At 69.3% G+C, this 45120-nt stretch carries 33 protein-coding genes; 20 read left to right on the top strand and 13 right to left on the bottom strand.

Translation table 11 applies throughout. The features are described from left to right. Positions 1 to 359: 359 nt before the first annotated feature. From F1193_RS13365 to F1193_RS13380, 4 genes are all read right to left on the bottom strand, one after another. On the bottom strand, positions 360 to 833 hold the full coding sequence (locus tag F1193_RS13365; protein WP_150098306.1) for an RT0821/Lpp0805 family surface protein: 474 nt from the start codon (positions 831 to 833) through the stop codon (positions 360 to 362). Positions 834 to 968: 135 nt separating this feature from the next. Further along, positions 969 to 1571, bottom strand: a complete 603-nt coding sequence (locus tag F1193_RS13370; RefSeq protein WP_150098307.1) for a hypothetical protein — start codon at positions 1569 to 1571, stop codon at positions 969 to 971. Positions 1572 to 1590: 19 nt separating this feature from the next. Beyond that, on the bottom strand, positions 1591 to 1779 hold the full coding sequence (locus tag F1193_RS13375) for a hypothetical protein (RefSeq protein WP_150098308.1): 189 nt from the start codon (positions 1777 to 1779) through the stop codon (positions 1591 to 1593). Positions 1780 to 2037: 258 nt separating this feature from the next. Continuing rightward, positions 2038 to 3444, bottom strand: a complete 1407-nt coding sequence (locus F1193_RS13380) for an ATP-binding protein (protein WP_150098309.1) — start codon at positions 3442 to 3444, stop codon at positions 2038 to 2040. Positions 3445 to 4254: 810 nt separating this feature from the next. Here F1193_RS13380 and F1193_RS13385 point away from each other — a divergent pair. From F1193_RS13385 to F1193_RS13405, 5 genes are all read left to right on the top strand, one after another. Continuing rightward, the gene (locus F1193_RS13385) at positions 4255 to 5805 is read left to right on the top strand and encodes a hypothetical protein (protein WP_150098310.1); all 1551 of its coding nucleotides are present in this window, start codon (positions 4255 to 4257) and stop codon (positions 5803 to 5805) included. A 242-nt stretch (positions 5806 to 6047) separates the two neighbouring features. Then, positions 6048 to 7232: a c-type cytochrome biogenesis protein CcmI gene (gene ccmI, locus F1193_RS13390; RefSeq protein WP_246164397.1), complete on the top strand. Its 1185-nt coding sequence runs from the start codon at positions 6048 to 6050 to the stop codon at positions 7230 to 7232. A gap of 33 nt (positions 7233 to 7265) precedes the next feature. After that, positions 7266 to 7805, top strand: coding sequence for a cytochrome c maturation protein CcmE (gene ccmE / locus F1193_RS13395; protein WP_150098311.1), 540 nt, complete (start codon positions 7266 to 7268; stop codon positions 7803 to 7805). Positions 7806 to 7862: 57 nt separating this feature from the next. Beyond that, positions 7863 to 9848, top strand: a complete 1986-nt coding sequence (locus F1193_RS13400) for a heme lyase CcmF/NrfE family subunit (RefSeq protein WP_150098312.1) — start codon at positions 7863 to 7865, stop codon at positions 9846 to 9848. A gap of 249 nt (positions 9849 to 10097) precedes the next feature. Next, positions 10098 to 10601: a cytochrome c-type biogenesis protein gene (locus F1193_RS13405; protein ID WP_150098313.1), complete on the top strand. Its 504-nt coding sequence runs from the start codon at positions 10098 to 10100 to the stop codon at positions 10599 to 10601. Positions 10602 to 10657: 56 nt separating this feature from the next. Here the strand turns inward: F1193_RS13405 and F1193_RS13410 are convergent, their stop codons facing one another. Next, positions 10658 to 13921, bottom strand: coding sequence for an Eco57I restriction-modification methylase domain-containing protein (locus F1193_RS13410; protein WP_150098314.1), 3264 nt, complete (start codon positions 13919 to 13921; stop codon positions 10658 to 10660). 216 nt (positions 13922 to 14137) lie between these two features. On the opposite strand from F1193_RS13410, the gene F1193_RS13415 reads away from it, so the two are divergent. After that, positions 14138 to 17476 (top strand): caspase family protein, encoded by a 3339-nt coding sequence (locus F1193_RS13415; RefSeq protein WP_150098315.1) that lies wholly within the window; start codon positions 14138 to 14140, stop codon positions 17474 to 17476. A gap of 226 nt (positions 17477 to 17702) precedes the next feature. On the opposite strand, the gene F1193_RS13420 is transcribed toward F1193_RS13415, so the two are convergent. Next, complete coding sequence (locus F1193_RS13420; RefSeq protein WP_150098316.1) at positions 17703 to 18224, bottom strand: YcgN family cysteine cluster protein; 522 nt, start codon at positions 18222 to 18224, stop codon at positions 17703 to 17705. 237 nt (positions 18225 to 18461) lie between these two features. Between F1193_RS13420 and F1193_RS13425 the strand changes: the two genes are divergently transcribed. The 3 genes from F1193_RS13425 (at position 18462) to F1193_RS13435 (ending at position 22087) form a co-directional block, all read left to right on the top strand. Then, the gene (locus F1193_RS13425; RefSeq protein ID WP_150098317.1) at positions 18462 to 20648 is read left to right on the top strand and encodes a transglycosylase domain-containing protein; all 2187 of its coding nucleotides are present in this window, start codon (positions 18462 to 18464) and stop codon (positions 20646 to 20648) included. A 219-nt stretch (positions 20649 to 20867) separates the two neighbouring features. Further along, the gene (locus F1193_RS13430) at positions 20868 to 21443 is read left to right on the top strand and encodes a DUF1214 domain-containing protein (protein ID WP_150098318.1); all 576 of its coding nucleotides are present in this window, start codon (positions 20868 to 20870) and stop codon (positions 21441 to 21443) included. A 101-nt stretch (positions 21444 to 21544) separates the two neighbouring features. Then, positions 21545 to 22087 (top strand): DUF1254 domain-containing protein, encoded by a 543-nt coding sequence (locus F1193_RS13435; protein ID WP_150098337.1) that lies wholly within the window; start codon positions 21545 to 21547, stop codon positions 22085 to 22087. 86 nt (positions 22088 to 22173) lie between these two features. On the opposite strand, the gene F1193_RS13440 is transcribed toward F1193_RS13435, so the two are convergent. Next, positions 22174 to 23448, bottom strand: coding sequence for an MFS transporter (locus F1193_RS13440; RefSeq protein ID WP_150098319.1), 1275 nt, complete (start codon positions 23446 to 23448; stop codon positions 22174 to 22176). A gap of 252 nt (positions 23449 to 23700) precedes the next feature. On the opposite strand from F1193_RS13440, the gene F1193_RS13445 reads away from it, so the two are divergent. The 4 genes from F1193_RS13445 to hisN all read left to right on the top strand — a co-directional run bounded on the left by F1193_RS13445 (position 23701) and on the right by hisN (position 25956). After that, positions 23701 to 23952, top strand: a complete 252-nt coding sequence (locus F1193_RS13445; protein ID WP_150098320.1) for a hypothetical protein — start codon at positions 23701 to 23703, stop codon at positions 23950 to 23952. A 111-nt stretch (positions 23953 to 24063) separates the two neighbouring features. Then, positions 24064 to 24315 (top strand): hypothetical protein, encoded by a 252-nt coding sequence (locus tag F1193_RS13450; RefSeq protein ID WP_150098321.1) that lies wholly within the window; start codon positions 24064 to 24066, stop codon positions 24313 to 24315. An 81-nt stretch (positions 24316 to 24396) separates the two neighbouring features. Next, entirely contained in the window at positions 24397 to 24648 is a 252-nt protein-coding gene (locus F1193_RS13455) for a hypothetical protein (RefSeq protein ID WP_150098322.1), read from the top strand. A 525-nt stretch (positions 24649 to 25173) separates the two neighbouring features. After that, on the top strand, positions 25174 to 25956 hold the full coding sequence (gene hisN / locus F1193_RS13460; protein ID WP_150098323.1) for a histidinol-phosphatase: 783 nt from the start codon (positions 25174 to 25176) through the stop codon (positions 25954 to 25956). Positions 25957 to 25989: 33 nt separating this feature from the next. Here the strand turns inward: hisN and F1193_RS13465 are convergent, their stop codons facing one another. After that, the gene (locus tag F1193_RS13465; RefSeq protein ID WP_150098324.1) at positions 25990 to 26931 is read right to left on the bottom strand and encodes an alpha/beta fold hydrolase; all 942 of its coding nucleotides are present in this window, start codon (positions 26929 to 26931) and stop codon (positions 25990 to 25992) included. 354 nt (positions 26932 to 27285) lie between these two features. Between F1193_RS13465 and F1193_RS13470 the strand changes: the two genes are divergently transcribed. Then, positions 27286 to 27762 carry an Hsp20 family protein gene (locus tag F1193_RS13470; RefSeq protein ID WP_150098325.1) on the top strand — a complete coding sequence of 159 codons (477 nt, stop codon included), beginning with the start codon at positions 27286 to 27288 and terminating at the stop codon, positions 27760 to 27762. Positions 27763 to 27892: 130 nt separating this feature from the next. On the opposite strand, the gene F1193_RS13475 is transcribed toward F1193_RS13470, so the two are convergent. Next, positions 27893 to 28858 (bottom strand): PepSY domain-containing protein, encoded by a 966-nt coding sequence (locus F1193_RS13475; RefSeq protein ID WP_150098326.1) that lies wholly within the window; start codon positions 28856 to 28858, stop codon positions 27893 to 27895. 511 nt (positions 28859 to 29369) lie between these two features. Here F1193_RS13475 and gltB point away from each other — a divergent pair. After that, complete coding sequence (gene gltB, locus F1193_RS13480; RefSeq protein ID WP_150098327.1) at positions 29370 to 34088, top strand: glutamate synthase large subunit; 4719 nt, start codon at positions 29370 to 29372, stop codon at positions 34086 to 34088. Positions 34089 to 34092: 4 nt separating this feature from the next. Then, positions 34093 to 35520, top strand: a complete 1428-nt coding sequence (locus tag F1193_RS13485) for a glutamate synthase subunit beta (protein ID WP_150098328.1) — start codon at positions 34093 to 34095, stop codon at positions 35518 to 35520. A gap of 281 nt (positions 35521 to 35801) precedes the next feature. Here the strand turns inward: F1193_RS13485 and F1193_RS13490 are convergent, their stop codons facing one another. Both F1193_RS13490 and F1193_RS13495 read right to left on the bottom strand, forming a co-directional pair. Further along, entirely contained in the window at positions 35802 to 37088 is a 1287-nt protein-coding gene (locus F1193_RS13490; protein ID WP_150098329.1) for an SGNH/GDSL hydrolase family protein, read from the bottom strand. Positions 37089 to 37205: 117 nt separating this feature from the next. Beyond that, entirely contained in the window at positions 37206 to 38360 is a 1155-nt protein-coding gene (locus tag F1193_RS13495) for a lytic murein transglycosylase (RefSeq protein ID WP_246164399.1), read from the bottom strand. A 409-nt stretch (positions 38361 to 38769) separates the two neighbouring features. Between F1193_RS13495 and galU the strand changes: the two genes are divergently transcribed. From galU to F1193_RS13510, 3 genes are all read left to right on the top strand, one after another. Next, on the top strand, positions 38770 to 39645 hold the full coding sequence (gene galU / locus F1193_RS13500) for a UTP--glucose-1-phosphate uridylyltransferase GalU (protein ID WP_150098331.1): 876 nt from the start codon (positions 38770 to 38772) through the stop codon (positions 39643 to 39645). A gap of 135 nt (positions 39646 to 39780) precedes the next feature. Further along, complete coding sequence (locus F1193_RS13505; RefSeq protein ID WP_150098332.1) at positions 39781 to 40752, top strand: SPFH domain-containing protein; 972 nt, start codon at positions 39781 to 39783, stop codon at positions 40750 to 40752. Positions 40753 to 40759: 7 nt separating this feature from the next. Then, a complete protein-coding gene (locus F1193_RS13510) occupies positions 40760 to 41209 on the top strand; it encodes an NfeD family protein (protein ID WP_150098333.1) in 450 nt (149 codons plus the stop codon). Between the two features lie 151 nt (positions 41210 to 41360). Here the strand turns inward: F1193_RS13510 and F1193_RS13515 are convergent, their stop codons facing one another. Then, positions 41361 to 42374 carry a KpsF/GutQ family sugar-phosphate isomerase gene (locus F1193_RS13515; protein WP_150098334.1) on the bottom strand — a complete coding sequence of 338 codons (1014 nt, stop codon included), beginning with the start codon at positions 42372 to 42374 and terminating at the stop codon, positions 41361 to 41363. Between the two features lie 149 nt (positions 42375 to 42523). Here F1193_RS13515 and F1193_RS13520 point away from each other — a divergent pair, with 149 nt between their 5' ends. Then, positions 42524 to 44077: an outer membrane beta-barrel protein gene (locus F1193_RS13520; RefSeq protein ID WP_150098335.1), complete on the top strand. Its 1554-nt coding sequence runs from the start codon at positions 42524 to 42526 to the stop codon at positions 44075 to 44077. 544 nt (positions 44078 to 44621) lie between these two features. Here F1193_RS13520 and F1193_RS13525 read toward each other — a convergent pair. After that, on the bottom strand, positions 44622 to 44876 hold the full coding sequence (locus F1193_RS13525; protein WP_126400560.1) for a hypothetical protein: 255 nt from the start codon (positions 44874 to 44876) through the stop codon (positions 44622 to 44624). Between the last annotated feature and the right edge of the window lie 244 nt (positions 44877 to 45120).

Below are 45120 nucleotides of genomic sequence, written 5' to 3' on the forward strand. Positions count from 1 at the left end.
ACGGCGTGCCGCCCGCACCGGCTCGGGGTGGCCACCCCGAGCCGGTGCACCCATCAAAGCACATTTCGCCGTTCCAAGACCCGGGACCGTTTTCCGTGTCACGTCGTCCCGGACGGCGCGCAGCGCCGAGCCGGGACCGTTTTCAGGACGGGGTGCCTTTTCCGGATGACGATCCCGGCTCTCGCTTCGCTCGGCCGGGATGACGAAGGGGAGAGGGGCTGTCGTCCCGGGCAAGCACCGAAGGTGCGCGACCCGGGACCGTCAGCAGGAAAGGGTGTCTTGTTCTGCAGCCGATCCCGGGTCTCGGCTATCGCCTCGCCCGGGATGACGAAGGCCGCAAAACGGCGAATCCGCCCGCCTCAGCTGATCGGCTGCCAGGTGCCGTCGGGCTGGCGGCAGGCGGTGCCGCGCGCGGTCTGCGGCCGGCCGTCGATATAGATGGTGTGGGTGTATTCGCGGCAGTTGCGGCCGCCGCGGTCGAAGGCCGGGCCCGGCACGACGGTGCCGTAATGGCCGTTGTCGGGGTTGCGCCACGACACCGGGGCGCCCGAGCGGCCACGCTCCAGCGCGTCCATTTCGGCGGCATAGGCGCGCTGGCGGTCCTCTTCGTCGAGCGAGGCGCCGATGGCGCCGCCGAGCAGGCCGCCGATCAGCGCGCCCGCCACCACCGAGCCGGCGTCGCCGCGGCCGATGGCGCTGCCCGCGAGACCGCCGATGATGGCGCCGGTGCCGGCGCCGACCACGGTCTTGGGGCCGGGCCCCCCTTCGGTGGAGGCGCAGCCGGCAAGCGCGAGGACGGCTGCGGCCGCGGCGAGGGACTGGCGGACGGACATCGGGATACTCCGGAAGGAAGGCCGTTGCAAGAACCGTTAAACGCCCGGCCGCGTCGCGGCCGGGCCGCCCGGGTAGGGCGCGATTCCGGCGAAAGCTGGGCTGGACGGCGGGGAGGGCGCTCGGGACAGTCGCCGTCAGTCGGCGTCGGCGAGATCGCGGGCCGGCACGCGGAACACGCCCTTGATGCAGGCGGGGTCGCGCACGCAGATCTGGATGTGGGTCTTGGCGAAGAAGCCCGCGCCCTCATAGAGCCGCTCGCCCTCGATGAACACGCCGCGCACGGTCTGGAAGGGGGTCAGACTGGCGGCGTCGCGAATGGCGTGGAGGTGATTGATGACCGCGCAATCCAGGTTGCGCAGCAGCAAATCGGTGCCGAGCCTGTTCTTCGGGGCGGCGACGCCCGCCTCCCGGTAGTAGGACACGAAATCGTCATGGGCGTCCTTGAGGGCGCGCAGCCCGCTGCTCGACATCAGATCGAGGCAGAAGCCGAGATCGATGACCGCGCCGACCACCGCCGGTCTGCCCACCCGGCCGGCCCCCGGCCTGCGCCGCGCGCGAAGCTCCCGGGCGAACTCCAGCCCGCGAACCGGGTTGGCCTCCCAGAAATAAACGCCGGTGCCGAGCCAGTCATAATCGTTGCGGCTGGCGGTGAAGCTCGCCCCGCCCACCACCTTGTCGGCAATTCGCGTGTCGCAGCCGTGGTAGCCGAGGACGAACGTGGTGGCCAGCTTCGGCACGGCGCGTCTCGCTCAGGCCTCACACAGCGCTCTTGGCTCTTGTGAGACTTCTGGCCTTTGCGGGGGCGTACTTCTTCGTCAGCTGGCCGCGCTTGTCGAGCACGCCCTGCTTGGCGAGAAACTGCCGCGCCTTTTCCGGCGAGGCGGCATGCACCGCCCGCACCGCCTTGATGGCGCGCCGGAACTCGATCAGGTCCTTCTTGGTCATGGGCGCAGCCTATCATACGGTTTCCGGTTGATCCCTTCGGGATACCGGAAACGGTCTCGCCGAAAACCTCTTGTTTGATAGCGGGGTTTTCGGCGATCGGAATACGGTTCTCCGGCCTGCTCGGCCGGAAACCGTATCACACGGTTTCCGGCCGGTCTCTTCGCGGTATCGGGCGCATGCTCGCCGAAGATCCCGGTTTGGCAAAGGGGCTTTCGGCAGCGGGGCGGCGATTTCCGGCCTCCCAGGGCGGCGACCCCCTCACCCCGCCGGCAGGATCAGCTCGGCCCTGAGGCCCCCGGCCGGCGCGCTGCCCAGCACCAGCCGTCCGCCATGATCGGCGGCGGTCTCCACCACGATGGCGAGCCCGAAGCCCGAGCCGGGCCTCGTCTCGTCGAGCCGCTGGCCGCGCCTGGCCACGAGGGCGCGCTGGTCGGCGGTGAGGCCCGGCCCGTCATCGTCGACCACCACCCGCAGGAACCGCCGCACCGCGCCGGACGCGGGCTCGGCAAGAACCTCGATCTCCACCTCGATCTCCACCCGGCCCGCCGCCCATTTGGCGGCGTTGTCGATCAGATTGCCCAGCATCTCCTCCAGGTCGTGCCGCTCGCCGCGGAAGCGCACGCCGGGGTCGAGCCTGATGGCGAAGGCGAGGGTGCGCCCGGCGTGGATCTTCTCCAGCGTGCGCACCAGCCCGGCGATGACGGGAGCGACCTCGGTGAGGCTCGCCGCGGTGGCGGCGCGCGCGGCGCTGCGGGCGCGGTCGAGATGGCGGGAGACCTCGCCGCGCATCAGCGTGACCTGCTCGCGCACCTTGGCGGCCAGCGCGTCGTCGCGGCCATCGGCCTCGTTCAGCAGCACCGACAGCGGCGTCTTCAGCGCATGGGCGAGATTGCCGACATGGGTGCGGGCGCGCTCGACGATCTCGCGGTTGGCGGCGATGAGCGCGTTGAGCTCGTCGGCCAGCGGCGCGATCTCGCGCGGGAACGGCCCCGCCAGCCGGTCGGCTGCGCCGGCGCGGATCGCCACCAGCCGGCGCGACAGATCCTGCAGCGGCCTGAGCCCGTAGCCGACCTGGACGAGCGCCGAGACGATCAGCGCCAGAGCGAGCGCGCCGAAGGTGAGGGCGAGCGCCCGGTCGAAACGGCCGGTCTCCTCGGCGATCTCGCCGGCGTCGCCGCCGACCGCGACCAGCAGCCGGCCCCCCTCGCCCAGGTCGATCAGGCGCTCGGCCACCCGCAGCGCCTCGCCGCGCGGTCCGCCGGCATAGCCGTGGCGCACGCCTTCGGCGCCCGGCGCCATGTCGCGCTGGTCGAGCCGTTCCAGCGCGTGGTCGAACAGCGAGCGCGAGGCGCGGGCCTCGGGCGGGCTGCGATCAAGGCGCGCCACCTGCCAGTACCAGCCCGACAGCGGCAGGTCGAACAAGGGCTCGCCGAGGTCGCCGTCCTCGGCGTCGGCCTCCGACACGGTGACCTCGGCGACCAGCGCCTTGAGATAGATGTCGAGCCGCCGGTCGAACGCCCGCTCCACCGAGTCGGAATAGAGCTGCGACAGGCCGGCGCCGGTGGCCGCCAGCACCAGCGTGGTGATGATCGCCGCCGTTGCGAACAGCCGCAAGGCCAGCGAGGCGCTGGCGGGCGGGGCGGGCTTCGGGGCGGCGTCGGTCATGTGCGGGGGGACTGGCGGTGGTGCGGCGACGTTCGGTGGTGCGGCGACGTTGGTGGCCGGCGAATGCGCCGGGATTATGCGCGGGGCGGGGATCGTCCTCTCCGTGTTTTGTCGTCCCGGCCGAGCGTCAGCGAGAGCCGGGATCGTCCTCCCCCCGTTTTGTCATCCCGGACGGCGCGCAGCGCCGAGCCGGGATCGCCATCCGGATAACGCCCCTCTTTCTGAAAACGGTCCCGGATCGCGGGCCTGCAGCCCTTGTCCGGGACGACGACCTCTCCGCCGCGTCATCCCGGACGGCGCGCAGCGCCGAGCCGGGATCGCCATCCGGATAACGCCCCTCTTTCTGAAAACGGTCCCGGATCGCGGGCCTGCGGCCCTTGTCCGGGACGACGACCTCTCCGCCGCGTCATCCCGGACGGCGCGCAGCGCCGAGCCGGGATCGCCATCCGGATAACGCCCCTCTTTCTGAAAACGGTCCCGGATCGCGGGCCTGCGGCCCTTGTCCGGGACGACGACCTCTCCGCCGCGTCATCCCGGACGGCGCGCAGCGCCGAGCCGGGATCGCCATCCGGATAACGCCCCTCTTTCTGAAAACGGTCCCGGATCGCGGGCCTGCAGCCCTTGTCCGGGACGACGACCTCTCCGCCGCGTCATCCCGGCCGAGGCGAAGCCGAGAGCCGGGATCGTCATCCGGGAAAGGCTTCGGAACGATTTGCCGCCGGGAACAAACCGCTTCTTAAGCGAATCCAACATAGTCTGGCGCGTCCGGCTGCGTGTGCAGCCATCAACACCAAGAAACGAGCGACCGGCATGGCTGGACCATCCACGGGGACATCCCAGGAGATCGAGACGCTGCGCCGCTATCTGAACGGGCTGTCGCCGGAGGCGTGCGCCAAGGTTGCGGCGGAGCTGGAGCGCGAGGCGCGGGCCGGCGGCCGGGCCGGGCTCGACGTGGTGCTGCAGGAGCTGCATGCCGGCCTGCGCGGCCGCTTCCCGGCCGAGCAGGAGCGGCGCGAGCTTGCCAACGCGCCGCAGCGCCTGTTCTTCCAGCCGCTCGGGCCGTTCCTGATCGACGAGGCGCCCGCGAAGGCGCCCGGCGGCAAGTTCCACGCATCCAACGCATCCGCGGCCAAGAGCCGCGGCCGCATTCCCCGCTCCAGCCTGACGGCGGTGTGGACCTGGATCGCCCGCGACCTCGTGCCCGCCGATGCCAAGACCTATGTCGAGGCGGTCACCGCGCTGATGCCGGACGACGAGGCGGCCGCGGCCCGGCTCGCCAAGAGCTTCCAGGACCATGTGCTGGTGCGCATGCGCGCCGCGCTCGAACAGGCCGGCCGCGACGAGGTGGCGGCGCGCCGCCTTGCCGCCCAGTTCGGCGCGCAGCGCGAGGTCGAGGACCTGCGCGACATCGTGGCGGTGCTGCGGGCGCGCGACGCGCTGGCGGCCATCGCCAGCCGGCTGCCGCCGGTCATCCGCAATCTCGCCGACGAGACGATGGCCGGCGTGCGGGCGGTGTTCAACGCGCCGCTGACCCGCCACCCCGAGGTGTTCCCCTACGCGCTGGTGGTGCTGATGGGACGGCTCGGCCAGCCCTGGCAGATCATCCGCTTCGCCGCGCGCATGGCCGAGACCGACCAGGCGGCCAAGATCGCCGAGATGCCGGCCGCCGCCGCCGCGGTGGAGCTGGCCTTCGCCGAGCTGGAGCGCCGCGCGCCCGAGCTCGGGCCGGCGCTGCGGCGGCGCGACATGGGCACCTTCGCCCAGACGCTGAAGGACGTGCACGATTTTGTCCGCGGCTTCCGCACCGAGCTCGATCTCGCCGGCGGCTCCCCCTGGGCGAAGCGGCTCGCCGCCGTGCGCAAGGACGTGGCGTCCCTGCTGTCGGACGAGATCGCCGCCGGCTCCGCCGAGGTGCGCCGCCTGCTCAAGCCGCGAAACCGCCGGGAGGCCGCCGCCGAGCCGCTGATCCCGGCACCCGACGTGGCCGCCGCCGAGGACGCGGTCGAGCTCGTGCTGCTGTGCCGCAACTATGCCAGCGAGATCGCCCTCAACGAGGCCACCCAGCGGGCGATGTCCGAGCTGAACGCGCTGCTCGACGCCGGCACCGCGGCGCTGATCGAGAGCCTGCGCGCGGCCGGCGACGCCGAGCGGGCGTTCCGCCGCTCGCAGCTCGATTTGGCGGTGGCGCTGGCCCGGCGCGTGCTCGGCGATCCCTTCGCCCAGCTCCTCGCCAAATCGGTCGAGCTTGCGACGCAAGGTCGCCCCACCGAGGACGGCCGTCCCAACGAGACCGGCCGCCCGGGCGAACAGGCCCCCTCCCCCGGGCCGGCTGGCGAGCGACGACGAGTCGCGCGGTCTTGACGCCAACGCATTCCTCCCTTTGATGCTCCGCAATGGCTGACGACCTCCGGCCGCGTAAGACGTCCCCCGGCCGATAGAGGCCGGAGGCCGGACGACGGCCGCCGAAAGCCCCGCTCCCGCATAAGTAGTTTTGCGAGATCGGTTTTTCGGGATCACGCGGCGATCTCCGGGCCCCCATATAGGGTCGCGGGCGGCCGCAGTGCCGGGTCAGGGCCCGCGGTCTTGAGTTGCGGAGGGGGAGAATGCTGTCATTCTGGGTTGCGTTCGCCGTCATGACCGGCGTCGCCGCGCTGGCGGTGCTGGTGCCGCTCCTGCGCAGGCAGGAGGTGGCGACCGCCCCCGACCTCGCCGTCTATCGCGACCAGCTCACCGAGATCGAGCGCGACCTCAAGTCCGGCCTGATCAGCGCCGGCGAGGGCGAGGCCGCCCGCATCGAGGTCAAGCGCCGCCTGCTCGCCGCCGCCGACCGCAACAGCGCCGAGGACTCGGCCAGGCGCGGCCGCCGCAACCGCTGGGCGCTCATCGCCTGCGGGCTGGTCGGCGTGCCGCTTTTGTCGATCGGCACCTATTTCCTCATCGGCGTGCCCGACATGCCCGACCAGCCGCTGGCCGCCCGCCAGGGGGCCCCGGCCGACCACCAGAACTTCGCGGCGCTGGTGCAGCAGGTCGAGGCGCGGCTGGCGCAGAACCCGGACGACGGCCGCGGCTGGGAGCTCTTGGCGCCGGTCTATCTGCGCTCCGGCCGCTACCAGGACGCGGTCAAGGCGCGCCAGAACGCGCTGCGGCTGCTCGGCGCCACCGCCCAGCGCGAGGCCGACCTCGGCGAGGCGCTGTTCGCCGCCGGCGCCGACATCGTGACGCCCGAGTCGCGCGCCGCCTTCGAGCGGGCGCTGGCGCTCGATCCCAGCCAGCCCAAGGCCGCCTATTTCCTCGGCGTCGCCGAGCAGCAGGCCGGCAATGTCGAGGCCGCCGCCACCCGCTGGCGGGCGCTGCTCGCCGCCTCCCCGCCCGATGCGCCCTGGCGCGGCGTGGTGGAGCAGTCGCTCGTCGAGCTGGCCAGCGCCAGCCAGCCCGAGGCCAGCAAGCCCCACCCCGACACGCAACAGCCCGACAAGCCGCTGCCGGGGCCGCGCGTCGAGAACGCCGCGCGTCTGGCCGAGAAGCAGGCCGAGACGCAGGCGAGCGAGCTGCCGCCCGAGATGCACCTGTCGATGATCCGCGCCATGGTCGAGGTGCTGGAGCAGAAGCTCAAGGCCGATGGCGGCGACGTCGAGGGCTGGATGCGGCTCGTGCGCTCCCATATGGTGCTCGGCGATGCCGAGAAGGCCAAGACGTCGCTGGCCTCGGCCCGCACCGCGCTGGCCAGCGATCCCGACAAGCTCAAGCGCCTCGACGACTACGCCAAGGAACTCGGCCTCGGGGGCTGATCAACATTTTCGTTCCGCAAGGGTGAGCCGGCCATGACCCGCAAGCAACGTCGCCTCGTTCTCATCGGATCGGCCCTGGCCGTGCTGGCGGTGGCCACCGGCCTGGTGCTGAGCGCGCTGAACGACTCGATCGTGTTCTTCAACTCCCCCAGCGACGTGGTGGAGAAGGGCGTGCCGCCGGGCGAGCGCATCCGGCTCGGCGGGCTGGTCGCCACCGGCACGGTGGAACGCGGCGAAAAGCTCGCCGTCAGCTTCAAGATCACCGACGGCAAGCAGGCCATTCCGGTCAGCTATACCGGCATCCTGCCCGACCTGTTCCGCGAGGGCCAGGGCGTGGTGACCGAGGGCAGCATGGGACCCGACGGCGTCTTCCGCGCCGACAGCGTGCTCGCCAAGCACGACGAGAACTACATGCCGCGCGAGGTCTCCGACGCGCTGAAGAAGCAGGGCTACTGGCAGGGCAAGGATGCGGCGGCGGACGCCGCCAAGGCCGGAACAACCCCGGCCGGAACAACCCCGGCCGGACCCGCCGCTGCCGGCGGCGCGCCGGCCGCGCCGACGGTGCAGCATTGACGGTGCAGCAGTGATGACGATCCGGATCGGTGACGATCCCGCAGCAAGGATGAGCGCATGACCGCCGAACTCGGCCACTATGCCCTGGTGCTGGCGCTGGCGCTGGCGCTGGTTCAGTCGACTTTGCCGATCTGGGGCGCGCGCACCGGCGACGACGCGCTGATGGGCACGGCCGCGCCGGTGGCGCTGGCGCAGGCGCTGTTCGTGTCGATCTCGTTCGCGGCGCTGACCTGGGCCTATGTCACCAGCGACTTCTCGGTGGTCAACGTCTACGAGAACTCGCACTCGGCCAAGCCGCTGATCTACAAGATCAGCGGCGTGTGGGGGAACCACGAGGGCTCGATGATGCTCTGGGTTCTCATCCTCGCCGTGTTCGGCGCGCTGGTGGCGATCTTCGGCAAGAACCTGCCGCAGACGCTGAAGGCCAATGTGCTGGCGGTGCAGGCGTGGGTGGCCACCGCCTTCCTGCTGTTCATCCTGTTCACCTCCAACCCCTTCCTGCGCTACGAGCAGGCGCCGATGGAGGGCCGCGATCTCAACCCCATCCTGCAGGATGTCGGCCTCGCGATCCATCCGCCGCTGCTCTATCTCGGCTATGTCGGCTTCTCGATCTGCTTTGCGTTTGCCGTCGCAGCCCTGATCGACGGCCGGCTCGATGCCGCCTGGGCGCGCTGGGTGCGGCCGTGGGCGCTCACCGCCTGGATCTTCCTCACGCTCGGCATCGCCATGGGCTCCTACTGGGCCTATTACGAGCTGGGCTGGGGCGGCTGGTGGTTCTGGGATCCGGTGGAGAACGCCTCCTTCATGCCGTGGCTGATCGGCACCGCGCTGATCCACTCCGCCATCGTCATGGAAAAGCGCGAGGCGCTGAAAGTGTGGACGGTGCTGCTCGCCATCCTCGCCTTCTCACTGTCGCTGCTCGGCACCTTCCTGGTGCGCTCGGGCGTGCTGACCTCGGTGCACTCGTTCGCCACCGATCCGGCGCGCGGCGTGTTCATCCTGCTCATCCTGATGCTGTTCATCGGCGGCTCGCTGTCGCTCTATGCGTGGCGGGCGCCGACGCTGAAGCAGGGCGGGCTGTTCGCGCCGATCTCGCGCGAGGGGGCGCTCGTCTTCAACAATCTGTTCCTGTCGGCGGCGTGCGCGGCGGTGCTGGTGGGCACGCTCTATCCGCTGGCGCTGGAATCGCTCACCGGCGAGAAGATCTCGGTCGGCGCGCCGTTCTTCAACTCCACCTTCGTGCCGCTGATGATCCCGCTTCTGATCGCCATGCCGTTCGGCCCGCTCCTGGCGTGGAAGCGCGGCGACCTGTTCGCCGCCACCCAGCGGCTGCTGTTCGCCATCGGCGTCTCTGTCCTGGTCACCGTGCTGGTCTACGCCTTCGTGCAGGGCGGGCCGCTGCTGGCGCCGCTGGCGGTGGGGCTTGCGGTGTTCGTCATCATGGGTGCGCTGGCCGACATCGCCGAGCGGGCGGCGCTGTGGCGGGTGCCGCTCAAGGTCAGCCTTTCGCGCGTCCGCGGCCTGCCGCGCTCGGCCTGGGGCACGGCGGTGGCGCATATCGGCATGGGCCTCGTCATCCTCGGCATCGTCGGCGAGACCGCCTGGAAGACCGAGCTGGTGCAGCGGGTGAAGCTCGGCGAGACGATCACGGTCGGCCGCTACGCGCTGACGCTCGACTCGCTGTTCCCGCGCAACGGCCCCAACTATCAGGAGGGCGTGGCGCGCTTCGTCGTCACGCGCGACGGCGCCAATGTCGGCACCATGGAGGCGGCCAAGCGCGTGTTCACCGCGCGGCGGATGCCGACCACCGAGGCCGCCCTGCTCACCCACGGCCTGTCGCAGCTCTATGTGGCGCCGGGCGAGACCATCACCGAAAGCGCCATCGACGTGCGCGTCTACGACAAGCCGCTGGTGCTGTGGATCTGGCTCGGCTGCGTGGTGATGGTGATCGGCGGCGGCCTGTCGCTGTCGGACCGCCGCTTCCGCGTCGGCGCGCCGCGCACCGCGCGCGCGCGCAAGGCCGCGCTGCAGCCGGCGGCGTGAGCGCCGGCCGGGTGAACGCAGGCCGGGCGAGCGCGTTCTTTCTTCCCTCTCCCCTTGCGGGAGAGGGTGGCGCGACCGAGCAAAGCGAGGTCGAGCCGGGTGAGGGGTGACGTCTCAAGCGTGAGCCGTTAGCCCCCTCACCCGCCTCGCGATCTGACGATCGCTCGGCACCCTCTCCTGCAAGGGGAGAGGGAAGAAGAGGCCGAGCCAATCAACTGGAAGCTGCCATCAGGAGTTCGAGTGGACGTCATGATCCAGGCATTCAGCAAGGTCTCCCGCACAATCGACTCCCGCACAGGGTGGCTGTCTGCCGCCGCGCTCGCCTTGACGCTCGCCGCGCCGCCGAGCGCGCTCGCGGTGCAGCCAGCCGAGATGCTGGCCGACCCGGCGCAGGAGGCGCGGGCGCGCGAGATCTCGAAAGAGCTGCGCTGCATGGTGTGCCAGAACCAGTCGATCGACGATTCCGACGCCGGCCTCGCCAAGGACCTGCGCATCCTGGTGCGCGAGCGCATCACGGCCGGCGACAGCGACCAGGACGTGCTCCAGTTCATCACCTCGCGCTATGGCGACTTCGTGCTGCTGCGCCCGCCGTGGGAGACCTCGACCTTGCTCCTGTGGCTGAGCCCGGCGGCCATTTTGCTCGCCGGCGGCATCGGCATCGCCATGGCCACCCGGCGCCGCCGCACCGCCACGCCGGCCCGCCTGAGCGCCGACGAGGAGAAGCGGGTGGCGAAGCTCATGCGCGAGGAGTGAGGCGGTTGCCCCGATCAACTCGGAAACGTCGCTGGCCTGCGGAGGCCTGATCGCGGTCAAGTCCGCCCGGCGGTGGCGGCTTCGAGCAGCGCGATCTCGTCCGGCGTGAGGTCGAACAGGCGATAGACGATGGCGTCGATTGCCTGCTCGGTTGCGGCGATGTCGGCGCCGAGCGCGCGCATCTCCGCGCTCTGTTCGGCGAGAAAGGCTTCCCACTCGGCGCGCTGCTTCACCGGAATGTCGGTCCTGAACACGCGCCGGATCTCGTCGCGCAAGGCGGGGAAATCGAGGTCCCACCACGTCTCCAGCCGCCGCGACCATTTCGGGCTGCCGCCCGCGATGTCGCTTTGGATGCGATGGCGGACGGCGGTCTCGATCTCGACCCGGCGGCTGGCGTCGGCGGCGCAGCGGCGGCCGGCATCGCCAAGCCGTGTCGTCTCCGCCGCAGACAGATCGGGAAGACTTAGCGCTTCGACATATTGCGCTTCGGCCTCGACATAGCCGCCGCGCTTCGGACGCGCGAGCGACTTGAGCTGGAACCACAGGCACCGGCTGTTCAGCAGTGCCGCCAGCGCGTCATCCTCGGTGGACAGAAAGAAGCACTTGTTGTTGAGGAACGTCCCCGAGCGATCGACGACGAAGGACGGCTCGTCCTGGAAATGCGCCCAGGCCAGCTTCGGCGCGGCGAGCGCCGGCTGATACGCAAGTTGCGCCTGCTGCAACTCGAACCATTCCTGTTTGGTGGCTCGCTTCTCCAGCTCGTCCTTGAACGGCTTCAACCAATCGCGGATCGCCGGATAGGCGTCGATGTCGACCTTGCCCTTGGGCGTGTTGATGAGGAACAGCCCGTCGGGCTCGACCCGCCAGCGCTTGATGTTCTCGCCGCGCAGGAACGGCACCAGCAACTCCGCCGATTTCGCATCGCGCGCCACCAGCCGGTCGCGGGTCGCGGCATCGATGACGAAGGCGTCGTTGAGCCCGGTCTTGATGCCGTAGAGCGGCGCGCCATACACCTCGCCGAGCGTCCTGCGGCCTTCGGTGATCTTGTCGCGTAGCGCGGCGAGCGGCGCCTCCTCGAACTGCCAGGAGCCGGCGCCGAGGCGGGCGCGCGGCATCGGCTTCGAATCCTCGGTGAAGGCGATGTCGAGATCGCCCGGCAGGGTCTCCACCTTGAGGAAGCGCAGCACGCCGTCGTCACCCGCCTCGCCCTTGCGCAGCGTGACGATCGCCGGATAGGTGGTGACGCCCTCGAACACCTGGAGATCGCCGAAATCGATCACCGTCTCGATCGCAACGCGATCGTTCAGGAAGATGCGCAGCTTCTCGCCCGAGCCGGTGCGAAAGAAGGTCGAGGACGAGATGTAGCCGAGCCGCCCGCCCGCCTTCAGCAGATCGACGCCGCGCTCGAAGAAATAGGCGTAGAGGTCGGTGCGATCGTCGGCGACGGCGTAATGCTGTTCCAGATAGGGCTTGACCGGCTTGATCAGCTCCATCCGCACATAGGGCGGGTTGCCGATGACGATGTCGAAGCCGCCTGAGGCGAACACCTCGGGAAAGGCCGCGCGCCATATGAACGGCCGGTCGGTGAAGGCGGCCTCCGCGATCAGGCTGTTGCCGACCTTGATGGTGGCTTCGAGGTTCTGCAGCCGGTGTCGATTGCGCGCGGTCTTGAGCCACAGCGCCAGCCGGGTGATCTCCACCGACTCGGCGTTGAGATCGACGCCATAGAGGTTCTTCGTCACGATCTCGTCGAACGGATCGAAGCCGGCCGTCTCGCCGAGCGCGGCCAAGTGCTCGATCGCCGGGCGATACTCGCGCGCCAGGAGGTCGAAGGCGGCGACCAGGAAGGCGCCCGAGCCGCAGGCGGGATCGACGATGCGCAAATCTCTGAGCGCCGCCACATAGTCGCGCCAGAAGGCGCGCTCGGAATCCACCCCATTGCGCCAGGGGATGGGATCGCCATTGGCCGGGCGCACAGGGCTCGTAGCGTGCACCGCCAGAAGCGCCGTGAAGCGCTCCTCCAGCGTGCGGCCGATGGTGTGGGCAACGAGAAAGCGCGTCACCACGTCGGGCGTATACACCACGCCTTCGCGCTTGCGCTTCGATTTCGCCTTAGGCGGCGGCGCTTCGCCGCGGCTCGTGGCCCTGAGCTCTTCGAGGTCGGTGATCGACTGCTCGAACAGGTGGCCGAGCACGGTGACCGGCACGTCGCTGCGATAGTCCCACTGCCCCAGCGCGGCGAGGTCGATGGCGAGTTCCTCGGGCAACTCCACCGTGTCGGCGATCGGGTCGGGCGCGAACAGGCCGCCATTGTAGGGCCAGATGTTGAGCCGCGCGCTGCCGCGGTCCACCGCGCGGAACAGGCCCTGGAAATTGCTCCACACCGGCTTGGGATCGAACTCGTTGTGGGCCTTCGACGCCCGCTCCAGGAGCCGGTCGGGCAGCAGCGCGGTGCGTTCGGCGAAGGCAACGAACAGGATGCGGTCGAGCAGCTTCTGCGCCGGCTCGATCGCCTGCAGCGGCGCCAGGCCGGGGCCGTCGGCCGAGTCGACGAGGAAGGCGATCAGCTTCTCGCGCAGCGCCTTGTACTCGACATAGAGCCGGTCGGTGATGTCCTTGTAGGCGCTGTCGGTGTCGCGCAGCAGCGCCTCGGTGGCGCCGCCGAGCAGCCGATCCGCCGACAGGATCAGGCACAGCCGGGCAAGCTCCTCGGGGTCGTCGAGCTTGGTGAGGTCGAACAGCTCATAGGCGTCGCGGCCGCGGCCGAAGGCGTAAAGCCGGATTTCGACGCAATTGGACACCAGCACCCAGCGGGCACCGGGACTGTCCATGGCGTAGTCCCACGCCTGCTGGACCGGGCTGCGGCCACGACCGGGCATGATGGCGTCGAGATCGACGCCGGGGCCCTTCAGCTCGAATGGCGCCAGCACGGCATCCGTGCCCTCGGGCGTGCCGAACCGGCCGAGCGCGGCATCGACCGCGCCGTGGCGCACCGGGCGCTCGAACGCCAGGGTGTAGACGTCCTCGGCAGCAAACCTGCGGTAGCCGAGAAGTCCGACCAGCACCTCCTCGAAAAAGGAAGGGCGGATCGCCGTCTCCTTCTGGCGGGCGAAAGTGCGGCTCTTCGCCTTCTTGGCATAGCCGGCTGCGACGGCGACCAGCTCCGGCGGCGGCGCGAAGGCGAAGCGGGCGCGGGCGGCGGCGATGACCTTGTGATTGAACAACGGCACCCTGAGCGAGCGCGGCACCACCGGCCGGCCGGCGCGTCCGCCGCGCCCGCCGTCCCCAAGGTCGATTCCTGCCGATGCGAACAGATCCATGCCGGCGGCACGATAACGGCCGGCTGCGCCTTGGGCGAGTCCCCGCCTCCCCGCCGCCATCGCCGGCGCAAACACTGATGCAGGCCGCAAAAGACCTTGCGGAATTTGACGATCCGCAAGGTTGGTTCCGACAAAAACGATACGGTCCCGCCGTCGGCCATTCTGCTGCCCCCTTTCAGGGGCCGACATTGCATTCGTCGAACCACGAGGCCGGCCATGCGTTGCCTGCGGAGATGCGTCCGTTCCGCTCTGTTCTGTCTTGCCGCCCTGGTCTGCCTCGTCGCCCTGGCGGCGGCGGCGCTCGCGCCGGCAGCGGCCCAATCGCCGCAGGCGCCGTCGCAGGCGCCGTCGCCGGCGCCGCGCAGGCTGGCGCTGGTGATCGCCAACGGCACCTACGCCCACGCCCCGGCGGTGCGCACCGCCACCGCCGACGCCGGCATCGTCGCCGAGACGCTGGCGGCGGCCGGCTATGAGGTGATGTCGCTCGCCGACGTGCGGCAGGCCGACATCGGTCAGGCGCTGCGCAACTTCCTCAACGCGCTGGAGGATGCGGGGCCCGCGAGCACGGTGTTCGTCTATTACGCCGGCCACGCCGTCCAGACCGGCGGCGACAATTATCTGGTGCCGGCCGACGCCGAGATCCGCGCCGACGCCGACATCGTGTTCCAGACGTTCCGGCTGAACGACTTCCTGGAGGAGCTGGCGCGCATCCCGGCGGCGGCGCGGGTGGTGGTGATCGATGCCGCCCACGATCTCGGCCTCCCCAAGGACGCCGCGGTGCCGGCCGGCCTCGCCATCAATCCGGTCACGGCCGGCATGGCGGTGGGCTTCGCCGCCGCGCCCGGCGCGCTGGTGATCGAGACCGACGGCCAGTACGGCGTCTATGCCGCGAGCCTCGTCACCCAGATGCGCCAGCCGGGCCTGGAGATCGGCGACATCTTCACCAATACCCGCGTGGCGGTGAACCAGGCCACCCAGGGCGCCCAGACGCCGTGGTTCGTCGACCAGATCGAGGACGGGCTCTTCCTGTTCCCGCCGCAGCCGGCCGCGGCGCCGGGGCCCGAGGCCCAGCCCGTGCCGGCGCCCGCACCCGCGCCGCCGCCGCCGCCCCGCACCGCCTCCTCGCGCGAGGCGCTGCAGGCGATGGGCGCCGACGACGCCTATCTCGCGGTGGTGGCGGTCGACCGGCTGGAGCCCTACCAGTGGTTCGTCGAGCTGTTCCCCGACCACCCCAGCACGCCGCAGATCTGGGAGATCATCGAGACCCGCCGCGAGCAGATCCTGTGGCGGCGGACGCTGGCCCAGAACACCCGCAACGCCTATTGGAACTACCTCAAGCGCTATCCGGACGGCGCCCACGCCGCCGAGGCCGAAGGCCGGCTGGAGGCGCTGTCGGCGCCGCGCCGGCCGCCGCCCACCTATGTGGTGGAGCCCGAGCCGCTGCCGCCGGCCTGGACGGACGAGGCGATAGGCCTCGCCGAGGTGGTGCCGCTCGGCGTCGAGCCGCCGCCGCCGGTGTGGGGCCTGTTCAGCCCGTTCTTCATCCGCCGGCCGCCGCCGCCGCCCTGGTGGTACGACCGCCGGCCGCCCGGCTTCCGGCCGCCGCCGCCGCCCCCTCCGCCGCCGCCCTGGGGCTTCGGCGGACCGGGCTTCAGAGGGCCGGGGTTTGGCGGACCGGGCTTCGGGGGGCCGGGATCGAGGGGGCCGGGCTTTGGCGGACCGGACTTCGGCGGACAAGGTTTCGTCGGACCGGGCTCCAGAGGGCCGGGCTTCGGTGGACCGGGTATGGGCCCGCGTCCCGACCGCTTCCCGCCCGGTGGCCGGCCGGTCGGGCCGCGTCCGCCCGCCGATCCGATCGGCGCCTTCCGTCCGCCGGTCGGGCCGCGCCCCGATGGCCTGCGTCCGCCGCCGCCGGGAGGACGCCAGCCGCCGGGCGGTCTGGCGATCCCCGGACGGCGCCCCGATGGCGGCCGCGGACCGGGACCGGGAGGAGTTGGGCCGCGCGGGCCGGGAGGGTTTGGACCGGGAGGAGTTGGACCGGGACCGGGCGGAGGCCCGATGCCGGGCCAGGGCATGCGGCCGCAACCGGGTGGGCAGATGCCCGGCCAAGGCATGCGTCCGCAGCCGGGTAGCCTGCCGGCGGTGCCGAACCAGGGCATGCGGCCGCAGCCGGGCGGGCAGATGCCCGGCCAAGGCATGCGTCCGCAGCCGGGTGGGCAGATGCCCGGCCAAGGCATGCGTCCGCAGCCGGGTGGGCAGATGCCGGGACAGGGCATGCGGCCTCAGCCGGGTGGGCAGATGCCGGGCCAAGGCATGCGGCCTCAGCCGGGTAGCCTGCCGGCGGTGCCGAACCAGGGCATGCGGCCGCAGCCGGGCGGGCAGATGCCCGGCCAAGGCATGCGGCCGCAGCCGGGTAGCCTGCCGGCGGTGCCGAACCAGGGCATGCGGCCGCAGCCGGGCGGGCAGATGCCGGGACAGGGCATGCGGCCGCAGCCGGGTGGGCAGATGCCTGGCCAGGGCATGCGGCCGCAGCCGGGCGGGCAGATGCCGGGACAGGGCATGCGGCCGCAGCCGGGTAGCCTGCCGGCGGTGCCGGGTCAGGGGATGCGGCCGCAGCCGGGTAGCCTGCCGGCGGTGCCGAACCAGGGCATGCGGCCCACGCAGCCGAGCCGGCCGGTCCCCGCTCAAGGCATGCGGCCGCAGCCGGGTAGCCTGCCGGCGGTGCCGAACCAGGGCATGCGGCCCACGCAGCCGAGCCGGCCGGTGCCGGGTCAGGGCATGCGGCCGCAGCCGGGTAGCCTGCCGGCGGTGCCGAACCAGGGCATGCGGCCCACACAGCCGAGCCGGCCGGTGCCGGGACAAGGCATGCGGCCGCAGCCGGGTAGCCTGCCGGCGGTGCCGAACCAGGGCATGCGGCCCACGCAGCCGAGCCGGCCGGTGCCGGGTCAGGGCATGCGGCCGCAGCCGGGTAGCCTGCCGGCGGTGCCGAACCAGGGCATGCGGCCCACACAGCCGAGCCGGCCGGTGCCGGGACAAGGCATGCGGCCGCAGCCGGGTAGCCTGCCGGCGGTGCCGAACCAGGGCATGCGGCCCACGCAGCCGAGCCGGCCGGTGCCGGGACAAGGAATGCGGCCGCAGCCGTCCGCCAGTCCCCAGGTCCAGCCGGGCCGGGCGGTCGGACCACAGCGCACGGCCACGCCGCCGCAGGTGCGTCAGGCTCCACCGCCGCAACGCGCCACGCCGCCGCAGGTGCGTCAGGCCCCGCCGCCGCAACGCGCCGCTCCGCCACAGGTGCGTCAGGCCCCGCCGCCGCAACGCGCCGCGCCGCCGCCGCAACGGGCCGCTCCGCAGCAGCAACGCGCCACGCCGCCACAGCGAGCTGCTCCACCGCAACGCGCCGCTCCGCCGCAGCAGCGGGCCGCTCCGCCACAGCGGGCTGCTCCACCGCAGCGCGCCGCTCCGCCGCCGCAACGTGCCGCTCCGCCGCAGCAGCGGGCCGCACCGCAGCGCTGCCCGCCCGGCACGCGGCCGGTAAATGGCGGCTGCGCCAGGTGATACGGTTTCCGGCCGGGCGCCCCGGTGCCCGGCCGAACGATCGCCCCCCGGCGGGCGCAGGCGCGCGCCGGGGGGTGGATCAAGTCATTGCGTGAAAGTCGAAATGCCGCCGTCGCGGGCCGCGGACAGCCCGTCCGCCGAAGCCGTGCTATGCTTTGGCATGATCGATCGGGCTTCGCCCCACACCCGCCGCCCCGCGCTGGCGGTCCGGAACGGGACCGCCGGTTCAGCCGGCGGTGGGCACGCGAGATGTTGCGTCCGGGCGGCGGCGGGCGCGGCGCGGCAGGCGCAGCGGCCAGTCGACCACGAACCCCTCAAGCTGGGCGACCGGCACGTCGGTCTCGTTCGCCGCCACCTTGCCGCGCACGCTGACGCCGGCGGCATGCACGCTGTCACGGTCTCCGGATACCAGCGGGTGCCACCAATAGAGGTCGCGGCCTTCGGCGAGCAGGCGGTAGGCGCAGGTCGGCGGCAGCCAGCCGAGCGTGCGCACCTCCTGCGGCGTCAGGCGCACGCACTCGGGCACCTCCTCGGAGCGGCTGGCGTAGTCGATGCAGCGGCAGGTGTTGGCGTCGAGCAGGCGGCAGCCGACCTCGGTATAGACGATGCGGCCGGTATCCTCGCATTCCAGCTTGGCGAGGCAGCAGCGCGCGCAGCCGTCGCACACGCTCTCCCACTCGGAAACGCTCATCTGTTCCAGGGTCTTGGTCCGCCAGAACGGCGGCACGGGGCGGTCGGGCGCATGCATCGCGCAATGCTATTCCGCCGGCGGGCCGCCCACAACGGCGCCCGCGCCCGGTCAAGGAAATGCCCCGATTGCCAGCGACGGAAGCCCTTGCGCCGAAGCAGCGTTGCGGGCATCACTCCTTCGGGTCGGGTTCGGGTTCCGCTGACGAGGCGGGATGTGAAGCTGCTGCGGGGTGCCCGGTTCCGCCACGGCGGGGCGAACGCCGGCGATCCTGTTTAGCGCGGAGGCAGGCGACCGGTGCGCGATCTTCTGTCCAACGAGTTCAAGGCCAGGGTCCGGCGGGCCCTGCTGGATTTCGATTCGCGCATCGACAGCGCAACCTTCGGGCTGTCGACCCGGCTGCGCGACGGCTGGGAGAATTTCTCCGCCTTCATGGACCGCTTCTATGTCGGCGGCTGGAAGCGCTGGGCCCTGATCGAGCCGGTCTCCGAGGCGGTGACGCTCGGCACCGTCGGCGCGGTGGTGATGCTGGCGCTGGCCGTTCCGGCGTTCCGCGAGACCACGCCGGACTGGCTGAAGCGCACCGAGTTGGCCGTTACCTTCCTCGACCGTTACGGCAACGAGGTCGGGCGCCGCGGCGTGCGGCAGAACGACACGGTGCCGCTTGAGGAATTCCCGGACCACCTGATCAAGGCCGTGCTCGCCACCGAGGACCGGCGCTTCTTCGAGCATTTCGGCATCGATGTCGGCGGCACGCTGCGCGCGCTCACCGCCAATGCGCGGGCCGGCGGCGTGGTGCAGGGCGGCTCGTCGCTGACCCAGCAGCTCGCCAAGAACCTGTTCCTGTCCAACCAGCGCACCATCGAGCGCAAGGTCAAGGAAGCGTTCCTGGCGCTGTGGCTGGAGACGCACCTGACCAAGAACCAGATCCTCAAGCTCTATCTCGACCGCGCCTATATGGGTGGCGGCGCGTTCGGCGTGGACGCCGCGGCGCAATACTATTTCGGCAAGTCGGCGCGCGACGTGAACCTTGCCGAGGCGGCCATGCTCGCCGGACTGTTCAAAGCGCCGACCAAGTTCGCCCCGCACGTCAACCTGCCGGCGGCGCGCGCCCGCGCCAATGTGGTGCTCGACAATCTGGTCGAGGCCGGCTTCATGACCGAAGGTCAGGTGTTCGGCGCCCGCCGCAACCCGGCGACGCCGGTCGAGCGGCGCGACGAAAAGGTGCCCAACTATTACCTCGACTGGGCGTTCGGCGAGGTCGAGGAGATCACCGAGACGCTGCCGAAATCGGTGAGCGAGCGGGTGTTCGTGGTGCGCACCGCGCTCGATCCCAACATCCAGTACGTCGCCGAGATGGCGGTCGAGGAGAAGCTGCGCCAGTTCGGCCGCGAATATGGCGCGAGCCAGGCGGCCACCGTGATCATGGATGTCGACGGCGCGGTGCGCGCCATGGTCGGCGGGCGCGACTACGGGGCCTCGCAGTTCAACCGCGCCACCGACGCGCTGCGCCAGCCCGGCTCCTCGTTCAAGCCCTATGTCTACGCCACCGCCTTCATGAACGGCCTCAAGACCACCACCACGGTGCGCGACGAGCCGATCTGCCTCGGCAATTGGTGCCCGCAGAACTACGGCCGCTCCTATGCCGGCAAGGTGACGCTGCACTACGCCCTGCAGAAATCGATCAATACCGTGCCGGTGCGGCTGTCGGTGATGCTGGGCAACGGCAAAGCCAAGGCCGGCCGCGCCAAGATCATCGAGACCGCCCACCGCCTGGGCATCTCGACGCCGCTGCCGGACTCCTCCTCGCTGCCGATCGGCGCGGCGGAGGTGACGGTGATCGACCAGACCCAGTCCTTCGCCGCGTTCGCGACCGGCGGCATGAAGGTTCCCGCCCACGCCGCGCTGGAGATCAAGACGCCGACCGGCGAGACGGTGTGGCGGTTCGACCGCGACGGGATCCGACCTGAGCGGGTGCTACCCCAGGCAGTGGCCGAGGACATCAACCGCGTGCTCAAATCGGCGGTGGAAGAGGGCACCGGCCGGCGCGCCATTCTCGACGGCATCAGCGCCTCGGGCAAGACCGGCACCACCAACGGCTACCGCGACGCGTGGTTCGTCGGCTACACCGGCAATTATGTCGGCGCGGTCTGGTACGGCAATGACGACCACTCGCCGACCAACAAGATGACCGGCGGCACGCTGCCGGCAATGACCTGGCAGCAGATCATGTCCTACGCCCACCAGGGCATCGAGCTGAAGACGCTGCCGGGCCTCGGCGGCCAAGCCAAGCCGCCCAAGGGCGATACCCCGGTGGCCCAGTCGGGCGGCGACCAGCCCGGTCCGCAACGGCCGATCACGCTGTCCACCAAGTCCAGCGCCACGCTCAACCGCATCGAGAAGCTGATGCGCGACTCCGCGGCGCCGGTGAAGCCGACCGCCGCCGCCAATGACGGACGCACCGGTTCGGTGGGGCGCAATTAGAGCGATATGCGGGTTGCAGTCGGTTTCTGACTTAATATATTGAAATATAATGTTTTATTGGCCACAGCGACCGCCCTGGCGGGCAGGGCTGCGGCGCCCGGCCCCACCGGAACGATTTGCCGGCGCGGGCGGCGCTGCTATAGGGATCGCACGTACAGGGATCGCACGGGCCGCGCCGTGCGGGTCTGGGTCAATCTGCGGCACGTTGGACGGGATTTCGTGGGGCCCTTCTCGACCCTCGTCAGCTTCCTGGTGGCGGCGGTCACGGCGCTCGTCCTGACGTGGCTTGCCGTCAGCGGCCATCCCGACTTCGACACCGTCCGGATCGGCGCCTGGACGGCGGCGCCCCGGCACGGCACCGCCGAGGCCGATCCCTACGCGCGGGCGACCGACGCCAAGCTCGGCACGCTGCCGGTCAGCCTCGCCGACGGCCTCGTGTTCATCGCCCGGCGCGATTCGGCCGGCAAGGCGCTGGACGGCCGCTGCACCATCCGCATCACCGGCCGGGTGCCGCAGTCGCGCGTGTGGACGCTGACCGTCACCGACAACAAGGGCGCGCTGATCGACAATCCGGCCGGCCGCTACGGCTTCACCTCCACCGAGCTGGTGTGGGAGAGCGACGGCAGCATCGATATCGTCGCGGCGCCGCGGGCCAGGGCGGGGAACTGGCTGCCCACCGGCGCGGCCACCGACGTCCTGTTCGTGCTGCGGCTCTACGATACCCAGATCGGCTTCGCCTCGCGCACCAGCGACGCGCCGCTGCTGCCGGCCATCCACCAGTCCAATTGCCCATGATGCGCATGCTTTCGACGCGGTGGCCCTTCTTGCGATGGCCCTCCACGCGGCCGCAGGCGAAGCGCCCGTCGCGGCCGCGCCCGCCCGTGATCCACTTGCCGATGCGCTGGGTGCTGCCGGTGGCGACCGGCCTGGTGGTCGGGCTCGCCGCGCATCTGGTGGCGATCCTGATCATGCCCTACCAGGCGCCGGCCGACGCCTGGGCGCGCATCGCCACGCTGGGGCCGGCCAACACCGTGGTGATGGTGCCGCCCGCGGTGGCCGATTCCGAGCTGATGCCGTTTCTCGACCCGGCCTTCGCGACGGCGGCCTGCCGCTACGACCTCGCGGCCGGCCCGCTGAAGCTGCGCGTGCCGGTGACGGCCGACTACACCTCGGTGTCGTTCTATACCCGCTACGGACAGGCCTTCTACGGCATCAGCGACCGGGCCGCCGGGCGCAAGGTGATCGACGTCGACCTGATGACGCCGCAGCAGCGGGCGCTGCTGCCCTCGGACGAGGAGATCACCGCCGCCGACCGGCTGATCGTGGAATCGCCGTCGAACACCGGCATCGCCATCTTCCGCGCGCTGGTGCGCGAGGCCGGCGCGCGGCCGGCGATCGAGGGGCTGCTCGTCCGCGCCACCTGCGGCCCGGCGAACTGACGCGGCCTTCCTAGTCGTTCGTGCGGTTTCCGGTTGATCCCTTCGGGATACCGGAAACGGCCCCCCTCCCCGCGCCCGAAAACGCCCTACGTCTCGTCGTGGCGCGGGTCGCGGGCCCCGACATAGACGACCATCAGCGCCAGCATCGCCAGCCCCTGCAGGGCGAACACCATGTGATAGGCTGCGGCCGGATAGGCGCCATTGGTGGTGGGATACAGATCCACCACCACGCCGCCCACCGCCTGCCAGACGAACACCCCGCCCATATTGGCGAGATTGAGCAAGGTGATGCCGCGCCCGACGAGATGCGGCGGGAACAGCGACTTGCCGTGCGCCATCATCACCGGCGTGAACGCCGCCAGCAGCCCGAAGGCGGCGAACCACGCCGGCAGCCAACCCTGCGGCAGCGGACCGGCGAGCGGCAGGACGAGCAGAAGGAGGGCGGAGCCGATCGCCCCGATCATCGTCGGCCAGCGGTAGCTGTCGAGCAGCCGGTCGGAAATGCCCCACAGGAACGAGCCGCAGATCTGCGCCACCGCCATCAGCAGCAGCATGTCGCCGCGCTGGGCCAGGTCGAAGCCATAGACGTCGGTGAGATAGGGCCCGCCCCACAGACCCTGGATGCTGGCATACATCGCATAGGCGCAGGTGTGCAGCAGGAACAGCCGCCAGACATCGCGGATGCGGATGACGTGCGCCACGCCGCGAATGCTGTCGGCGAGCGAGTCGTTATTGTGCGGCGGCGCCTTGCCGGGAGGATTGTCGCGGATGACCACGGCCGCCAGCACGGCGCCCGCGACGGTGATGGCCGCCACCACCAGGAAGGGCGTTCGCCAGCCGAACGCCTCGGCGGCGCGGGCCAGCGGCGCGGTGGCCAGCAGCGCCCCCAGGCTGCCGACCGCCATCTGGATGCCGAGCAGGGTGGAGAAACGATCGGGCGGAAACCACCGCGCATAGACGGCGAGCGGCGCTACCAGCAAGGCGGCGCAGCCCAGGCCCATCAGCAGGCGCGCCCCCAGAAGCTCGGCGAAGTTGCCGGCCAGCGCGAACAGCAGCGAGCCGGCGATCGCCAGCGACACCGAGCCGAGCAGGCAGGCGCGCGGGCCGAAGCGGTCGAGGGCGATGCCGAGCGGCAATTGGGCAGCCGCGAACATCAGGAAGAACAGGCTCGACAGCAGCCCGATCTCGGCGGCGTTCAAGCTCAGCTCGCGCGCCAGATTGGGGGCGATCACCCCGATCGAGCCACGTAGGAACTGGCTGATCACATAGATGCCGGCGCAGGTCGCGACGAGCACCACCACGGTGACGACCGGCAGGCGGGCCCCTCGGTTCTCGGCACCGGATGCCTCACCTTCCGTCAAAGAACGCCTCCGGACTGGCCATGCTCTCCCTTTCGCGGGACAACCTGCTTAGCCCAGATGCGAATGCTTATCCAATCTCGCTTTTGGGCGGAACGGACGAAAGGTAAGGTGGGAGAGATCTGGGCTGAAAACTCGGGCGAACGCACATCGACGTGTCGTCCGGATCAACGAAGGGCCGGCCGCGTGTTCAGCGGCGGCAACGTCAACCGGCGCCAGTGGCGCACCTGTGGTTCAGCGCGAATGAGGTTTGGGATGTCTGAGCGCAAGAAATGGACTGAGAGCGACGCGCAATATCTGGTGGAGACGCTGAAAGCGGACCGGCCGGACCTTTGGGAAATCTATATCCAAGGTGAGATCCGCGACAAGGCGGTCCCAGAGGATACCTCGCAATGGATCCGAATGACGATGCGCCGGTTGTTTCCGGAGCCTTCGTTCGATGAGCTAACGGATCTTTTGGGCTTATTTCGCGACGTCGTCCGGCAGCAACTCGGGCTCGAAGACTGAAGGTGATCGACGTGTCTTCCGGATCAACGAAGGGCCGACCGCGTGTTCAGCGGCGGCAACGTCAACCGGCGCCAGTGGCGCACCTGTGGTTCAGCGCGAATGAGGTTTGGGATGTCTGAGCGCAAGAAATGGACTGAGAGCGACGCGCAATATCTGGTGGAGACGCTGAAAGCGGACCGACCGGACCTTTGGGAAATCTATATCCAAGGTGAGATCCGCGACAAGGCGGTCCCAGAGGATACCTCGCAATGGATCCGAATGACGATGCGCCGGTTGTTTCCGGAGCCTTCGTTCGATGAGCGGACGGATCTTTTGAGTTTATTTCGTGACGTCGTCCGGCGGGAACTCGGGCTTGAAGATTGAGGGTGAAGATCGTGAGCTCATATCTCTATTTGGATGCCAATTCGTTGGGGCACATGTGGTTCAGCGCGAATGAGGTTTGGGATGTCTGAGCGCAAGAAATGGACTGAGAGCGACGTGCAGCATCTGGTGGAGACGCTGAAAGCGGACCGGCCGGACCTTTGGGAAATCTATATCCAAGGTGAGATACTCGAGGAGACAGTCCCGGATGACGCCGCGCAATGGATCCGAATGACGATGTACCAACTGTTTCCGGAACAATCGTTCGGTGAGCGAACGGGTCTTTTGATTTTGTTTCGTGACGTCGTCCGGCGGCAACTCGGGCTCGAAAATTAAAGGTGAAGATCATGAGCTCTTATCTCTATTTGGATAGTAATTCTTTATCTTATACAACATTCTTCAAGATGTGACCCGTCATGCCCGCGCCTGTCGCGGGCATCCACGACTTAAAATGTATATTAAAAAAACGTGGATGGCCGGGACAAGCCCGGCCATGACTATGTCTGGTCAAATCCGAGTCCTTTAGTATTACACTTGCTAGACTGACAGCACGTCGCTGCTGGAAAAAATCACTGCATATACAATGCAGGATGGGTCCGAGCGAAGAATAAGAGATGTGGTGCAACGTGAAATAGCGGCTGGATATTTGCAGAATCAGCTTGGCACCTGACTGAAAGGCAAGGGCGCAAAGCAAGGGATTGTCAGTCCTGGCAAGGCGCAGGTGGACGGGCGGGGCGTGCGGCCGGGCCCGCGTACGGGCTGGCCGCAAAACAATGCCGCCATCCCTCCCCGGCTGCCATTGCAGCGGACGGCGAGGCTTTCTATAGGTCGCCACCACTTTGCCACCGAGGATGACCCTTCATGCGTGCCGTCGATTTCGCTGCCTTCGTGGACGAGCTCGCCACCGCCTCGGCTGCGGCCATCCTGCCGTTCTTCCGCACTGCCATCGGCGTCGACGACAAGCGCAAGCGCGGGCAGTTCGACCCGGTCACCGATGCCGACCGCGCCGGCGAGGTGACGATGCGCAACCTGATCACCCGCACCTTCCCCGAGCACGGCATCCTGGGCGAGGAGTTCGGCCGCGAGCGCGCCGACGCCACCTGGGTGTGGACGCTCGACCCCATCGACGGCACCAAGTCGTTCATCGCCGGCATTCCGGCCTGGGGCACGCTGATCGGGCTGATGCGCGAGGGCACGCCGGTCTACGGCATGATGCACCAGCCCTTCATCGGCGAGCGCTTCACCGGCGACGGCGCCGCCGCCAGATACCGCGGCCCGGCCGGTCCGCGCGATCTGGTGGTACGGCCCTGCCCGTCGCTGTCGGACGCCGTGCTGTTCACCACCAGCCCGCTGCTGTTCGCCGAACCGGACCTGGAGGCGTTCCGGCGGGTCGAGCGCGAGGCGAAGCTGTCGCGCTATGGCGGCGACTGCTACGCCTACTGCATGGTGGCGGCCGGGCTGATCGACATCGTCATCGAGACCGGGCTCGACGACCACGACATCGTGCCGCTGATCCCGATCATCGAGGGCGCGGGCGGCATCGTCACCGATTGGGCGGGCGGCTCCGCCGCCAAGGGCGGCCGGGTCGTCGCCGCGGGCGACCGCAAGCTGCACGAGGCGGCGCTGAAGCTGCTGAACGGCTGATCCGGTTTCAGGTTCGATCCGGCGGAGACCGGATCACCCCCGCGAGCCCGGCACGAAGGCGTCGAACGCCGCCCAGAACTGCTCGCGCACGGCGTCGCGCTCCTGCAGGATCTCGTGGCGCGCGCCGGGGATCACCAGCCCCGCCCCGCCCAGCAGCCTGAGGGCGAACCGGTCGGCCTCGGGCGTCGAGACGATCTGGTCGTTGCCGGCGGAAACCAGCAGCAGCGGGTGGCGCAGCGACGAGGGATAGGCCGGGTCGGCGAACGCCTCGGTCGCCCGGAAGGCGGCATCGACCCAGGCGATGGTCGGCGACCCCAGCCCCAATCGCGGATATGCCCGGGCGATCTCGGCGTTGCGGGCGTAGCGCGCGGCATCGGAGGTGAGCCGGTTGGCCTCGAACGGCCGGCTCAGGATGTCGGTGGGCTTGCCGCCCGGCACATAGAGCCGGCCGAACCCGGTCGAACGGAAGAGGCGCGCGGTGCCCCGCGCGAGTCGTGGGCGCTTCAGCCGGATCTGGATCATCGGCGAGACGGCGACCGTGCGTTCGAACCAGCGCCGGCCGCGCTTGGCGGCGCGAATCAGGATCGTGCCGCCCATCGAGTGGGTCAGCGCGAAGAATGGCGGGGGGCAGTCCGGGTAGATCACCTCGCGGACGAACGCCTCGATGTCGAGCTCGTAGTCGTCGAACGCGTGCACGAAGCCCTTGCGCGGATTCTTCAGCAGGCGGTCGGAGCCACCCTGTCCGCGCCAGTCCAGCATCGCCACCGCGAACCCGCGCTGGCGCAGATTCTCGACCGTCTCGAAATACTTCTCGATCGGCTCGGCGCGGCCGGCAAACAGGCACACGGTGCCGCGGCGCGGCGTGACGGTCGGCGCGAAACGCGCGAACCGCAGGCCGACGCCGTCACGCGCCTGGATGCGGCCGCAGACGGCGCCGCTCGGGACGGGATTGCTTGGAGTGGGGAAGAGTTCCATCGGCGGCCTGTTCCGGCGCGGCCGGATCGACTCCAGAACCTGTCGGGATTCCGGCGATCGCTGGGCGATCCTCGGCCGACGGCTCGCTGAAAATCCTTGTCCGACAACGGGATTTTCGGTGAACGGACTGCGAGATTCCGGCCTGATCGGCCGGATTTCGTCTTACACCAATCGGCGGGACAGCCGCAACGACGGGCCGTTGGCTCGACCCGCGTTCCGTGCGCGCCGCCCCCCTTGCACGCCCCGGGCACGCTTCCCATCTCCAGCCTGCACAGGCCCACGGGCTGTGCGAACCGGGACCGGCTCAGGAGAGCGGTCCATCACACATGTCGCTCGATTTGAAGAGGATATGCCATGCGTACGTTCGACCTTGCCCCGCTCTATCGCTCCACCATCGGCTTCGACCGCCTGTTTTCGCTGCTCGACCAGAGCGCGGGCGGCGAGTCCACGCCGTCCTACCCGCCCTACAATATCGAGCGGACCGGCGAGAATGCCTATCGCATCTCGATTGCGGTCGCCGGCTTCACCGACCAGGATCTGTCGATCGAGGCCCGCGAGCAGACGCTGACCGTCCGCGGCGACAAGCTTGCCGAGCAGGCCAAGCCCGAGTTTCTCTATCAGGGCATCGCCGCGCGGGCGTTCGAGCGGCGCTTCCAGCTCGCCGACCATGTCGTCGTCCAGGGTGCCCGGCTTGAGCACGGCCTGCTCCATATCGACCTCGTCCGCCAGATTCCCGAGGCGATGAAACCGCGCACCATTCCGATCGCCAACACCGGCGACACGTCGAAGACCATCGACGCCGCCCCCGCCCCCGAGAGGGCGGCCGCCTGATCCGCAAGCCTTAGTCTGTACGAGACGTCTGGCGCCCGGGGAAACCCGGGCGCTTTTTTCGTTCCGGACCGGCTCTGCCGAGAATGCCGGCGGCCGATCGCCCCCACAGGGCCGGCCGCCGGAAAGCGTCTCACTCCAGTCCCTGGACCGGCGGGAACGAGATGGCGGGAGCGGGCTTCTTCGCCGGGGCCGGCGGCGGGGTTGGTGCCGCCTCAGGCTTGGCCGATCGCCGCTGCGCCCAGATCGGACGGTCGGAATCGGTGCCCGGCGTTGTCGGCTTGGCCTTCTCGGCCGGCTTCGTGGGGGCCGGCTTGGCCTCTACCGGCTTCGCGGTCGCAGCCGGCTTGGCCGTTTCCGGTTTGGCGTTCGCCGGCGCCGAGGCCGAGCCACCGGAGGCCGGCGTGTCCGCCTTCGCCGGTACTGTTGCAGCCGGGCCCTGGGCGGGAGACGCGGACGGGCTGGGAGCCGCCGAGCGCGGCGGCGGCAGGCTCGGCGCCGAGGCAGCCGGAGCCTGCGGTTGCGGAGTCACCGAGATCGGAGGTGGCGAATTCGGTGGGGGCAGACTTGGTACCGCCGTCGTGGGAGGCGCCGAACGTGGCGGGGAGGCAACCGGCGGCCGGGCGGCAGGCGGCGGCAGGCTGGTCTGGGGCTCGACCTCCGGCGACTGCGGCGCGATCGGTGGCCGCGACGCCTGGCGCGGCCGGGAGCGCCTTGCCGCAGGCGGCTCGCCGCGCCGCGGTCCGGTGACCTCGCCGAGGGCCTCGCGCTCGACGATCCGGCCGGTGGCCGAATCCACCACCAGTTCCACCCGCCAGCCGCGACGGTCGGTAGCGTGCAGCCGATAGACCGGCCCCGATAGGCGGGGGCGGCTGATCTGCGTGTAGCCCCTGGACCGAAGAATGGTCTCGATCTCCCACGGCGGCAGCTCGTCGCGGAAGCGGCCGAACGGCACCGCGGCCGGCGGCACCAGCCGATAGCGCGGCTCCGGCGGCCACGGTCGAGCATAATAGTAGTTCTGCGCGGACGCCTGAACCGCACCACCAAGCAGCAACATGGCCGTCGCGACGATCCGCACCGGGCCGAGTGAGACAGTCATTGACTTTTCGCCTCCGACCTTACGTCTTCAGGATGCAGCATTGCGCCACCCCTGCCCCATGATCAGCCACCGGAATGCGGCGGGCATAGGACGAATCTCGGGCATCGTACGTATCCGGCAAGGCCCCCCTTTCGGTAAACCCGCGCCTTGCGCGATCCGCCATGCAATGGCATTGCGTGACGAGGATGCCGGCCGTACGTTCATTGCGTGTCTGCGGCGTTCTGCGAAACGGAGGGGCCGTCTCCCGTGCCGGGATGCCTGCCCGCGCTCTTGTGTCGGGCGAAGGCTTCTGGCATGTTCGCCCGCCGATATAGGACAGCCCTGCTGTCCCATCACGACCGCCCCTCAGCGGCAACGCGGGCGGCATCGGTGAACCGGCTTTCCGCCGAAGACGATGGGGCGGCCGCCGGCTTGCCGCGGTCACCGAAAACCGAACGGCGCCTCGCTTTCGGGCGAGGCAAGATGCGTCGGAACCCGACGCGAGCGAGGACGAACCATGGGCGCGCACCAGATGCGGAGCGATTTTGAGCGGCAGAGCGATCTCGGACGCGACGCCGGGAAAACGCCGCTCGTGGTGCGTGATTGCGGCCTGCCGAAGGCGGCGGGCCTGTACGATCCGGCCCATGAGCGCGACGCCTGCGGCGTCGGCTTCATCGCCAACATCAAGGGCCAGAAGTCCCACCAGATCGTCCAGGACGCCCTGAAGATCCTGGTCAATCTGGAGCATCGCGGCGCGGTCGGCGCCGATCCGCGCGCTGGCGACGGCGCCGGCATCCTGATCCAGATGCCGGACAAGTTCTTCCGCAAGACGGCGGCGGGGATCGGCATCGACCTGCCCGAGCCGGGCCACTATGCGGTCGGCTACATCTTTTTGCCGCCGGACCGCGACGGCCGGGCCAAGGTGCAGGACATCTTTGCCCGCGTGCTCGCCGACGAGGGCATGACCCTGCTCGGCTGGCGCGACGTGCCGACCGACAACCGCTGCCTTGGCGAGAGCGTCAAGCCGACCGAGCCGTTCCACGCCCAGCTCTTCGTCGGCCGGCCGAAGGACATCGCCTCGGAGGACGAGTTCGAGCGGCGGCTGTTCGTCGCCCGCAAGGTTGTGTCGAACGCCGTCTACGGCATGAGGGATCCGAGCACCGACGGCTACTACCCGGTGTCGCTGTCGTGCCGCACCATCGTCTACAAGGGCATGTTCCTGGCCGACCAGCTCGGCGCCTACTACCCGGACCTGCACGATCCGGACATGGAGTCGGCGCTGGCCCTGGTGCACCAGCGCTTCTCGACCAACACCTTCCCGACGTGGTCGCTGGCGCACCCCTACCGGATGATCGCCCACAATGGCGAGATCAACACGCTGCGCGGCAACGTCAACTGGATGGCGGCGCGCCAGGCGTCGGTCGATTCCGAGCTGTTCGGCAACGACATCTCCAAGCTGTGGCCGATCTCCTACGAAGGCCAGTCCGACACCGCCTGCTTCGACAACGCGCTCGAATTCCTGGTGATGGGCGGCTACTCGCTGACGCACGCCATGATGATGCTGATCCCCGAGGCGTGGGCCGGCAATCCGCTGATGAACGAGGAGCGCCGCGCCTTCTACGAGTATCACGCGGCGCTGATGGAGCCGTGGGACGGTCCGGCGGCGGTGGCGTTCACCGATGGCCGGATGATCGGCGCCACGCTCGACCGCAACGGCCTGCGTCCCGCCCGCTTCCTGGTCACCAGCGACGACCGCATCATCATGTCGTCGGAGGCCGGCGTGCTGCCGGTGCCCGAGGAGACCATCATCCAGAAGTGGCGGCTGCAGCCGGGCAAGATGCTGCTGGTCGACCTGGAGGAGGGCCGCATCGTCGCCGACGACGAGATCAAGCGCCTGCTCTCGACCGCCAATCCCTACCCGGAGTGGCTCGCCCGCACGCAGATCGTGCTGGAGGATCTCAAGCCGGTGCAGCTGCGCGACCAGCGCACCGACGTGTCGCTGCTCGATCGCCAGCAGGCCTTCGGCTACACCCAGGAAGACCTCCAGATCCTGATGGAGCCGATGGCCGTCACCGGCCAGGAGGCGGTGGGCTCGATGGGCAACGACACGCCGATCTCGGCGCTGTCCGACTGCCCCAAGCCGCTGTTCACCTATTTCAAGCAGAACTTCGCGCAGGTCACCAACCCGCCGATCGATCCGATCCGCGAGGAGCTGGTGATGAGCCTCGTGTCGTTCATCGGGCCGCGGCCGAACATCTTCGACCTCGAAGGCTCTTCGCGCCGCAAGCGGCTCGAAGTGCGCCAGCCGATCCTGACCAATGAGGATCTCGAAAAGATCCGCTGCATCAGCATCCTCGAAGACAAGTTCGACACCAAGACCATCGACATCACCTATCCGGCCGACAAGGGCGCGGCCGGCATGGACGACGCGCTGGAGCGGCTGTGCGACCGTGTCGAGGCCGCCGTGCATGGCGGCTACAACATCGTCGTGCTGTCCGATCGCCAAACCGGGCCGGACCGCATCCCGATCCCCTCGCTGCTCGCCACCGCAGCAGTGCACCATCATCTGATCCGCAAGGGGCTGCGGACCTCGGTCGGCCTCGTGGTCGAGAGCGGCGAACCGCGCGAGGTGCATCACTTCGCCTGCCTTGCCGGCTATGGTGCCGAGGCGATCAACCCGTATCTCGCCTTCGACACCCTGATCTCGATGAAGGACAAGTTCCCCGAGGAGCTGTCCGACAAGGAGATCGTCAAGCGCTACATCAAGTCGATCGACAAGGGTCTGCTCAAGGTGATGTCCAAGATGGGCATCTCCACCTACCAGTCCTATTGCGGCGCCCAGATTTTCGACGCCGTCGGGCTGCGGTCCGAGTTCGTCGAGAAGTACTTCACCGGCACGGCCACCCGAATCGAGGGCGTCGGCCTCCCCGAGGTCGCCGACGAGACGGTGCGCCGCCACTGCCGCGCCTTCAGCGAGGACCCGGTGCTGAAGGGCGCGCTCGAGGTAGGCGGCGAATACGCCTTCCGCATCCGCGGCGAGGCGCATGCGTGGACGGCCGAGACCATCGCGCTGTTGCAGCACGCGGTGCGCGGCAACGCCCAGGACAAGTACAAGGCGTTCGCCAGGGCGATCAACGAGCAGAGCGAGAAGCTGCTCACCATCCGCGGCCTGTTCCGCATCCGCGGCGCCGAGGAGGTCGGCCGCCGTCCGGTGCCGATCGAGGAGGTCGAGCCGGCCGGCGAGATCGTCAAGCGGTTCGCCACCGGCGCGATGTCCTACGGCTCGATCTCGCGCGAGGCGCACACCACCCTCGCCATCGCCATGAACCGCATCGGCGGCAAGTCGAACACCGGCGAGGGCGGCGAGGAGCCCGACCGCTTCAAGCCGCTGCCCAACGGCGACACCATGCGCTCGGCGATCAAGCAGGTGGCGTCCGGCCGCTTCGGCGTGACGACGGAGTACCTCGTCAACGCCGACATGATCCAGATCAAGATGGCGCAGGGTGCCAAGCCCGGCGAAGGCGGCCAGCTGCCCGGCCACAAGGTCGACGCGGTGATCGCCAAGGTGCGCCACTCCACGCCCGGCGTCGGCCTGATCTCGCCGCCGCCGCACCACGACATCTATTCGATCGAGGATCTGGCCCAGCTCATCTTCGACCTGAAGAACGCCAATCCGGCGGCCGATATCTCGGTGAAGCTGGTCTCCGAGGTCGGCGTCGGCACTGTCGCGGCGGGCGTGTCCAAGGCGCGTGCCGACCACGTCACCATCTCGGGCTATGAGGGCGGCACCGGCGCAAGCCCGCTGACCTCGATCAAGCACGCCGGCAGCCCGTGGGAGATCGGCCTCGCCGAGACCCACCAGACGCTGGTGATGAACCGCCTGCGCGGCCGCATCGCGGTGCAGGTCGATGGCGGGCTGCGCACCGGCCGCGACGTGGTGGTGGGCGCCCTGCTCGGCGCCGACGAGTTCGGCTTCGCCACCGCGCCCTTGATCGCCGCCGGCTGCATCATGATGCGCAAGTGCCACCTCAACACCTGCCCGGTCGGCGTCGCGACGCAGGACCCGGTGCTGCGCAAGCGCTTCAAGGGCACGCCCGAGCACGTCATCAACTACTTCTTCTTCGTCGCCGAGGAGGTGCGCGAGCTGATGGCGAGCCTCGGCTACCGCACCTTCACCGAGATGGTCGGCCAGATGCAGATGCTCGACCGCCGCGCGGTGATCGAGCACGCCAAGGCGCGCGGCCTCGATTTCTCGAAGCTGTTCCACAAGCCGGAGACCGGCAGCGACAGTGCGATCCATCACTGCGAGAAGCAGGACCACAAGCTCGGCAACGTGCTCGATCGCGAGCTGATCGTGCACGCGCAGGCGGCGCTCGACCGCGGGGCGCCGGTGAAGGTCGACCTGCCGGTCAAGAACACCGACCGCTCGGTCGGCGCCATGCTGTCGGGCGAGGTCGCCAAGCGCTTCGGCCATGCCGGCCTGCCCGCCGACACCATCCAGATCAAGCTCACCGGCACCGCCGGCCAGAGCTTCGGCGCCTTCCTGGCCCACGGCATCACGCTGGAGCTGGAGGGCGAGGCCAACGACTATGTCGGCAAGGGCCTGTCGGGCGGGCGCATCGTGGTCTATCCGGCCCACAAGGCGAAGCTGCTCACGCCGGAAGAGTCGATCATCGTCGGCAACACCGTGCTGTATGGCGCCATCGAGGGCGAGTGCTACTTCCGCGGCGTCGCCGGCGAGCGCTTCGCGGTGCGCAACTCCGGCGCGGTCGCCGTCGTCGAGGGCGCGGGCGACCATTGCTGCGAATACATGACCGGCGGCGTGGTGGTGGTGCTCGGCCGCACCGGCCGCAACTTCGCGGCCGGCATGTCGGGCGGCATCGCCTATGTGCTCGACGAGGACAGCTCGTTTGCCTCCCGCTGCAATCTCTCCATGGTCGAGCTCGAACCCGTGCGCGACGAGGAGGAGATGATCGCCCGCCACTATCACCAGTCCGGCGGCGACCTCACGGCCCACGGACGGGTCGACGTGATGAGCGACATGACGCGCTTCGATGCCGAGCGCCTCTACCAGCTCATCGCCAACCACGCGCGCTACACCGGCTCGGCGCGTGCGGACGCAATCCTCGCCAATTGGGCCGAAATGCTGCCGAAGTTCAGGAAGGTGATGCCGGTCGAGTACCGCCGCGCGCTCGAAGAACTCAAGGCGCGCGAATTGGAGGCGCCGCGGCTCGCGGCCGCCGGGAGCTGACGAGATGGGCAAGGTTACCGGCTTCCTGGAGATCGACCGTCAGGACCGGCGCTATGCGCCGGCAGGCGATCGCATCCGCCATTTCCGCGAGTTCGTGATCCCGCTGTCGGAAGAGGCGACGCGCGACCAGGCGGCGCGCTGCATGAACTGCGGCATCCCGTATTGTCACACGGGCTGTCCGGTGAACAACCAGATCCCGGACTGGAACGACCTCGTCTACAAGGACGAGTGGCAGGAGGCGCTGCGCAACCTGCACTCCACCAACAATTTCCCGGAGTTCACCGGCCGCGTCTGCCCGGCGCCCTGCGAGGCGTCATGCACGCTCAACCTCACCGATACGCCGGTGACGATCAAGACCATCGAGTGCGCGATCGTCGACCGCGGCTGGCAGGAAGGCTGGATCGTGCCCGAGCCGGCCTCGACCAAGAGCGGCAAGAGCGTCGGCATCATCGGCGCCGGGCCGGCGGGCCTCGCCTGCGCCCAGCAGCTCGCCCGCGCCGGCCACGAGGTCCACGTCTATGAGCGCTGGTCCAAGGCCGGCGGCCTGCTGCGCTACGGCATCCCCGACTTCAAGATGGAGAAGCACCTCATCGATCGCCGCGTTCAGCAGATGGAGGCGGAAGGCGTGGTGTTCCACTACGATTGCGAGGTCGGCGTCAGCGTGCCGCCCAGCCAGTTGATGGGCCGCCACCACGCGCTGGTGCTGGCCGGCGGCGCCGAGAAGCCGCGCGACCTGACGATCCCCGGTCGCGACCTCGCCGGCATTCATTTCGCGATGGACTTCCTGCCGCAGCAGAACCGCCGCGTCAGCAAGGAGCCGATCCCGGCCAACAGCGTGCCGCCCATCCTGGCCGGCGGCAAGCACGTGGTGGTGATCGGCGGCGGCGACACCGGTTCGGACTGCATCGGCACCTCGGTGCGCCAGGGCGCGCTGTCGGTGACCCAGCTCGAAATCATGCCGCGGCCACCGGAGAAGGAGAACAAGCTGCTGACGTGGCCCAACTGGCCGCTGAAGCTGCGCACCTCCTCCAGCCACGAGGAAGGCGCCGAGCGCGAATTCTCGGTGATGACCACCAAGTTCACCGGCTCCAAGAACGGTCAGGTCGAGAAGCTGCATTGCGTGCGGCTGGACGACAAGCTGCAGCCGGTCGCAGGCAGCGACTTCGAGCTGCGGGCCGACCTCGTGCTGCTGGCCATGGGCTTCGTGTCGCCGCTCCACGAGGGCCTGCTGGAATGGCTCGGCGTCGCGACCGACAAGCGCGGCAATGTGCAGGCCGACACCGCCGACTATCGCGCCAGCGTCGACAAGGTGTTCGCCTGCGGCGACATGCGGCGTGGCCAGTCGCTGGTGGTGTGGGCGATCCGCGAGGGACGCCAGTGCGCCCATTCGGTCGACCAGTTCCTGATGGGCTCGACGACGCTGCCGCGCTGAGACGGCCGACATCGCTTCATCCGGTTTCCGGATGATCGCTGCGCGATACCGGAAACGGTCTCGCCGAAAAATCCCTGACCGGGAACAGGAATTTTCGGCGATCGGAATACGAAACTCCGGCTTCATCAGCCGGATTTCGTATCATCCGGTTTCCGGATGATCGCTGCGCGATACCGGAAACGGTCTCGCCGAAAAATCCCTGACCGGGAACAGGAATTTTCGGCGATCGGAAAGAGATTTCTCGGAGACGGGACATCCAGCCGCGTGGGCCGGATTCCGCATTACGGCGTCGCCCTGCCCGGCTCGGGCGGTGTCGCAGTATTGGCCGGCGCCGTGTTGGTCGGGGCGGTGCTGGCGGGCAAGGCGGTGGCGCCCGGCCACGCGAAATCATCGGCGCGGCCGGTGACCGCCGGCGGGGATTCGCCGCGCACCAGCACCTGCGTCACGATCGGATCCTTGCTCTGGACCGAGCGGGTGGGCGTCGCGCCGGCCAGCGGGCCGGATGGCCCGGTGGCGCCGACCAGCGGCACCACCGGCCCGGCCAGCGGGCGAAGCTGCGGCTGCGGCACTTGCGGCGTGGCAACGGCTGCCGGAACGTCGGGCGACGGCGCCGCGGCCGGTGGCGCCTGCTCGTCGGTCTGCGCCGGCGCGCGGGGAATTCGCTGGTCCAGCAGCAGGCGGATGTCGCGCTCGACGAAATGGGCGAGCTTGCGGCCGCCGGCGCGCGTGAAATGGATGCCGTCCGAGTTGCGCAGGCGCCGCTTCTGGCCGTCAAGCGCCGGCCCCGACACGACGAACTGCCCCTGCTCATCGACAAAGCCGTCCCACACATCGACGAACGGCACGCCGGCACGCGCGGCGCGCTCGCGAATGATCTCGTTGAAGAACTGCATGTCCTGCGACAGGCGCGCGCTCTTCATCGCCGGCAGGCCAACCCAGAACAGCGGCACGTTCTTGGCCTTGAACAGCGCCATAAGATCATCGACACGGCGGGTGTAGGCCTGCACCCAGCGTTCGGAGCGCGGCTCGAAGGTGGCACCGGTCTCGTCCTTCAGCGACTGGCGCTCGTTGACGCCGACCATCACCACGCCGACGGTGACCTTCTCGGACTCCAGCAACTCTCGCGCGGCGGCCAGCCAATCGACCGGATCGTTGCGGATCAGGCTGGAGTTCGACCTCGCCTTGTCGAGGACGGCGACCTCCGGAAGATCCTGGACGAACGAATCGGCAAGTCCCTGGGCCAGCGGTTCGGCCAGCGAATCGCCGAACACGGCGATGTATTCGAGCGCCGGGCTGGTGCGCGCTTCGTCCGCCTCCTTGGCCGACGCGTAGGTGGTGCCCTGCGGCTCGGTGCTCGGCGGCTCGAGCGGCCTGGCCTGCCGGGTCGGCACATCCACCACCACCGGCGGCGCCCAGCGCAGGCGCGGCACGTAATTGCGCTCGGTGCGGAACGGGTCGCGCAGGGTGAAGTAGCGGTCGTCGCGCTCCTGGGCGACCAGCGGCGTCGCCGCCAGAACCAGGGCGATCAAGCCCCAGGCGACCAATACGGCGACCCGGCCTCGCATCATGACGACCTCCCGAACGGCCCGACGGCGCACGAACCCACCGATCGCGCGCGATATCAGTCGTGTCGGTTCTTGCCGGCCATTTCAAGGCCCGTCGTTCAAGACCTCGTGCGGCAAGCCTTATCGCTTGATGTGGCCCAGGACCTCGGCGGTGGGGAAACCGTCCGGAACAAGCCCGAGCTGGGCTTGCACCTGACGCAACGCCTCACGGGTCTTGCCGCCGATCTTGCCGTCCGGCTGGCCGATGTCATAGCCGAAGCCAAGCAGCAGCATCTGCAGTTCAAACCGTTCATTGCGCGACAGAAGCTGGGCTTCCCGCGGCCAGGGCTGCACGAACGGTCCGCCCCCGCGCATGCGATCGGCGAGGTGGCCGATCGCCAGCGCATAGGCCTCGGCCGGATTGTAGCGCATGATGACGCGGAAGTTCCCCAGCATCAGGAAGGCCGGCCCCTGCGCGCCGGCCGGCAGCAGCAGATAGGCCTGATCGCCGGGGCGCGGGAACATCTGGCCCGCGACCCGCCGCACGCCGAGGCGGCTCCACTCGGCGAGGCTCATGCGCCGCGAACGGTCGGCAAGCAGGAAGTTGAACCCGGCCGGCAGCGCCACCTCGTAGCCCCAGGTCTGGCCGGTCATCCATTTCTCCGCCCGGAAACGGTTGGCGGTGGAGGCCAGGGCGTCGGGTACGGAATCGACCAGGTTGGCGTGGCCGTCGCCATCGAAGTCGACGGCGTAGCGCAGATAGCCGGTGGGCATGAACTGCGTCATGCCGAACGCGCCGGCCCAGGAGCCGCGCATGTGCTCCGGCGGCACGTCGCCGCGCTGCAGGATCGCCACGGCAGCCAGGAACTCGTCACGGAAATAGGTCTGCCGGCGGCCGATGCAGGCGAGCGACGCGGTCGAGCGCACCACGTCGCGGCCGCCCATGCCTTCGCGGGTGCCGAAATTGGACTCGATTCCCCAGATTGCGGTGATCAGGTAGCGATCCACGCCCCACTGCCGCTCGATGGCATCGAAGGTCGCCTTGTGGAGCGCCAGCATCTCGCGGCCCTGGCGGATGCGGGATTCGGTGACCAGCGTGTCGACGTACCACCAGATGGGCCGCTCGAATTCCGGCTGGCCGTCCATGAGCTTGAACAGGCTCATGTCGGGCTGGACGGACTGCATCACCCACTCGTAGGTGGCGCGCGAAATGCCCTTGCGCTGCGCCTGCGGCCACAAATCGGCGAGGCACTGGCCGAAATTGGCCTCCGCCTCGGACAGGGCCTGCGGTGTCATCAGGGGATGGCTGGGAGTCACGCTGCCGACAACCTGTGCCGTCGACGGCGCACACCACAGCACAGCAGCCGCAAACGCGGCGAGACGGACGGTCGAGCGCATGGAACCCCCCAGCTTTGGGATACATGAGCCTCCGAAGCTGGCGGTATTGTGATGAACGCTCCGTTAACAGCGCCGCCGTGACGCCCCGCCTTCATCCGGCGGCCCGCCGCACCGGCGGTCACCCGAACGGTCATCCGAGGCATTCCGTCAGGATTTGATTCAGCTCGTGCGGCAGAAATACCGGTTGAGCCATCGCAATATTCAAGCGCGCGTCACCATTTTTCCCATATTTGCCTGAAGATGCCGCTGCTCGCGACGGTCAGGGCGCCACTGCGAGCCGTTCGTCCTTCCGCCCGTCGCGTCCATCATGACCCTTCCGATTCGCAAGGCCGTGTTCCCGGTCGCGGGCCTCGGCACCCGCTTTCTCCCTGCGACCAAGGCGATGCCCAAGGAGATGCTGACCGTCGTCGACCGGCCGGTGATCCAGCACGTCGTCGACGAGGCCCGCGAGGCGGGCGTCGAGCATCTCATCTTCGTCACCGGCCGTAACAAGGGCGTGATCGAGGACCATTTCGACCGCCAGTTCGAGCTGGAGGAGACGCTGTCCGACCGCGGCAAGCGCGGCGAGCTCGACGCGCTGTCGCGCGACCAGCCGGGCCCCGGCGCCACCAGCTTCACCCGCCAGCAGAGCCCGCTCGGCCTTGGCCACGCCGTTTGGTGCGCGCGCGAACTGGTCGGCAAGGAGCCGTTCGCGCTGCTGCTGCCGGACATGCTCCACCACGGCCGGGTACCGTGCCTCAAGGGTATGATCGATGCCTACAGGAAGCAGCCCGGCAATTACGTCGCGGTCTATGAGGTGCCGCAGAGCCAGGCCCACCAATACGGCATCGTCGGCGTCGAGGCGGGGAGCGGCCGCGTCGCCAAGATCACCAAAATGATCGAGAAGCCGCCGGCCGGCACCGCGCCGTCCAACCTGGCCATTTCCGGCCGCTACATCCTGAGCGCGGAAATCTTCGATCTCCTGGCCAAGCAGAGCCGCGGCGCCGGCGGCGAGATCCAGCTTACCGACGCGATGATCAAGCTGTCCGAGACGCAACCCTTCTACGCCTACACCTTCGATGGCCGCATCTATGACTGCGGCTCCAAGGTCGGCTTCCTGGTGGCCAACGTCGCCTATGCGCTGGCACGCGACGATATCGCCCCGGCCTTCCGCCACGAGCTGGCGGCGCTGCTGACCGATTGAACCTCCGGGCCAAGCTGGTCGACAGCACACGGTCGATAAAATCCGGAACGGCGGCATCCTTCGGCTGCTGCCGTTCCGCCTTGCCGGCGTCCCCTGCCCCCGCCAAGATTGTGCACCGCTCACCAGGATCAGCCCATGCCCATGCTCTCCGGCTTCGATCTCTTCGTCCTGATCTTCGTCCTACTCATCATCCTGACGCTGTTCGCCGGCGTGAAGACGGTGCCGCAAGGCTATGAGTGGACTGTCGTCCGCTTCAACAAGTACACGCGCACGCTGATGCCCGGCCTCAACCTGATCGTGCCGTTCATCGACCGCATCGGCTCCAAGGTGAACATGATGGAACAGGTGATGGACGTTCCCTCCCAGGAGGTCATCACCAAGGACAACGCCACCATCACCGTCGATGGCGTCACCTTCTACCAGGTATTCGATGCAGCACGGTCGAGCTACGAGGTCACCAACCTCACCCATGCCATCCTCAACCTGACCACCACCAATATCCGCACGGTGATGGGGTCGATGGATCTCGACCAACTCCTGTCGCACCGCGACGAGATCAATGAGCGGCTCTTGCGGGTGGTCGATGCCGCCGCCGCCAATTGGGGCGTCAAGGTCAACCGCATCGAGATCAAGGACATCATCCCGCCCGCCGATCTGGTCGAGGCGATGGGCCGTCAGATGAAGGCCGAGCGCGTCAAGCGCGCGCTGGTGCTGGAGGCCGAAGGCCAACGCCAGTCGGAGATCCTGCGCGCGGAAGGCGCGAAGCAGTCGCAGATCCTGGAGGCCGAAGGCCGGCGCGAAGCCGCCTTCCGCGACGCCGAGGCGCGCGAGCGGCTCGCCGAGGCCGAGGCGGTGGCGACCAAGATGGTGTCGGACGCGGTGGCCCAGGGCGATCTCAACGCGCTGAACTATTTCATCGCCGACAAGTACGTGAAGGCGCTGGAGACGATGGCCTCGGCGCCGAACCAGCGCGTGCTGGTGCTGCCGATCGAGGCCACCGCCATCCTCGGCTCGCTCGCCGGCGTGTCCGAACTGTTCCAGTCGGTGCAGGCCACCAAGGACGCGCGCCCGCCGGCGCGGCCGACCGGCCCCACCGTGGGCGCGTGAGGCCGCGATGTCCGCCCTCTCCGCACTCGGCGTCTGGAGCTGGTTCATCCTCGGCCTCGTCCTGCTTGGCGTCGAGGTGGCGATGCCCGGCTTCTTCATGCTGTGGCTCGGGGCCGCGGCAATCGCCACCGGCCTGATCACGCTCGCCTTCGGGCTTTCCTGGCAGGCCGAGTTCATCGTGTTTGCGGTGCTGGCGGTGGTAGCGCTGGTGGTGTGGCTGCGGCTCGCCAAGCGCTCGACGGAAGCCCCCGCCGACAATCCGTTCCTGAACCGCCGGGCTGAGAGCTATGTCGGCCGCGAGTTCGTGCTGGAGGAGGCGATCGTGCGCGGATCGGGCCGGGTGCGCATCGACGACAGCATCTGGCGCCTCACCGGCCCGGACCTGCCGGCCGGCGCCAAGGTGCGAGTCAGCCGCGCCGATGGCGGCCTGCTGCACGTCGAGGCGATCGGGGTGTGAGGCGCCCGGACGTCTTCCCGTCGTCCCGGGCAAGCGACGCCAGCCGCGCGACCCGGGATCGTCAGAAGGAAGGGGCTTGTTCGGCGGACGATCCCGGCTCGGCGCTTCGCGCCGTCCGGGATGACGATCGATGTCTTCGGTCAGCCGACCGCTACGCCAGCCCGGCGCGCAGGATGTCGTGCAAATGGAGGACGCCCGCCGGGCGGCCGTCCGTCACCGCGAACAGCGCGGTGATCTTCTTGGCCTCCATCAGTTCCAGCGCCTCGGAGGCGAGCTGGTCGGGGCGCGCCGTCTTGGGCGAGCGGGTCATCACCTGATCGACCAGACGCACCATCAGGTCCGGCGCCATGTTGCGGCGCAGGTCGCCGTCGGTGACGATGCCCACCAGCCTGCCATCCGCGCCGACGACGCCGACGCAGCCGAAGCCCTTGGCCGACATGGTCACGATCGCCTCGGACATCGGCGTCCCCAGCGCGGTTAACGGTATCTCAGCACCCATGTGCATCAGGTCGCGCACAAACCGCAAATTGGCGCCGAGCTTGCCGCCGGGGTGGAACACCTTGAAGTCGAGCGGGGTGAAGCCGCGCGCCTCCAGCAGCGCCACCGCCAGCGCGTCGCCGAGCGCAAGCTGCAGCAGCGTCGAGGTGGTGGGCGCCAGCCCCATCGGGCAGGCCTCGGTGATCTTGGGCAGCACCAGCGCCACATCGGCGGCGAGGCCGAGCGTGCTGGCGGGATTGGAGGTAATCGCCACCAGCGGCACACGAAACCGGCGCGAATAATTCACCAGATCGCGCAGTTCGGTGGTCTCGCCCGACCAGGACAGCGCCAGAATCACGTCGTCGCGGCCGATCATGCCGAGATCGCCGTGGCTGGCCTCGCCGGGATGGACGAAATGCGCCGGCGTGCCGGTCGAGGCGAGGGTCGAGGCGATCTTGCGGCCGACATGGCCACTCTTGCCCATGCCGGTGACGATCACCCGCCCGGCCGCCGCCTGCATCACCGCCACCGCCGACGAGACCGCGGCGCCGAGGTCGCCGTCCAGCGCCTTGGCGAGGGCCGCGAGCCCCGCCGACTCGGTGTCGATCGTGCGCCGGGCGGACTCGATATGGTCTTGGACCACATGACTTTTTTCTGCGCGCGTCTGGCCGGTCGCCGATGCCGTCATGCCGAGTCGCCTCCTTCCATCCTGGGGGCCGACATAGCACGCGGCTCGCGCCCCCTCCACCATCGCCAGGATGGCGCGCGATCCGGACGGAAAGGCGGCGTTAACCGAACCGATTTTAGGTTTGTTAACCATACCGGAGCCGTCCGCTCGTGCCGCACACCCGCCTCGCTTTGCTCTGCCTCGCCGCGCTCGGCGCGCTGGCGGCCGCCTGCGGCCAGCCGCGGGCGCAGGAAGCGCAGGCGGGGCGCGAGCACGCGACGGTGGCGCTGCGGCGCTCGATCGACGACACTCCAACGGTCCAGGCAAGCGTTACGGCGCCGGATGACACCGTTGCCGCGCCGCCGTCCGGCGCCGGAACCACCGGCTTCGTGGCCGAGGGCCCGCGCAAGAAGGCCAAGCCGGCCGCCCAGCCTGCCGGCGCCACGCAGCCCGCCGGCCGGGTGCGGCCGGAGCCGAAGCTGAACCGCCGCGCCTTCGACGAGACGATCAACGCGGTCACAGCAAGATCCGCCCGGCTGCGGGCGACGCGCCTGCAGGCCTGGGGCGACACGCCGGTCGAGCCCACCGAGCCGTTCGACCCGCTGGGCATCCGCGCCGGCAGCTTCCTGCTCAAGCCGTGGTTCGAATCCGGCATCGGCTACGACACCAATCCGCTGGCCACCAACACCAACCCCAAGCCCTCCCTGTACCAGCAGTTCGCCTCCGGCCTCACCGCCCAGTCCGACTGGTCGCGCCATGCGCTCGCGGCCGACATCCGGGGCTCCTACACCCGGTACGACACTGTGAGCGGCAACAACCGGCCCGAGATCGATGCCATCCTGCGCGGCCGCATCGATGTCAGCGATCGTACCCGCTATGCGCTCGAAGGGCACTTCCAGCTCACCACCGAGAGCGCCGGCAACCCGGACGCCCCGACCGACGTGGTGCGTCCGCCGCCGATCGTCACCACCGGCGGCAGCGTGGGCTTCGCCCACCGCTGGAACCGCTTCGACGTGGCCGCCGCCGGCGGGCTCGACCATGTGGTCTACGAGAACGGCGAGATGCTCAATGGCGAGACGCTCGACCGCTCGGACCGCAATTACGACCAGCCCTCGGTGCGGCTGCGCGCCGGCTACGAGCTCAGGCCCGGCGTCACGCCGTTCGTGGCCGGCGAGTTCGACAGCCGCGAGTTCGCCCAGGAGGTCGACGATTCCGGCTATCAGCGCGCCTCGACCGGCATGCAGATCCGGGCCGGAACGAGCTTCGAGCTGACGCGGCTGCTCACCGGCGAAGCGTCGCTGGGGTGGATCGCCCGCAACTATGTCGACCCGCGGCTGGCCGACATTTCCGGCCTCCTGGTCGATGCCTCGCTGGTGTGGGTGGCGAGCGGGCTCACCACCGTGCGCTTCACCGCCGTGACAACCATCAACGAGACGTCGTTCGAGGACACCACCGGCGTGCTGGAGCGCATCCTCGGACTGCGGATCGACCACGCCTTCCGGCGCTGGCTGATCGGCACCGTCCGGCTCGGCTGGGAGTTCGACGACTACGGCCAGTCCGGCCGCCGCGACAACCGCTTCGTCGTCGGCGCCCAGGCCAGCATCAAGCTGGCGCGCGAACTGTGGCTCACCGGCGAGGTCCGCCAGGAGACGCTCGACTCCAACGAGCCGGTCAACGACTACACCGCGAACATCATGATGGTGGGGCTGCGGCTGCAGCGCTGAGGCATTCTCCGCAAAAGCGGGAACCGGTTCTGCGGAGAATGCTTTGGTTTCAGGCCTCGCCGCGCCCCTTTGAGCCCCCCACCCCCGACCCCTCCCCACCGCTCGCGAAGCTCGCGGGGGGAGGGGAGAAAAGAGGACGCCTCTTCTCCCCATGAGCACAATGAGGATCGGCAGCACAATGAGGATCGGCGGGGACAGCCGCACGGCCTGCTCCCCTCCCCCCATGAACGCAGTGAATGGCGGGGAGGGGTCGGGGGTGGGGGGTGCGCACAACGCCCCGGCGCCCGTCGTCTACGTCCCGCCTCGCCGTTTGCCTCGCCACGTTTCCGGCCGGTCGCTTCAGGGTCCCCAGCCTCCAGAGCATTCTCCGCAAAAGCGGTTCCCACTTTTGCGGAGAATGCTCTAAAAATGTCTTTGGAAACAAAGACGTGGATGGCCGGGACAAGGCCCGGCCATGACGACGGCGGGTCAGCGGCAAAAGCCGCCGGCCATGACGACGGCGGGTCAGCGGCAAAGGCCGCAGGTCTGACCCGTCGCGACGACCCTATCCCCGCCACGGCTCGACGCTGCTGGCGCGGCGGAAGAACCAGACCAGGGCGGCGACGCCGAGCGCTAGGCTCAGGGCCTCCAGGATCCAGGTCCCGATATCGCCGAACCCGAGCCAGCCGGCCATCGCCCAGCCGAAGGCAAGCGCGGCGCCCACCGTCTCGGTGCCGAGCAGGATGGCGGCGCTGACCACGGTGATGAGGTTCGTCCAGTTGATCCGGCCCGAGGCCGGGGCGCTCGCCGTCTGCGACATCCGATGCTCCAACGTCACGTCTGATACGGTTTCCGGCCGATCGGCTCGCAACAACCGCCGGCCGCCCCGCCCTGGTTCGGCGGCACTGTGGCCTGCTGAACCGCCCTGGGCAAGAGCCGGCGGTCTTACGCCCAGGGCGATCGGGTGAAGAAAGGCGTGACAAGGTCCTGAAGTGCTGAATCTGTCGGTTCCTTCGATTCGGATGCGGAGGATGGGCGATGGAGCCAGCGGAACCGGACTTTGC

The sequence above is a fragment of the Blastochloris sulfoviridis genome (assembly GCF_008630065.1).
Lineage (GTDB): Bacteria > Pseudomonadota > Alphaproteobacteria > Rhizobiales > Xanthobacteraceae > Blastochloris > Blastochloris sulfoviridis.

What these genes read in the sequence shown, in the direction of transcription:
- F1193_RS13400 (WP_150098312.1), top strand. Translation starts at nt 7,863, where the DNA reads ATGACCGCCGAACTCGGCCACTATGCCCTGGTGCTGGCGCTGGCGCTG.
- hisN (WP_150098323.1), top strand. Translation starts at nt 25,174, where the DNA reads ATGCGTGCCGTCGATTTCGCTGCCTTCGTGGACGAGCTCGCCACCGCC.
- F1193_RS13455 (WP_150098322.1), top strand. Translation starts at nt 24,397, where the DNA reads ATGTCTGAGCGCAAGAAATGGACTGAGAGCGACGTGCAGCATCTGGTG.
- F1193_RS13410 (WP_150098314.1), bottom strand. Translation starts at nt 13,921, where the DNA reads ATGGATCTGTTCGCATCGGCAGGAATCGACCTTGGGGACGGCGGGCGC.
- F1193_RS13495 (WP_246164399.1), bottom strand. Translation starts at nt 38,360, where the DNA reads ATGACACCGCAGGCCCTGTCCGAGGCGGAGGCCAATTTCGGCCAGTGC.
- F1193_RS13405 (WP_150098313.1), top strand. Translation starts at nt 10,098, where the DNA reads ATGATCCAGGCATTCAGCAAGGTCTCCCGCACAATCGACTCCCGCACA.
- F1193_RS13415 (WP_150098315.1), top strand. Translation starts at nt 14,138, where the DNA reads ATGCGTTGCCTGCGGAGATGCGTCCGTTCCGCTCTGTTCTGTCTTGCC.
- F1193_RS13485 (WP_150098328.1), top strand. Translation starts at nt 34,093, where the DNA reads ATGGGCAAGGTTACCGGCTTCCTGGAGATCGACCGTCAGGACCGGCGC.
- F1193_RS13470 (WP_150098325.1), top strand. Translation starts at nt 27,286, where the DNA reads ATGCGTACGTTCGACCTTGCCCCGCTCTATCGCTCCACCATCGGCTTC.
- F1193_RS13380 (WP_150098309.1), bottom strand. Translation starts at nt 3,444, where the DNA reads ATGACCGACGCCGCCCCGAAGCCCGCCCCGCCCGCCAGCGCCTCGCTG.
- F1193_RS13475 (WP_150098326.1), bottom strand. Translation starts at nt 28,858, where the DNA reads ATGACTGTCTCACTCGGCCCGGTGCGGATCGTCGCGACGGCCATGTTG.
- F1193_RS13465 (WP_150098324.1), bottom strand. Translation starts at nt 26,931, where the DNA reads ATGGAACTCTTCCCCACTCCAAGCAATCCCGTCCCGAGCGGCGCCGTC.
- gltB (WP_150098327.1), top strand. Translation starts at nt 29,370, where the DNA reads ATGCGGAGCGATTTTGAGCGGCAGAGCGATCTCGGACGCGACGCCGGG.
- F1193_RS13385 (WP_150098310.1), top strand. Translation starts at nt 4,255, where the DNA reads ATGGCTGGACCATCCACGGGGACATCCCAGGAGATCGAGACGCTGCGC.
- ccmI (WP_246164397.1), top strand. Translation starts at nt 6,048, where the DNA reads ATGCTGTCATTCTGGGTTGCGTTCGCCGTCATGACCGGCGTCGCCGCG.
- F1193_RS13435 (WP_150098337.1), top strand. Translation starts at nt 21,545, where the DNA reads ATGCGCTGGGTGCTGCCGGTGGCGACCGGCCTGGTGGTCGGGCTCGCC.
- galU (WP_150098331.1), top strand. Translation starts at nt 38,770, where the DNA reads ATGACCCTTCCGATTCGCAAGGCCGTGTTCCCGGTCGCGGGCCTCGGC.
- F1193_RS13510 (WP_150098333.1), top strand. Translation starts at nt 40,760, where the DNA reads ATGTCCGCCCTCTCCGCACTCGGCGTCTGGAGCTGGTTCATCCTCGGC.
- F1193_RS13445 (WP_150098320.1), top strand. Translation starts at nt 23,701, where the DNA reads ATGTCTGAGCGCAAGAAATGGACTGAGAGCGACGCGCAATATCTGGTG.
- F1193_RS13450 (WP_150098321.1), top strand. Translation starts at nt 24,064, where the DNA reads ATGTCTGAGCGCAAGAAATGGACTGAGAGCGACGCGCAATATCTGGTG.
- F1193_RS13525 (WP_126400560.1), bottom strand. Translation starts at nt 44,876, where the DNA reads ATGTCGCAGACGGCGAGCGCCCCGGCCTCGGGCCGGATCAACTGGACG.
- F1193_RS13505 (WP_150098332.1), top strand. Translation starts at nt 39,781, where the DNA reads ATGCCCATGCTCTCCGGCTTCGATCTCTTCGTCCTGATCTTCGTCCTA.
- F1193_RS13490 (WP_150098329.1), bottom strand. Translation starts at nt 37,088, where the DNA reads ATGATGCGAGGCCGGGTCGCCGTATTGGTCGCCTGGGGCTTGATCGCC.
- F1193_RS13375 (WP_150098308.1), bottom strand. Translation starts at nt 1,779, where the DNA reads ATGACCAAGAAGGACCTGATCGAGTTCCGGCGCGCCATCAAGGCGGTG.
- F1193_RS13420 (WP_150098316.1), bottom strand. Translation starts at nt 18,224, where the DNA reads ATGCATGCGCCCGACCGCCCCGTGCCGCCGTTCTGGCGGACCAAGACC.
- ccmE (WP_150098311.1), top strand. Translation starts at nt 7,266, where the DNA reads ATGACCCGCAAGCAACGTCGCCTCGTTCTCATCGGATCGGCCCTGGCC.
- F1193_RS13515 (WP_150098334.1), bottom strand. Translation starts at nt 42,374, where the DNA reads ATGACGGCATCGGCGACCGGCCAGACGCGCGCAGAAAAAAGTCATGTG.
- F1193_RS13365 (WP_150098306.1), bottom strand. Translation starts at nt 833, where the DNA reads ATGTCCGTCCGCCAGTCCCTCGCCGCGGCCGCAGCCGTCCTCGCGCTT.